This is a genomic window from Ruegeria sp. AE4, from assembly GCF_056542185.1.
In genome coordinates this window covers 224,556-279,979 of sequence record NZ_JBQFZK010000002.1, presented here as the reverse complement: position 1 = coordinate 279,979, position 55,424 = coordinate 224,556, and the positions used below count along the sequence as shown (strand labels likewise).

General features: G+C 58.1%; 55 protein-coding genes (1 of these 55 only partly in view). 22 read left to right on the top strand and 33 right to left on the bottom strand.

The features are described from left to right. Positions 1-913 carry the 5' portion of a lipoprotein-releasing ABC transporter permease subunit gene (locus ACR0EK_RS05615; RefSeq protein WP_480481931.1) on the bottom strand. 383 nt of this gene lie to the left of the window's left edge, so only the first 913 of its 1,296 coding nucleotides appear in the window; it begins with the start codon at positions 911-913; its stop codon lies beyond the left edge, outside the window. Positions 914-963: 50 nt separating this feature from the next. Here ACR0EK_RS05615 and ACR0EK_RS05610 point away from each other — a divergent pair, with 50 nt between their 5' ends. Next, positions 964-1,272, top strand: coding sequence for a hypothetical protein (locus ACR0EK_RS05610; RefSeq protein ID WP_480899102.1), 309 nt, complete (start codon positions 964-966; stop codon positions 1,270-1,272). Continuing rightward, positions 1,269-1,628, top strand: coding sequence for a hypothetical protein (locus tag ACR0EK_RS05605; protein WP_267366022.1), 360 nt, complete (start codon positions 1,269-1,271; stop codon positions 1,626-1,628). Before ACR0EK_RS05610 ends, ACR0EK_RS05605 begins: the two co-directional genes overlap by 4 nt. 126 nt (positions 1,629-1,754) lie before the next feature. On the opposite strand, the gene proS is transcribed toward ACR0EK_RS05605, so the two are convergent. Beyond that, complete coding sequence (gene proS / locus ACR0EK_RS05600) at positions 1,755-3,095, bottom strand: proline--tRNA ligase (RefSeq protein WP_480545763.1); 1,341 nt, start codon at positions 3,093-3,095, stop codon at positions 1,755-1,757. A gap of 169 nt (positions 3,096-3,264) precedes the next feature. Here proS and ACR0EK_RS05595 point away from each other — a divergent pair, with 169 nt between their 5' ends. The 5 genes from ACR0EK_RS05595 (at position 3,265) to ACR0EK_RS05575 (ending at position 9,050) form a co-directional block, all read left to right on the top strand. After that, a complete protein-coding gene (locus tag ACR0EK_RS05595) occupies positions 3,265-4,629 on the top strand; it encodes an FAD-dependent oxidoreductase (protein WP_480899104.1) in 1,365 nt (454 codons plus the stop codon). Then, positions 4,629-5,603, top strand: a complete 975-nt coding sequence (locus ACR0EK_RS05590; RefSeq protein WP_480899106.1) for an isopenicillin N synthase family dioxygenase — start codon at positions 4,629-4,631, stop codon at positions 5,601-5,603. Before ACR0EK_RS05595 ends, ACR0EK_RS05590 begins: the two co-directional genes overlap by 1 nt. Before the next feature lie 89 nt (positions 5,604-5,692). After that, positions 5,693-6,766: an AI-2E family transporter gene (locus ACR0EK_RS05585; protein ID WP_267365997.1), complete on the top strand. Its 1,074-nt coding sequence runs from the start codon at positions 5,693-5,695 to the stop codon at positions 6,764-6,766. After that, positions 6,767-7,456: an HdaA/DnaA family protein gene (locus ACR0EK_RS05580; protein WP_480899108.1), complete on the top strand. Its 690-nt coding sequence runs from the start codon at positions 6,767-6,769 to the stop codon at positions 7,454-7,456. Between the two features lie 49 nt (positions 7,457-7,505). Further along, the gene (locus ACR0EK_RS05575; RefSeq protein WP_480486354.1) at positions 7,506-9,050 is read left to right on the top strand and encodes a Ppx/GppA family phosphatase; all 1,545 of its coding nucleotides are present in this window, start codon (positions 7,506-7,508) and stop codon (positions 9,048-9,050) included. A gap of 12 nt (positions 9,051-9,062) precedes the next feature. Here the strand turns inward: ACR0EK_RS05575 and ACR0EK_RS05570 are convergent, their stop codons facing one another. The 6 genes from ACR0EK_RS05570 to scpA form a co-directional block, all read right to left on the bottom strand. Then, positions 9,063-9,437: a hypothetical protein gene (locus ACR0EK_RS05570; RefSeq protein WP_480486355.1), complete on the bottom strand. Its 375-nt coding sequence runs from the start codon at positions 9,435-9,437 to the stop codon at positions 9,063-9,065. 37 nt (positions 9,438-9,474) lie between these two features. Then, entirely contained in the window at positions 9,475-10,476 is a 1,002-nt protein-coding gene (locus tag ACR0EK_RS05565; RefSeq protein ID WP_480545819.1) for an endonuclease/exonuclease/phosphatase family protein, read from the bottom strand. Positions 10,477-10,480: 4 nt separating this feature from the next. After that, a complete protein-coding gene (locus ACR0EK_RS05560) occupies positions 10,481-11,161 on the bottom strand; it encodes a molecular chaperone DjiA (protein ID WP_267365678.1) in 681 nt (226 codons plus the stop codon). Positions 11,162-11,206: 45 nt separating this feature from the next. Further along, the gene (locus ACR0EK_RS05555) at positions 11,207-11,695 is read right to left on the bottom strand and encodes an N-acetyltransferase family protein (protein WP_480967650.1); all 489 of its coding nucleotides are present in this window, start codon (positions 11,693-11,695) and stop codon (positions 11,207-11,209) included. After that, complete coding sequence (locus ACR0EK_RS05550; RefSeq protein WP_480967649.1) at positions 11,692-12,294, bottom strand: VOC family protein; 603 nt, start codon at positions 12,292-12,294, stop codon at positions 11,692-11,694. The genes ACR0EK_RS05555 and ACR0EK_RS05550 overlap by 4 nt, the downstream gene beginning before the upstream one ends. A gap of 103 nt (positions 12,295-12,397) precedes the next feature. Further along, positions 12,398-14,524, bottom strand: a complete 2,127-nt coding sequence (scpA, locus tag ACR0EK_RS05545) for a methylmalonyl-CoA mutase (protein ID WP_480967648.1) — start codon at positions 14,522-14,524, stop codon at positions 12,398-12,400. A gap of 168 nt (positions 14,525-14,692) precedes the next feature. Here scpA and ACR0EK_RS05540 point away from each other — a divergent pair, with 168 nt between their 5' ends. Then, positions 14,693-15,139 carry a DUF4174 domain-containing protein gene (locus tag ACR0EK_RS05540; RefSeq protein WP_480967647.1) on the top strand — a complete coding sequence of 149 codons (447 nt, stop codon included), beginning with the start codon at positions 14,693-14,695 and terminating at the stop codon, positions 15,137-15,139. Between the two features lie 76 nt (positions 15,140-15,215). Here ACR0EK_RS05540 and ACR0EK_RS05535 read toward each other — a convergent pair whose 3' ends face one another. Beyond that, the gene (locus tag ACR0EK_RS05535; RefSeq protein ID WP_480899112.1) at positions 15,216-17,261 is read right to left on the bottom strand and encodes an ATP-binding protein; all 2,046 of its coding nucleotides are present in this window, start codon (positions 17,259-17,261) and stop codon (positions 15,216-15,218) included. Positions 17,262-17,377: 116 nt separating this feature from the next. Then, entirely contained in the window at positions 17,378-17,581 is a 204-nt protein-coding gene (locus ACR0EK_RS05530; protein WP_209504584.1) for a hypothetical protein, read from the bottom strand. 650 nt (positions 17,582-18,231) lie between these two features. Here ACR0EK_RS05530 and ACR0EK_RS05525 point away from each other — a divergent pair. Then, positions 18,232-19,383 (top strand): DcaP family trimeric outer membrane transporter, encoded by a 1,152-nt coding sequence (locus tag ACR0EK_RS05525; protein ID WP_480481956.1) that lies wholly within the window; start codon positions 18,232-18,234, stop codon positions 19,381-19,383. An 86-nt stretch (positions 19,384-19,469) separates the two neighbouring features. Here ACR0EK_RS05525 and ACR0EK_RS05520 read toward each other — a convergent pair whose 3' ends face one another. The 3 genes from ACR0EK_RS05520 to ACR0EK_RS05510 all read right to left on the bottom strand — a co-directional run bounded on the left by ACR0EK_RS05520 (position 19,470) and on the right by ACR0EK_RS05510 (position 22,088). Continuing rightward, positions 19,470-19,823 carry a hypothetical protein gene (locus tag ACR0EK_RS05520; protein ID WP_480481958.1) on the bottom strand — a complete coding sequence of 118 codons (354 nt, stop codon included), beginning with the start codon at positions 19,821-19,823 and terminating at the stop codon, positions 19,470-19,472. 133 nt (positions 19,824-19,956) lie between these two features. Continuing rightward, a complete protein-coding gene (locus ACR0EK_RS05515; protein ID WP_480492721.1) occupies positions 19,957-20,286 on the bottom strand; it encodes a DUF6497 family protein in 330 nt (109 codons plus the stop codon). Positions 20,287-20,555: 269 nt separating this feature from the next. Beyond that, positions 20,556-22,088: an acyl-CoA carboxylase subunit beta gene (locus ACR0EK_RS05510; protein WP_480582916.1), complete on the bottom strand. Its 1,533-nt coding sequence runs from the start codon at positions 22,086-22,088 to the stop codon at positions 20,556-20,558. A 183-nt stretch (positions 22,089-22,271) separates the two neighbouring features. On the opposite strand from ACR0EK_RS05510, the gene ACR0EK_RS05505 reads away from it, so the two are divergent. Together ACR0EK_RS05505 and ACR0EK_RS05500 are read left to right on the top strand one after the other, a co-directional pair. Beyond that, the gene (locus ACR0EK_RS05505; protein ID WP_480899115.1) at positions 22,272-23,477 is read left to right on the top strand and encodes a multidrug effflux MFS transporter; all 1,206 of its coding nucleotides are present in this window, start codon (positions 22,272-22,274) and stop codon (positions 23,475-23,477) included. A gap of 63 nt (positions 23,478-23,540) precedes the next feature. Beyond that, entirely contained in the window at positions 23,541-24,941 is a 1,401-nt protein-coding gene (locus tag ACR0EK_RS05500; RefSeq protein WP_480967646.1) for a helix-turn-helix domain-containing protein, read from the top strand. A 72-nt stretch (positions 24,942-25,013) separates the two neighbouring features. Here the strand turns inward: ACR0EK_RS05500 and ACR0EK_RS05495 are convergent, their stop codons facing one another. From ACR0EK_RS05495 to ACR0EK_RS05470, 6 genes are all read right to left on the bottom strand, one after another. Next, positions 25,014-25,253, bottom strand: a complete 240-nt coding sequence (locus tag ACR0EK_RS05495) for an HP1242/YdcH family protein (protein ID WP_209504591.1) — start codon at positions 25,251-25,253, stop codon at positions 25,014-25,016. A 253-nt stretch (positions 25,254-25,506) separates the two neighbouring features. Continuing rightward, a complete protein-coding gene (gene betA / locus ACR0EK_RS05490; RefSeq protein ID WP_480899117.1) occupies positions 25,507-27,165 on the bottom strand; it encodes a choline dehydrogenase in 1,659 nt (552 codons plus the stop codon). A 66-nt stretch (positions 27,166-27,231) separates the two neighbouring features. Next, complete coding sequence (gene betC, locus ACR0EK_RS05485; protein WP_480486369.1) at positions 27,232-28,740, bottom strand: choline-sulfatase; 1,509 nt, start codon at positions 28,738-28,740, stop codon at positions 27,232-27,234. Then, a complete protein-coding gene (gene betI, locus ACR0EK_RS05480; RefSeq protein WP_480475817.1) occupies positions 28,737-29,309 on the bottom strand; it encodes a choline-binding transcriptional repressor BetI in 573 nt (190 codons plus the stop codon). The genes betC and betI overlap by 4 nt, the downstream gene beginning before the upstream one ends. Before the next feature lie 83 nt (positions 29,310-29,392). Then, a complete protein-coding gene (locus ACR0EK_RS05475) occupies positions 29,393-30,301 on the bottom strand; it encodes a DMT family transporter (RefSeq protein WP_480475815.1) in 909 nt (302 codons plus the stop codon). A 40-nt stretch (positions 30,302-30,341) separates the two neighbouring features. Continuing rightward, positions 30,342-30,941, bottom strand: a complete 600-nt coding sequence (locus ACR0EK_RS05470) for a LysE/ArgO family amino acid transporter (protein WP_480967645.1) — start codon at positions 30,939-30,941, stop codon at positions 30,342-30,344. Between the two features lie 87 nt (positions 30,942-31,028). On the opposite strand from ACR0EK_RS05470, the gene ACR0EK_RS05465 reads away from it, so the two are divergent. Both ACR0EK_RS05465 and ACR0EK_RS05460 read left to right on the top strand, forming a co-directional pair. Next, the gene (locus ACR0EK_RS05465; RefSeq protein ID WP_480899122.1) at positions 31,029-31,922 is read left to right on the top strand and encodes a LysR family transcriptional regulator ArgP; all 894 of its coding nucleotides are present in this window, start codon (positions 31,029-31,031) and stop codon (positions 31,920-31,922) included. A gap of 27 nt (positions 31,923-31,949) precedes the next feature. Beyond that, a complete protein-coding gene (locus ACR0EK_RS05460) occupies positions 31,950-32,639 on the top strand; it encodes a nitroreductase family protein (protein WP_480899124.1) in 690 nt (229 codons plus the stop codon). Between the two features lie 25 nt (positions 32,640-32,664). Here the strand turns inward: ACR0EK_RS05460 and ACR0EK_RS05455 are convergent, their stop codons facing one another. Continuing rightward, positions 32,665-33,945 carry an MFS transporter gene (locus tag ACR0EK_RS05455; RefSeq protein ID WP_480899126.1) on the bottom strand — a complete coding sequence of 427 codons (1,281 nt, stop codon included), beginning with the start codon at positions 33,943-33,945 and terminating at the stop codon, positions 32,665-32,667. 145 nt (positions 33,946-34,090) lie between these two features. Next, positions 34,091-34,831, bottom strand: coding sequence for a YebC/PmpR family DNA-binding transcriptional regulator (locus ACR0EK_RS05450; RefSeq protein WP_480481976.1), 741 nt, complete (start codon positions 34,829-34,831; stop codon positions 34,091-34,093). A gap of 110 nt (positions 34,832-34,941) precedes the next feature. On the opposite strand from ACR0EK_RS05450, the gene ACR0EK_RS05445 reads away from it, so the two are divergent. From ACR0EK_RS05445 to ACR0EK_RS05430, 4 genes are all read left to right on the top strand, one after another. After that, on the top strand, positions 34,942-36,714 hold the full coding sequence (locus ACR0EK_RS05445) for an SLC13 family permease (protein ID WP_480899128.1): 1,773 nt from the start codon (positions 34,942-34,944) through the stop codon (positions 36,712-36,714). A gap of 16 nt (positions 36,715-36,730) precedes the next feature. Beyond that, a complete protein-coding gene (locus tag ACR0EK_RS05440; protein ID WP_209504602.1) occupies positions 36,731-37,465 on the top strand; it encodes a glutamine amidotransferase in 735 nt (244 codons plus the stop codon). 73 nt (positions 37,466-37,538) lie between these two features. Next, on the top strand, positions 37,539-38,396 hold the full coding sequence (locus ACR0EK_RS05435; protein ID WP_480486378.1) for a bile acid:sodium symporter family protein: 858 nt from the start codon (positions 37,539-37,541) through the stop codon (positions 38,394-38,396). Positions 38,397-38,406: 10 nt separating this feature from the next. Further along, positions 38,407-40,068 carry an FAD-binding dehydrogenase gene (locus ACR0EK_RS05430; protein ID WP_480486379.1) on the top strand — a complete coding sequence of 554 codons (1,662 nt, stop codon included), beginning with the start codon at positions 38,407-38,409 and terminating at the stop codon, positions 40,066-40,068. A gap of 13 nt (positions 40,069-40,081) precedes the next feature. Here ACR0EK_RS05430 and ACR0EK_RS05425 read toward each other — a convergent pair whose 3' ends face one another. The 3 genes from ACR0EK_RS05425 to ACR0EK_RS05415 form a co-directional block, all read right to left on the bottom strand. Next, the gene (locus ACR0EK_RS05425) at positions 40,082-40,819 is read right to left on the bottom strand and encodes a YbaY family lipoprotein (RefSeq protein WP_480899130.1); all 738 of its coding nucleotides are present in this window, start codon (positions 40,817-40,819) and stop codon (positions 40,082-40,084) included. 96 nt (positions 40,820-40,915) lie between these two features. After that, the gene (locus tag ACR0EK_RS05420) at positions 40,916-42,694 is read right to left on the bottom strand and encodes an SLC13 family permease (RefSeq protein ID WP_480773154.1); all 1,779 of its coding nucleotides are present in this window, start codon (positions 42,692-42,694) and stop codon (positions 40,916-40,918) included. An 87-nt stretch (positions 42,695-42,781) separates the two neighbouring features. Beyond that, positions 42,782-43,597, bottom strand: a complete 816-nt coding sequence (locus ACR0EK_RS05415; RefSeq protein ID WP_209504607.1) for a TIGR00282 family metallophosphoesterase — start codon at positions 43,595-43,597, stop codon at positions 42,782-42,784. A 130-nt stretch (positions 43,598-43,727) separates the two neighbouring features. On the opposite strand from ACR0EK_RS05415, the gene ACR0EK_RS05410 reads away from it, so the two are divergent. Next, the gene (locus ACR0EK_RS05410; protein WP_480869746.1) at positions 43,728-43,955 is read left to right on the top strand and encodes a putative hemolysin; all 228 of its coding nucleotides are present in this window, start codon (positions 43,728-43,730) and stop codon (positions 43,953-43,955) included. Positions 43,956-43,958: 3 nt separating this feature from the next. Here the strand turns inward: ACR0EK_RS05410 and ACR0EK_RS05405 are convergent, their stop codons facing one another. Together ACR0EK_RS05405 and mgtE are read right to left on the bottom strand one after the other, a co-directional pair. Next, a complete protein-coding gene (locus ACR0EK_RS05405) occupies positions 43,959-44,516 on the bottom strand; it encodes a 5-formyltetrahydrofolate cyclo-ligase (protein WP_480582870.1) in 558 nt (185 codons plus the stop codon). Next, positions 44,513-45,907, bottom strand: coding sequence for a magnesium transporter (mgtE, locus tag ACR0EK_RS05400; protein ID WP_480869744.1), 1,395 nt, complete (start codon positions 45,905-45,907; stop codon positions 44,513-44,515). Before mgtE ends, ACR0EK_RS05405 begins: the two co-directional genes overlap by 4 nt. A 139-nt stretch (positions 45,908-46,046) precedes the next feature. Here mgtE and guaD point away from each other — a divergent pair, with 139 nt between their 5' ends. Beyond that, positions 46,047-47,333 (top strand): guanine deaminase, encoded by a 1,287-nt coding sequence (guaD, locus tag ACR0EK_RS05395; protein ID WP_480773152.1) that lies wholly within the window; start codon positions 46,047-46,049, stop codon positions 47,331-47,333. Here the strand turns inward: guaD and ACR0EK_RS05390 are convergent. From ACR0EK_RS05390 to ACR0EK_RS05380, 3 genes are all read right to left on the bottom strand, one after another. Continuing rightward, entirely contained in the window at positions 47,330-48,664 is a 1,335-nt protein-coding gene (locus ACR0EK_RS05390; RefSeq protein ID WP_480869742.1) for an 8-oxoguanine deaminase, read from the bottom strand. The genes guaD and ACR0EK_RS05390 overlap by 4 nt on opposite strands. 114 nt (positions 48,665-48,778) lie before the next feature. Beyond that, positions 48,779-49,570 carry a histidinol-phosphatase gene (hisN, locus tag ACR0EK_RS05385; protein ID WP_480545776.1) on the bottom strand — a complete coding sequence of 264 codons (792 nt, stop codon included), beginning with the start codon at positions 49,568-49,570 and terminating at the stop codon, positions 48,779-48,781. 45 nt (positions 49,571-49,615) lie between these two features. Beyond that, the gene (locus ACR0EK_RS05380; RefSeq protein WP_267365354.1) at positions 49,616-49,987 is read right to left on the bottom strand and encodes a helix-turn-helix domain-containing protein; all 372 of its coding nucleotides are present in this window, start codon (positions 49,985-49,987) and stop codon (positions 49,616-49,618) included. 340 nt (positions 49,988-50,327) lie between these two features. Here ACR0EK_RS05380 and ACR0EK_RS05375 point away from each other — a divergent pair, with 340 nt between their 5' ends. Then, on the top strand, positions 50,328-51,284 hold the full coding sequence (locus ACR0EK_RS05375; RefSeq protein ID WP_480899134.1) for an NADPH:quinone oxidoreductase family protein: 957 nt from the start codon (positions 50,328-50,330) through the stop codon (positions 51,282-51,284). 6 nt (positions 51,285-51,290) lie between these two features. Here ACR0EK_RS05375 and ACR0EK_RS05370 read toward each other — a convergent pair whose 3' ends face one another. Continuing rightward, positions 51,291-52,172 (bottom strand): LysR family transcriptional regulator, encoded by an 882-nt coding sequence (locus ACR0EK_RS05370; RefSeq protein ID WP_209597892.1) that lies wholly within the window; start codon positions 52,170-52,172, stop codon positions 51,291-51,293. 127 nt (positions 52,173-52,299) lie between these two features. Between ACR0EK_RS05370 and ACR0EK_RS05365 the strand changes: the two genes are divergently transcribed. Both ACR0EK_RS05365 and ACR0EK_RS05360 read left to right on the top strand, forming a co-directional pair. Continuing rightward, complete coding sequence (locus tag ACR0EK_RS05365) at positions 52,300-52,509, top strand: DUF1127 domain-containing protein (RefSeq protein ID WP_480899136.1); 210 nt, start codon at positions 52,300-52,302, stop codon at positions 52,507-52,509. A 183-nt stretch (positions 52,510-52,692) separates the two neighbouring features. Continuing rightward, positions 52,693-53,469, top strand: coding sequence for a Bax inhibitor-1/YccA family protein (locus tag ACR0EK_RS05360; RefSeq protein WP_209504618.1), 777 nt, complete (start codon positions 52,693-52,695; stop codon positions 53,467-53,469). 185 nt (positions 53,470-53,654) lie between these two features. On the opposite strand, the gene ACR0EK_RS05355 is transcribed toward ACR0EK_RS05360, so the two are convergent. The 3 genes from ACR0EK_RS05355 to ACR0EK_RS05345 form a co-directional block, all read right to left on the bottom strand. Continuing rightward, the gene (locus ACR0EK_RS05355) at positions 53,655-54,161 is read right to left on the bottom strand and encodes a hypothetical protein (protein ID WP_209504619.1); all 507 of its coding nucleotides are present in this window, start codon (positions 54,159-54,161) and stop codon (positions 53,655-53,657) included. Positions 54,162-54,377: 216 nt separating this feature from the next. Beyond that, complete coding sequence (gene rpmG, locus ACR0EK_RS05350; RefSeq protein WP_037309480.1) at positions 54,378-54,545, bottom strand: 50S ribosomal protein L33; 168 nt, start codon at positions 54,543-54,545, stop codon at positions 54,378-54,380. Between the two features lie 127 nt (positions 54,546-54,672). Further along, positions 54,673-55,389 (bottom strand): DUF533 domain-containing protein, encoded by a 717-nt coding sequence (locus ACR0EK_RS05345; RefSeq protein ID WP_480486393.1) that lies wholly within the window; start codon positions 55,387-55,389, stop codon positions 54,673-54,675. Positions 55,390-55,424: the final 35 nt, after the last annotated feature.

Genomic DNA, 55,424 nt, shown 5'->3' with positions numbered 1-55,424 from the left:
CGATGTTCATCGCAGCAATCAGAACGAGGATCGACAGGATGATGAACATCACATTATCCTCAACCTCAAGCGCGCGTAGAAAGCCGCCGGATGCGTCCTGCCATGTCCATATCTGACTGCGCTCACCCGACGCCTCAAGAATGGGAATCAGGATCGGGCCAAGATCTTCGGGCTTGTCCACCATCACTTCGATCTCATCCGCCACACCTTCACGGTTGAAAAAGCCCTGCGCCTGAGAAAACGGCATGTAGACGCGGGTGCGGTCGATGTCATAGCGACCGGCCGAAAACACATAGACAACACGATAGGCATTCACGCGCGGCGACGTGCCAAAGGCGGTTTTGACCCCGTTGGGCGAGGTCAGTTTGACCACATCCCCGACAGTGGCCCCGATGCTGCGGGCCACACCCGATCCAATGGCGATGACATCCTCACCCGTCTGGAAGTCCGACAGGTCCCCCGCCGCCTGTTCCGCCTGCGCGATACCCGGCAAGTCGAGCAGATCGTCGGGTCGGATGCCAAACACCTCGACCCCGCTGCTGCTGTCGCGGTTGGTGATCAGCACCTGCCCCTTCACCAGCGGTGCGGCACGCTCAACTCCGGGCACCTGCGCAATACGGTCGGTGCGTTCCTTGTAGTCGGCAATTGTTCGATCCACCCGGCCCTGCGCGTCAAATTCACCCGAGGAATAGACCGTCACATGCGCATTGGCACCCAGAATGGTGCCGACGAATTCAGAGCGAAAACCTGAACGGACAGCCAGCGTTGCAATCAGTGCAAACACAGCAAGCGTGATCCCGATCAGTGATATCCATGTCATCACGCTGACACCGCCTTCGGCCCTGCGCGCGCGCAGATATCGCCAGGCGATTTTCCATTCGAAAGGGGCAAAGGGCGGGGGTGTCTTGGCCATGCCTGCTCCGGGTTTTCTTGTTTGCGGCGACCCTTTCGGCATTTCACCCAATGGTCAAGCCGGTTGTCACTCTGAACTGGCTCCTCAGCCTGAAAGAGCCGAATCGTTTCGTGGCACGATCAAAATACACGTGCAAAACAGGTGTCTTCCAATTCGGGCGCTACACCATGAGTTGTGAAGCGCATCACAGACAGAAGGTGATTGTTTCAGGTATGACGTTAATCATCGCACATCGTGAGCCACTGAATCGTAAAGGCAACAATAAGTGCGAAATTTTATTACTCTTTTTGATTATTTTCAGAAACTTTGCCACCCTAACCATGGGGGAACACATTAAAAGAGCGGGGGTCGCTCAATGAATTTACGAATTTCAACCAATGGCGCGGGTGCAATTTCGACCCGTCAGGCTTCAACAGAATTGGATTGTGAGACCGCAGCCTTGCTGCGCGCGGCCATCCGGCCGATCTTTGTCACCGCAGCAAGCTGGGGCAATTTGGCAGACATCCTGAAAGACAAAGGATATCGTCTGGTTTTCCGTCAAGGCCGTTTGTGTATCACGGATCGGGCAACTGATGCGCGGATTTGCGGATTGCGCTTTCTGGATATCGAGTTTCGCGAACTGATCAGCCGCCTTGGCCGCCCGATTGTTGTGGCGACAGGTGACGGAGCCAACGGAGACGTCCTGGCCGAGCGCCCGACGTCGGATCAAAACTGAGAACCTGCCGACTGACGCGGTCAATTCAGGTAGCTTGGGAAGGGCCGCCAGATCTGAGCCTCCGGCACCCCTTCCAGATCACGGGGCGTGTTTCAACGCCTGCTTAATGCAGCAACGGATGGTGGCTCAGGCGATCTGCTGGTAAATCTCAGCAACTTTGGTAACGGCCGCCTCGGGGCTCAGTTCCTCGCTTTCGCCGGTACGGCGGCAGGTCAGTTCAACCACACCATTCTTCAGACCACGCGGGCCAACCGTGATGCGCCAGGGCAGACCGATCAGGTCCATCGTGGCGAATTTGCCGCCTGCGCGTTCGTTGCGGTCGTCATAGAGCGGCTCCAGACCCAAAGCCGTCAGCGCCGTGTAGATCTTGTCACAGGCTGAATCTGCTTCTTCATCGCCCTGCTTGAGGTTGACGATACCGCAATGGAATGGGGTCACGCCCTCGGGCCAGATGATGCCCTTGTCGTCATGGCTGGCCTCGATGATTGCTCCTACAAGGCGGCTGACACCGATACCATGGCTGCCCATGTGAACCGGAACCGGTTTGCCATCCGGGCCTTGGACAGTCGCGCCCAAGGGATCGGAGTATTTGGTGCCAAAGTAAAAGATTTGACCCACCTCGATGCCACGCGCCACGCGGCGACGTTCTTCGGGGATCTGATTGAACAGCGCCTCGTCATGGGTTTCATCAGTGCGGGCGTATTTCGAAGTGAACTCTTCCAGAATGGCCTGACACTGTTCGCGGTTGTCATAATCGATGTCACGGTCGCCAAAGGTCAGGTCAGTGACAGCACTGTCATAGAAAACTTCGGATTCGCCGGTATCGGCCAGAACCAGGAACTCATGCGTGTCATCGCCACCGATGGGGCCGGAATCGGCGCGCATCGGAATCGCCTGAAGTCCCATCCGTTCATAAGTGCGCAGATAGCTGACCAGATGGCGGTTATAGGCGTGCAGCGCATCTTCCTTGGTCAGGTCGAAATTGTATCCGTCCTTCATGTAGAATTCACGGCCCCGCATCACGCCGAAACGCGGGCGGATTTCATCGCGAAACTTCCACTGGATCTGGTAGAGCGTCAGCGGCAGATCCTTGTAGCTGCTGACGTGGCCGCGGAAGATATCTGTAACCAATTCCTCGGCCGTCGGCGTGAACAGCATGTCCCGGTCATGCCGGTCCTTCATCCGCAGCATCTCCTGACCGTAATCGTCATAGCGCCCGGATTCACGCCACAGATCCGCCGACTGGATGATGGGCATCTGGATCGCGATGTGACCGGCCCGCGCCTGTTCCTCGTGGACGATGTTTTCCAGCTTGCGCAGCACTTTGAAGCCCAGCGGCAACCAGGAATAAATCCCGGCAGAGGCCTGCTTGATCATCCCTGCACGCAGCATCAGTCGGTGGCTGACGATCTGAGCCTCGGACGGGGTTTCCTTGAGAACGGGCAGAAAGTAACGGCTCAGGCGCATGGACGGACCTTCAAAGGTAAGAATTCGACTGGACAGGTGATTATGCCAAAGCCCCGCCGGGGGCAATCGCGCATTGGTGTTTTTCCGACCTTGCGGCAGTCGGTTTTTTGATTGACCCGCCAATCGGGAAATCCAATGGTAGCGGAAACGCAAATTCCATGAGGCGCTGATGCAAACCATTCAGGAACCCGCACGCCAAATCCCCGTCATTCATCAAACCGATGTCCTGGTCGTGGGCTCTGGCCCTGCCGGGTTGGCAGCGGCGCTTGCAGCGGCACGTGCGGGGGCCGAGGTATCTTTGATTGATCGGTTTGGCTGCATGGGTGGCAACATCACTGCCGTCGGCGTCGAAGGATTTGCCTGGTACCGGCACGAGCAAACCGTCGAGGCAGGTGGCATCGGGATGGAATTCGAGACCCGCGCCAAGGAGATGGGCGCCGCCGTTCCGGAAAGCCAGTCGCTGAGCTATGAGCTGGACAGCGAAGGCTTCAAACTGGTCGCCGACAAGCTGGTCGAAGAAGCGGGTGTGCATCCGATGTTGCATCGGCATTTCGTGGCCCCGATCCTGGAAGGTGACCGGATCACCGGCGTCATCACAGAATCCAAAGCCGGGCGCGAAGCGATTTTGGCCAAGGTCGTCATCGATGCCACCGGCGACGCGGATGTGGCCCACCGCGCGAGCGCACCGACCCACAAAACTCCGCGCGAGGACATGATGGCCGCTTCGGTCATGTTCCATCTGGCGGGCGTCGATAAACGCGCCTTCATGGAAGGTGTGAAAGCTGACCCGCAGACCTACAAGGACTGGGGCGGCGGCGGAGAGTGGAATATCGAAACCTCGGGGAAAGAGGACGACATGTTCTCACCCTTCGTCAAGAAACCGTTCCAGCAAGCGATTGATGAGGGGCTGATCCCGCCGCACCTGAATACCATCGCCGGAACCTGGGGCGCGATGCATGACACGGGCGAGCTGACCTACATGAACCTCATCCATCTGGCCGAGATCGATGGCACCGACCCCGACAGCCTGACGCGCGGCGAGATTGAAGGCCGCCGCCAGACCATGCTGGCCATCGACGCGCTGCGCCGGTTCATGCCCGGTTGCGAAAACGCTCGTTTGCGGAATTTTGGGATGACCATCGGCATCCGCGACACCCGCAAGATCGACGCGGTTTACAACATGACCGAAAACGATGCCCGCCATCAGGGCCGGTTCGAAGATACAATAGGTATCTATCCCGAGTTCATCGACGGCTATGGCATTCTGATCCTGCCAACTACGGGGCGGTATATGCAAATCCCTTATCGGTCGATGCTGCCCAAGGGCATCAAAGGCCTGCTGGTTGCAGGACGGTCACATGGCGCGGACCGGGTGGCGCATGCCGCCACGCGCAACATGGCCTGTTGCGCGGTCATGGGTCAGGGCGCGGGAATCGCCGCAGCGGTATCATTGAAAAGCAATCAGGAGCTGGACCAGCTGAATCTGGCACCTGTTCACGCGGAACTGCAACGTCAGGGGGTGAGGATTCACTGATGGACAATATCCCAACGATTGACATCGCGCCTTTGACTGCCCCGGGAACCGAAGCCTATGACGCGACGGTCCGGCACATCCTTGCGGCCTGTCAGGGGATCGGCTTTTTGTCGATCACCGGAACAGGCGTATCCCGGCAGACCGTGGATCAGGTGCGTCAGATCACCCGAGAGATTTTTGCCGTCGATGACGCAGGAAAATGGGATCAGGCCATCACCCGCGCTAACTATCGCGGCTATATTCCCATGGGGTTCTTCACACCCAATGATGGCTCGGGCAAAGCCGACAAATACGAGGGGTACAAACTGCACCACGAGGTCGCAGCAGACGACCCGGTGCGTGAGGATTGTGCGTTATACGGGCCGAACCTCTGGCCGGACGATGTACCACGCGCGAAAGAGGTCATTCTGGGTTACTGGCGGCAACTGGATCGCGTCACCGATCTGTTGCTGGGCGCGTTAGAAGCAGGGTTGGATTTGAAAGCCGACTCGCTGCGCGGTGCATTCCGGGACCCGATGACCAACATGACCCTGTTGCATTACCCGCCTCAGGCCGAAGATGAGGCAGGCTATGGCATCCATCCGCACAAGGATACCGACGCCTTGACCATCATTGCCCCCGATCCGGTGGGCGGGCTTGAGGTGCAGACCCGCAGCGGCGGCTGGATCACGCCCGACTGCCCGCCCGGTGGTTTCGTGGTGAATATCGGCGACATGCTTGAACTGTGGTCGGGCGGGCGGTTGAAATCCACGCCCCATCGGGTTGTGAACCGATCGGGTCAGGAACGGTATTCTTTTCCCTATTTCGCGGTGCCCCGTCACGACGTCGTCGTCGCGCCTTTGCTGCCACCCCTGCCCGGCTTTGACCGTCCGGCGGTTCATTGCGGGCACTGGTCGGCCGAGATTTGGCGTACGAACTGGCCCGATGAGACCGCCACCAAAGACACGCCTGAATTGGGAACCTTGCGCGGCTGACCCCTGCAAACCCAAGCGCCATGAACCGCTTGCATCATGGGCTTTGATGCGCCAAGAACACCTGCAAGGGCCTGAACAGGGGGATCGACATGGCTTTGCCGGTTAAGGATCAGCTGAGATACTGGAGCATCGCCGCTGCGGTTTTCGCGTTGATCCTGTGGGCCCTTGGCGATGTCTTGTTGCCTTTTGTCATCGGCGGGGCCATTGCCTATTTCCTTGATCCGGTCGCTGACCGGCTGGAGCGGCTGGGCCTGTCGCGTATGGCCGCCACGGCTGTCATCACGGTCGTCGGTGTTCTGGGATTTGTACTGGCAATTCTGATGGTGGTCCCTGCGCTGATCACCCAGTTGCTGGATCTTGTCGATGTACTGCCTGATCTGTTCAAACAGTTGCGCAGTTTCATAGAAAAACAATTCCCGTCATTGCTTGACCGGGAATCAAGCACGCACGCGATGCTAGTGTCCTTTGGCGAAACGCTGAAATCCAAAACCGGGGACGTTATGCAGACGCTGCTGACCTCGCTGGGTTCCGCGATCAACATCGTTGTTCTGTTGGTCATTGTGCCGGTCGTGGCCGTCTACTTGCTGTTGGACTGGGACCGCATGACCGCCCGCATCGGAGAGCTGCTGCCACGTGACCACGCTCCCATCATCAGGCGGCTGGCCGGCGAGATCGATGCGGTTCTGGCCTCGTTCGTGCGCGGCATGGGAACAGTTTGTTTGATCCTTGGCACCTATTACGCGGTCGCACTAATGCTTGCTGGTCTGCAATTCGGCCTGATTGTGGGTTTTATCGCGGGCCTGGTCACGTTCATACCCTATCTGGGCGCCCTTATCGGAGGCTCGCTGGCCATTGGGCTTGCGCTGTTTCAGTTCTGGGGCGACTGGGCTCATATCGGGCTTATCGCGGGTATCTTTGCCATTGGGCAGGTCACTGAAGGCAATTTCCTGACACCCAAGCTGGTCGGCAGCTCTGTCGGGCTGCATCCGGTTTGGTTGCTGCTGGCCCTGTCGGTCTTTGGCGCGCTGTTTGGCTTTGTGGGCATGTTGGTGGCAGTCCCGGTCGCCGCAGCATTGGGCGTTCTGGCCCGCTTTGCCACATCGCTATACCTCGACAGCAGATTGTACACTGGTCTTGAAGGTCTGGATCAGGAAACCGAGTAAATGGCCCGACAACTCAGCTTTGATCTGCCCGCCAAAACTGCGCTCGGGCGAGAGGACTTCTTTGTGTCACCGGCCAATGCGCTGGCGGTGGCAATGATCTCGGCCACGTCCTGGCCCGGCAACAAACTGGTGCTGAGTGGGCCTGCTGGCGCGGGCAAAACCCATCTGGCCCATGTCTGGGCCGCTGAAACCGGCGGTCGAATCCTTCAGGCCAGAGACCTGAGATATGACGATGTGCCAGACCTGGCGCGTATGCCGATTGCGATCGAAGACGTGCCTTTGATCGCCGGCGATCTCGAGCTGCAAAAAACGCTGTTCCACCTGCATAATCTTGTTCTGGCCGAGGGGCACCCCCTGCTGATGACAGGCCGTCTTGCACCGAAATTCTGGGAGTTGCCGCTGGCCGACCTGCAAAGCCGGGTCGAAGGCGCCCATCACGTCGCACTGGATCCGCCCGATGACGCATTGCTGGGCGCAGTACTTGCCAAGCTGTTTGTCGACAGGCAGCTCAACCCCGGCCCCGATGTCATCGCCTATCTTGTCAAGCATATGGACCGGCGGTTTGAAAGCGCAGCCGACGTTGTATCCCAACTGGACCAACTGGCCCTGGCTGAAAAACGCGACATTACACGCGCGCTTGCCATTCGCGTACTGAACACGGCCCCGGATGAGGTCGAGACCAATGATTGACCCGCTGACGTCAATTTCGCATCCTCAGGCAGAACTATCTGGAACACACATGGATCAGACCGTCAAAACCGATATCCCGGACTGGGGAACGTTCGGAAAGCCCCTGTTTGACAAACCGGACGCACGGGCGCTGTCGCGCGTCGGGGTTGTCGATGTCGGGTCGAACTCGGTCCGGATGGTCATTTTCGACGGGGCGGCCCGATCACCGGCCTATTTCTACAATGAAAAGGTCATGTGCGAACTGGGGGCGGGCCTGTCCGAAACCGGGCGACTGAACCCGCGTGGCCGCGAACGCGCCTTGTCGGCACTACGACGGTTCCAGCACCTGGCAATGGATCTGGATTTGCCCGGTTTGCATGTTGTCGCCACCGCTGCTGTGCGCGAAGCCTCGGATGGGCCCGAGTTTTGCGACCAGGTGCAGGCTGAAACCGGTTTGCAGGTGTCTATCATTGACGGTGACGAGGAAGCCCGCCTGTCGGCGCAGGGTGTCCTTTTGGGGTGGCCCGGAGCCTATGGATTGATCTGCGATATTGGCGGATCGTCGATGGAATTGGCCGAAATCGGCGGTGGTCAGGTCGGCCGTCGCGTAACCTCGCCGCTTGGGCCGCTGAAACTGCGCGACATCAAAGGCGGGCGGCGCGCGCGAAAAGCGCATATCAAGGAAACGATGGAGGATCTGCGCAATCAGATGGGCCAGCAGCGAGACCGTTTGTTTCTGGTCGGCGGCAGCTGGCGCGCCTTTGCGCGGCTGGACATGCTGCGGCGGGGCTATCCGCTGAACGTTCTGCATGAATACCGCATGACCACCAAACAGGTGCGCGAGACGATCAAATACATCGAAAAACACGATGGCGAAAAGCTGCGTGCTCAGGCGGGCGTGTCGAGCTCGCGCATGGCGCTTATCCCGTATGCGATGGACGTTCTGGCGCGGCTGATCCGCACGTTCAAACCCAAAGATATCGCCATCTCAAGCTATGGGATTCGCGAGGGGTTGCTATATGAGCAGATGCCGCAGGAAGTGCGCGATCGCGACCCGCTGATCGAAGCCAGCCGGTTCTCGGAAGCAAAGGACGCGCGCCTGCCAGGATTTGGCAGCAATCTCTATGATTTTGTCATCCCGCTGTTCAGATCGGCACCGCCCAGCAAAGTGCGCCTGATCAAGGCGGCCTGCCTGCTGCACGATGTAAGCTGGCGCGCGCATCCCGACTATCGGGCCGAGGTGTGTTTCGACAACGTCACGCGCGCCAATCTGGGTGGTTTGAAGCATTCCGAGCGTGTCTTCATCGGATTGGCACTGCAACACCGCTATCGCAACAAACGGGAAGGCAACCGGTTCTCTCGGCTTTACGAATTGCTGGATGAAAAAAGCCAGAAACAGGCCGAGATTCTGGGCAAGGCCATGCGGTTTGGCGCGATGCTGTGGATGCACAACGATGCCAATATGGGGCAGCTCAAGTTTTTCCCCAAAAAGCGAGAGCTGGAACTGTATCTGCCCGAGGCCGCAGCCCCCCTGTTCAGCGAAGTGGCAGAAGCCCGGTTAAGCGCCTTGGCAGCAGCGCTGAAATCTCAGACTCGCGTGATTGTCAAAGGCTGACATTTGAGCGGGTCAGATATCTGTAGGTCCTTCGGGCACCTCGATATCCCGCTTTTCAGGCTCAGATGGCTCTTGGGTCGGTTTTCTGCGGATAATGATATCGCCATTGGGCAGGATCTCGGGCGGCTCATAAACGCTCCAGTCCTTGACCTCAGCCGCCAGTTCAGCAAGCGCCGGGCCCATCTGCTGCAAGAATGACTGCATCGCCGGGCCAAGCTCTTCCGCCAGACCCAGCAAGTTTTCCAATGCCGGTTCCATTTCCTTGCGCAGACCTTCGAAAAACAGTTCGGCCCCCTGTTCCATCAGGGATTTTTCATTGTCTTCCTGCGCCATTGCAGGCGCGGCAAGGAACACTGAGATCGTACTGATCAGCAAGATGCGTTTCATACCTGACATATAAGGCCCGTGTGGCAGGCTGGAAAGGTCACAGTTCAATATCAAGCGTGACCGGAAAATGATCGGAGGCCGTCAAAAGCGCCTGCCGCAATTCCGGTTCAGCCCAACAGGCGGCATCCTGAAACGGGTGCCAGATACGCCAGGACGGGCGATATGCTTGCAGGTCCGTTGTAATCATTATGTAATCCAGTAATGCGTCCAGAAATTTACCTTCTTCCGGGCGGGCAAAGCGCGCAGTAGCAGGCACCGGCCCGGGCCGAAACCTGTAGGCTGTGACGGCGTTCGGGTCGAACAATCCGGCTTGCAGCAACACCTCGACCGACGAGCGGCCAAAGAGGTGCTCAAACTCATCCAGCCCGGGGCCATCGTTCAGATCGCCCAGCAAAATGACGGGCTGTTTTTGCGCAACATGCCATTCGACGCGCCGTGCAAGCCAGATCGCTTGCGCCAGCTGTTTGCGGCGATTGGCAATCGAAATCCGGATCGCCTCGTCCCGCGATTCGGCACCGTGCGGTGCCTTGGATTTCAGATGTGCCCCGATCAGGCGGATGTTGTGCCCCGCTTGCGTCGTCACCGCCAGTTCCATCGGCGGTTTGGAGAACCGCACGACATCCTCGGTCGCATCAATGTCGAGGTCGATTTTGAATACACCATCGAACCGGGGGGCTGTGGTATCTGCAATATCTCCCTTGGGATCGTGGCGAACACTCAGCACCGTTCTGTCATAGAGCAATGCCAGTTCCTGATGCGTGTCGTTTGCATAGCCCATCACCGCATCAGACGTGCGCAAGTCGAACGCTTCGGCAAAGGCTTGCAGGGCCCGAACCGTGTTCTGACGTCTGCCCGTGTTGGGCGCCTCGACGATTACAATCGCATCAGCGTCAATGGCAGTCAGAACCTTGGCAATCGCTTCGATCTGCTGCGCTTTGGTGACGTCGTGCCTGCCGGACCAGCTGTCATCGACGATCAGCCTGTCTTTCTGGTCAAACAGATTGGCGAACCATTCGATATTATAGGTCGCCAGCCGCATCTGATCAGGCCCGCGCGCCGTTGATTTCATCCCAGGCGCGATTGATGTCGATCATCTTTTTCTCGGCCAGCCGGATCGCCTCTTCGGGGACACCCCGGGCCATCATGGCGTCGGGGTGCGTTTCCCGAACCAGCTGCCGCCAGACATTGCGAATGTCGGGCAGCGGCATGTCATGTGGAACGCCCAGAACCGTGTAAGGATCGTTTGGCGCATCCGGAACAAAGCGCGCCCGCAGTGCTTTGAACTGCGCGTCGGTTTGCCCGAAAATCTGGCTGACATCTTCGAGAAACGCGTTTTCGTTCGGATGATAGAAACCATCCGCCATCGCGATGTGAAAAAGACCTTCCATCAGGTCACACAGGGTTGTGCTGTCTTCGGAAAACATGCGGGCAATTTTGCGGGCGTAGTCCTGATATCCCGCCACGTCCGTACGGGCCATGTTGAAGACGCGGGCTGCACCTTCCTCATCTTCGCGCGCGATCTGAAACACGTCGCGAAAGGCGGTGACCTCATCACGGGTCACCTGACCGTCTGCCTTGGCCATTTTGGCACCCAGTGCGATGACCGCAATCGTAAAGGCCACGGACCGTTCCGGTGGCGAGCGTAGTTTTTCAAAAACTGCGGTCAGGCTTTCGCCCTGGGCAAGCGCGCTGAGCGCATCGGATATGCGAGTCCAGATCGACATGACCGCACCCTAGCGTCACAATTCAGGACTGTCAGGTCCAACAGGTCATTCATCACCAAGAATTTTCTGCATCAGCACAAGGTCCAGTCGCTGGCCGAATTTGAAGCCGACTTCGGGCATCAGCCCGACTTTCGAATAGCCAAGTGCGGCATGAAACGCCTCGGCCCCCGGATTGGCCGAGGATATGCCCGCGACCAGAACATGAACGCCTTGGGCTTGCGCAATATCCTGAAGCGCGGACATCAAAGCACGCCCCACCCCTCTGCCGCGCGCGTCCGGTAACAGCTGGATCGTATGTTCGCATGTTTGCGCATAACCGGGCCCGGTGCGGAAAGGGCCATATGTGGCAAAGCCGATAACGTGGCTGTCGTGCTCGGCAACCAGATAACCAGGCACGCGTGCCTTGATATCTTCGGCAATCTGGGCGGCGCTGCGTTCGTCCGTCGTGAAAGTGACCAAAGTGTCCCGGATGATCGCATTGGTGATCCGGGCAATGGCGGGTGCATCTGACACTGTGGCCGGGCGTATGTTCATTCCAGCACCCGAAGCCCATGAGGTGTCTCGATCTCTGCCTGCAAAGCCGCGGGGCCGGTATCGAACACCACATGATCCAGCTCACCCAGTTGACGGGCTAGTGTCAGGGCGTCGGGGTGGTAGACAACCAGACGCCGCAACCGGCACGCGCTGTCCTGCAACATGTTTGCCGGGTGCAGGTCGCCCTGCCATTCGATAAGGGCGGGAAACAGATTGTCAAACGGCAAACGCCCCGTTGGCGGAACCGCCATGCGCCATTGCAACGCGCCGCGGGTCAGATCGATGGGCTCTCCGGTGCCATCGGGGAAGATCGACAGTGTGGCCACGATATCCTCGACCCGGCATATCCAGTTCGTCAAACGCGGTCCGCCCTGAAAATTGTCCAGATCGAACCATCGCGGCCTGCCCGGAGGGTGCGCCTGCGGATCGATGGCAATCGCTTCCAGATAGAGCCCATCCCTGAGCCCCAGCAGCCTGTTATGTGTCCCGAATGTTTCGTGTTTCCCACCGGGTTGCAGTGCAACACCAAGCGCCTGTTCGATATGCGCAGACGCTTCTTCAAGCGTTTCGCCCGCGACGGCCAGATGATCGAGTAACATGTGCACCCTCCTGCGAAAACGACCGGACCCAAAGGGATCCGGTCGCATGTTTTCGCCATTGGCGCAGGATCACAAGAGCTTTCGTTGAAAGTCTTGCCTTATGTCAGGGCCGCGCTTCGCGGATCAGGCGCAGAATGTCCTGAGCGGCCTCGGGAATGTTGGTGCCCGGACCAAAGATGGCCTTAACCCCGTGGTCATACAGGAACTGGTAATCCTGCTGCGGGATCACCCCGCCACAGATCACAATGATATCGTCGGCCCCTGCTTTCTTCAGCTCTTCCACCAGCTGCGGTGCCAGCGTTTTATGCCCCGCCGCCTGCGAGGAAATACCGACCACATGCACGTCATTGTCCACCGCGTCCTGCGCGGCCTCGGCCGGGGTCTGGAACAAGGGGCCAACGTCTACGTCAAACCCGATATCGGCGAACGCGGTGGCAATCACCTTGGCCCCACGGTCATGACCGTCCTGCCCCATCTTGACCACCAGCAGACGGGGGCGACGGCCTTCGGCCTCGGCGAATTCCTCGATGGATTTCTGGATCGCGGCAAAGCCTTCGTCACCCTCATAGGCCGCGCCATAAACGCCGGCCAGGGTTTTCACTTCGGCGCGGTGGCGGCCGAATTCCTTTTCCATTGCCATGCTGATCTCTCCTACGGATGCGCGGGCGCGGGCGGCCTCGACCGCAGCAGCCAGCAGGTTTCCGCCCTCTTGGGCAGCCTTGGTCAGGGCGTCCAGCGCCTGTTGGCAAGCAGCCTCGTCACGGGTTGCACGGATACGTTCCAGCCGCGCCACCTGCGCCTCGCGTACGGCGACGTTGTCGACATCCAGAATGTCGATCGGGTCTTCCTGTTCCTTGCGGTACTTGTTGACGCCAACAATCACTTCGTCGCCCCGGTCAATCATGGCCTGACGACGGGCCGCGCTTTCCTCGATCCGCAGCTTGGGCATGCCCGAGGCAACCGCCTTGGTCATGCCACCCATCTCCTCGACCTCTTCCATCAGGGCCCAGGCTTTTTCGACCAGTTCATTGGTCAGGCTTTCGACATAGTAGGAACCGGCCAGCGGATCGACCACATCAGTTACACCGGTTTCTTCCTGAAGCACGAGCTGCGTGTTCCGCGCGATGCGGGCCGAGAAATCGGTGGGCAGCGCAATTGCCTCGTCCAGAGCATTTGTATGCAGGGACTGGGTGCCCCCAAGAACTGCACTCATCGCTTCATAGGCGGTGCGGATGACATTGTTGTAAGGGTCTTGCTCCTGAAGCGATACACCGGAAGTCTGGCAATGGGTGCGCAGCATCTTTGAACGTTCGGACTTTGCTCCAAACTCGGTCATGACGCGATGCCACAGCGTGCGCGCGGCGCGCAATTTGGCGATCTCCATGAAGAAATTCATGCCGATGGCAAAGAAGAAGGACAAACGACCAGCGAACTTGTCCACGTCCATCCCGGCCTCAGTCGCGGCACGGACGTATTCACGCCCATCAGCCAGCGTATAGGCCAGTTCCTGTACAAGGTTCGCCCCGGCCTCTTGCATGTGATAGCCCGAGATCGAGATCGAGTTGAACTTGGGCATCTCGTTCGACGTGTATTCGATGATGTCCGAGATGATCTTCATCGACGGTTCAGGCGGGTAGATATAGGTGTTGCGCACCATGAATTCTTTCAGAATGTCGTTCTGAATGGTGCCGGACAGGACAGATTTGTCGTGACCCTGTTCTTCACCCGCAACAATGAAACTGGCCAGGATCGGAACAACCGCGCCATTCATGGTCATCGAGACCGAGACCTTGTCCAGTGGGATGCCGTCGAACAAGATCTTCATATCTTCGACGCTGTCGATGGCAACGCCTGCCTTACCGACATCGCCCACAACGCGTGGATGGTCGCTGTCGTAGCCGCGATGTGTCGCCAGATCGAAGGCAACCGAAACGCCCTGCTGGCCTGCTGCCAGGTTGCGGCGATAGAAGGCGTTGGATTCTTCGGCGGTTGAGAAACCCGCATATTGGCGGATCGTCCATGGACGGCCCGCATACATCGTGGCCTTAACACCGCGAGTAAACGGGCCAAAGCCCGGCAACGACCCCATATGCGGCAGATCGGCGGTGTCTTCCTGGGTATAAAGCGGTTTGACCGCGATGCCTTCCAGCGTTTCCTTGGTCAGGTCGTCCAACGGACGTCCGCGCAGCTCTTTCTCGGCAAGCGCTGTCCAGTCCTTTGTGTCGGTCATTTCGATTTCCTCTCGTCAATACGGATGGCGGCCGCTGAAAGCGTCCGCGCCAAGGTCCTGCACTTGGCCTGATCATCCAGGCGCAAGCGCGAAAATGTGGTCACCCGGCGCAAATCGCCGGTCGCAATCGCGGGCACAGGGGCTATATTCGATAGAACAGGAGGCCACATGATACGCACGCTTGCCTTTGTTTTCTCGGCACTAATCCCTCTGGCTGCCCTGGCGGCAGACGGAACCGCGACGTCTGATGACAGTTTTGTCCGCCCGGTGGGTGAAAGTGAACTCAGCGAGTTTTTATGGGTCAAACGCCCCATTGTGGTTTTCGCTGACACGCCCGCCGATCCGCGGTTCAAGCAGCAGATCGATATGCTTGTCGCAGAAGAAGCAGCCATGCGCGACCGCGATGTCATCGTGCTAACAGACACGGACCCGTCTGCCCGGTCCCCGATCCGGACCAAGCTGCGACCGCGTGGTTTCCAGATGGTGTTCGTCGACAAGGACGGCGTGGTCAAATTGCGCAAACCCAGCCCGTGGAGCGTGCGTGAGATTGGCAGATCTATCGACAAGACCCCCCTGCGCGAACGCGAGATCCGCGACCGGCGCGAAGGGGGCTGAACGCTTTCGCCACACCCAATGGCCCCGGCGCGATGCGCCGGGAACGTTGGAATGTATATCGAAAGCGCCAACATGGTCACTCGAACTCGATGATCACGTCGTCCACAGCAAGGCTGTCACCGGGGCCTGCATTGACTTTGGCCACCACGCCCCTCTTTTCGGCACGCAGGATGTTTTCCATCTTCATCGCCTCAATCGTGCAAAGCGCCTGACCTTCCTGCACTTCCTGCCCCACTTCGACATCGACCTTCACGACTAGGCCCGGCATTGGGCAGAGCAGCAACTTCGAGGTATCAGGCGGCAGTTTTTCCGGCATCAGTTTGGCCAGTTCCGCCTGCCGTGGGCGGCGCACATGTACTTTCAAGTCCGCGCCGCGGTTGCGAACGCGGAAACCGCCCGAGATCTTGCCGATTTTCAGAACCAGCGGGCTGCCATCCACGTCCAGAACCGCAAGTTGATCGCCCGGCGTCCAGTCCGACGCGACACGCAGGGACGATCCGTCGTCAAACTTGACCGTTGACCCCTCTTTGTCGGCATTGACCTGCACGGCGAAATCCTGCCCCTGCAATGTCACAACCCAGCGCTTGCCTACTTTGCGTTCGTGATTGTCCATCCGGCCCGACACGCGGGTGCGCCGGATTTCGGCGACGCGGTGCATCGCGGCGCAGGATGCAGCAATCCGGCGCAGATCCACTTCGGGCAACGTTACGCCCTCGAACCCGTCTGGATATTCTTCAGCGATAAAGGCCGTTGTCATGTCACCGCTGACAAACTTCGGGTGATCCATCACTGCCGACAGGAACGGCAGGTTGTGACCGATGCCTTCCACTTCGAAACTGTCCAACGCCACGCGCATCGCTTCGATTGCTTTTTCGCGGGTCGGGGCCCAAGTGCAGAGCTTGGCGATCATCGGGTCGTAATACATACTGATCTCGCCGCCCTCGTAGACGCCGGTATCGTTACGTACGGCGGTTTCGCCTTCGGGGGCTTCACCCTGCCATTTACCGTTGACCAGCAACGGACCGGCCGCGGTTTCCTGCGGCGGGCGATACCGGGTCAGACGACCGATCGACGGCAGGAAGTTGCGATACGGGTCTTCCGCATACAGACGGTTTTCAATCGCCCAGCCGGTCAGGGTCACGTCATCCTGCGTTATCGATAGCTTTTCACCCGCTGCGACACGGATCATCTGCTCGACCAGATCGACGCCGGTGATCAGTTCCGTGACAGGGTGTTCCACCTGCAGGCGCGTGTTCATTTCGAGGAAGTAGAAGTTCTTGTCTCCGTCCACAATGAACTCGACCGTACCAGCACTCGCGTAGTTCACGGCCTTGGCCAGAGCGACAGCCTGTTCACCCATCGCCTTGCGGGTTTCGGGATCAAGGAAGGGTGACGGCGCCTCTTCCACCACTTTCTGGTTCCGGCGCTGGATCGAGCATTCACGCTCGCCCAGGTAGATGCCATTTCCGTGACTGTCGCACAGAACCTGAATTTCGATATGGCGCGGCTGAGTTACGAATTTTTCGATGAAGATCCGGTCATCTCCGAACGAGTTTGCGGCTTCGTTCTTGGACGACTGAAAGCCTTCGCGCGCCTCTTCATCGCTCCACGCGATGCGCATGCCCTTGCCACCACCACCGGCGCTGGCCTTGATCATGACCGGATAACCGATGTCGTTCGAGATCCTGACCGCCTCGTCCGCGTCTTCGATCAGCCCCATGTAACCCGGAACCGTCGAAACTCCGGCCTCCTGTGCGATCTTCTTCGACGTGATCTTGTCGCCCATGCTTTCGATTGCACCGACAGGGGGGCCGACAAAGGCAACACCTTCGGCCTCGAGCGCCTCGGCGAATTTCGAGTTCTCCGACAGGAAGCCATAGCCGGGATGAACCGCCTGCGCACCGCTTTGACGGATGGCATCCATGACCTTGTCGATCACAATGTAGGACTGGTTCGCCGGGGGCGGACCGATATGCACGGCTTCGTCGGCCATCGACACATGCAGCGCGTTCTTGTCCGCGTCCGAATAAATGGCAACGGTGCCGATACCCATCTTGCGGGCGGTCTTGATGACCCGGCAGGCGATCTCGCCCCGGTTGGCGATCAGGATCTTATTGAACATGAAACGTCCTTTGGCTTGGTGTTCCGGAAACGCAAAACGCCGCCGCAGGGTACGATCCCCACGACGGCGTGATGCGCAATGATGGCTGAGGCGCCAGGCGCCCCGAAGGATATGCGTTAGTTACAGTTGTTCTGTGTCTTGCAGTACAGCACGTTGCCCGCTGCGCCGACGGCCGCGCCAAACAGCGGGTCGGCATTGAGGACCGCGGCCCCCACAGCCCCGGCACCACCGCCAAGGAGTGCCTGTTCGCCCGTGGTGTCACCGCACGCGGCCAGACCCGCACAGGTCGCCGCAACAAGGATGAGTTTCGAGAATCGCATTGTGTCTGCCCTTTTAGGTTTCTTGGTTCCTTTGGGATCAGATGCGCGAAATGGGGCCTGTTATTCAATATCAATGCAGCTGCAGGCAGGTTTTGTGCAGGTTTTCGCTTCTCTTTGGCCGTGGAGGCCAAAAAGAAAAACGCGGACAGGTCTATGTGGGGAACACAAGCCTGCCCGCGCAAGGAAGGGGTACGGAATAGTAGGTGCATGTGCGGCGCAGGCAAAGTAGAGCCGCACGGCCCATTCAGTTTGCACGGCACAATCTGTTGAGCAAACACAGTATTGTTTCCCTGGGACAACTCGGCTGGTTTCTGCCCAAGCCACAACATGGCGCGCAACATCGTGCCGACAGCATTCAAGTGAATTACCAGCACGAAAGCCCCGTTCACCGTCACAGTTTCGTTACAAAATGGGTCGCTTCCGATGCTTTCTGCGGTTGCAGCATCACGAATCGCCGCCACTCCACCGGCGAAGGAATTACGGCGCAACAGCGCGTTAGATGACAGGTTCAAGACGCTGTGATTCAAGAAGTCGAAAAAGGCACATTTTATTGAGAAATCAGATGGTTCTATTCTCTTTCTCGTGATTTCCAAAGATTTCTGCTGCGTGAAACGGTCCTTGGGCACACTCGCACTCAAAGGAACACCCACATGACTATGACTAGAAAAAAGGCACTCCTGCTCGCTGCCTCTGCGCTCAGTGTGACCGGCACGTTTGCTGTTGCCCAGGACGCCCAGACCCAGGCCGAACTCGACGCTTTGCGCGCCCGGGTCGAGGCGCTGGAAGCCGACAAAAGCGGCCCCGCCAACGGAGATTTCCGCATCGGCAACACCGTTTTGGACGTTTACGGATACGTGAAGGCCGATTTCTTCTATGACTTCGACTACGATCAGGGGGATACGGCGTTCGTGAATGTTATCGGCGAACCCTCGGCCGCGACCGATGGCACCTTCGGGGCAACCGTTCGCCAATCGCGGATCGGACTGCGCACCACCACCCCAAGCGGGATCGGTGACATTGGCGGACAGCTTGAGCTTGACCTGTTCGGTTCCGGCGGCACGGCTGAATTGCGCATTCGCCATGCCAACATCACCATCGGCGATCAGTTCCTGATTGGTCAGTACTGGACCAACTTCCAACCATTGGACACCTACCCGACCACTGTCGAATTCAACGGCCCCGTGGGTATCGCATTCGCTCGTGTCCCACAGCTGAGATACACCGGACAGCTTGGCAGCAATGCACAGTTTGCGGTCTCGATCGAAGAGAACGTCAGCGGGTCGAATTCCGATGATCCCGTCCTGACGGCCTCGGCGGAATATAACGACGGTACGTACATTGCCCGTGGTGCCGTTTTGTACGGTAAAGCCAATTCCGGCAATGTCGAAGTGGATCAAACCGGCTTTACGCTTTCCGGCGGCATTCGCCCCTGGCAAGGCGGGTTGTTCCAAGTCAACTACGTCACAGGTGAGGCGCTTGGCCCGTACCTGATCGGTCTCGGCGATGCCATCGTCGGTGGGCAGGCCAACGATGTGGATGGCTACACCGTGGAATTCAGGCAGGACATCGGTGCAAAATGGAATGTCGGCATTGCTTACGGTCGTGAAGACTATGATCTGCCGACCTCGACCGGCACGCTGTCCTTCACCGAACTGGAAACCATCCATGTCAACGCGTTCTACAAGGCGACAGACAGTCTGACGCTCAGCGCCGAATACATCTATGGCGAGAGGAACGACGCGCCCACCGGCAGAACCTTTGATGGCAGCCGCGTTCAGCTTGCGGCCCAGTTGAACTTCTGAGACCACACATATTTCCTGCCCGGTTTCGGGCAGGATTTTCCCGAAACCGGCCATGATTGGTTTATGTGCGGCTGCGAATGTCACAATCAGTCCATCCCGTCGATGATGTCCGGGAAGGATGCGCGCGCAGCGTTTACGTCGATAACGAGCAAGGCATCATAACTGGCCGGATCAAAGGGATCTTCTGCCGCGATGACTTCGCGCCCGAATAGCCAGCTCAAACGCCCCGCATCCAGATTGCCCCGTTCGAACGGCTGGTCACCGAAATGGGCCCAAAGAGCCTCCATGAACGCAATATCAGCGCGCCTGTCCGCAGGTTTACGATCCCGAAACCGCTCGCGCTGCGTTAACGGTGTAACGCCCTTTGGGTTGGCGCGACGGATGGTGAACTGAAAGTCGGTGCCTGAAAGGCGACCGGGAAAACCACGATGCTTCAGCATGAAAGGCCCCCCTGTGTCATACTTGCAGACAAAAGCAATTCGAGCCCGAAAAAGGATGGGGTCATGATGCGCACCTCCAAAGCCGCACAGTTGGTCTGAGATGCTTTGTACTCATGGCGTCTTGCGGTCATGGTCAAAGCCCCTCCCAGATACACCGGGACTGCTCCAGCCGGTAGGCCTCAAAAAACTGGGTCGCATCAGGGGCGGCATCGCCAAACTCTACCGGGCGATCGGACAAAGAGATCACGACCCGCGCCGGATGCAATTCATGCTGAGCGACATATGGAATGGCCAGAATCTGGCACAGGTGCTCCATATCCTTCGACGCCACATCATACCCAATCCGCCCTACTGACGCGCCTATTCTGGGCGCGATAAAGCGAAAGCGCAGCCAAAGCTCGCCAGGGTTGTTGTCCAGCAGGACATCGCTCAGTTGCACTGGCTGGCCCGACGGAACCGGCAACAACGTATCGGAGTCTGCAAAAGCAGGATGGCTGAAGGCGAGAGCAACCAGACAAATGGCGCGACCCCGGACCCACCAGCGGCGAGCTCCTCCTTCCGGGGTCGCGCGCGCAGTACGATTAGTCTGCGCGGTTCTATGTCTGACGGGTCGGATCATTCAACTATTTGCCGGTTTTTGTCAATTCCGCCTCAATTTGAGGGGGTTTCAGCCTCGGAACCGCTGTGACGGTCAAAGATTGAGCGGGGCGGGCCATCCCGCCCCTAGATGGATCACAGCGGGATATTGTCGTGCTTTTTCCACGGGTTCTTCAGCTGTTTGCCGCGCAAGCTGGCAAATGCCCGGGATACACGACGGCGGGTCGAATGCGGCATGATCACCTCATCGATGAAGCCGCGCTCGGCTGCCACGAAGGGATTTGCAAATCGGTCTTCGTAATCCTTGGTATGCGATGCGATCTTGTCGGCATCCCCCAGATCGGCGCGATGAATGATCTCGGTCGCCCCTTTGGCCCCCATGACCGCAATTTCGGCGGTGGGCCAGGCATAGTTGAAATCACCGCGCAAATGCTTGGAGGCCATAACGTCGTAAGCACCGCCATAAGCCTTTCGGGTAATCACCGTCACCTTCGGCACAGTTGCCTCACCATAGGCAAAGAGCAACTTGGCCCCATGCTTGATGACACCGCCATATTCCTGGCTTGTTCCCGGCAGGAAGCCAGGAACGTCGACCAGTGTCAGGATCGGGATTTCGAAGCAGTCACAGAAGCGCACAAAGCGCGCAGCCTTGCGCGACGAGTCGATATCCAGACACCCGGCCAGCACCATCGGCTGGTTTGCGACGACGCCTACGGTCTGACCTTCCAGCCGGATGAACCCGGTAATGATGTTCTTGGCAAAATCTTCCTGAATTTCATAGAAATCGCCCTCGTCCGCCACTTTGGCTATGAGTTCCTTCATGTCGTAGGGCGTGTTCGGATTCTCTGGCACAAGAGTGTCCAGCGAAGCCTCGATCCGGCCGGGCTCGTCAAAGAACGGGCGCACGGGTGGCTTTTCGCGGTTGTTGAGGGGCAGGAAGTCCACCAGGCGCCGCACCTCGGCCAGCGCTTCGACGTCGTTTTCGAACGCGCCATCAGCGACCGAGGATTTCTTGGTATGGGTCGAAGCCCCGCCCAGTTCCTCGGCAGTCACCACTTCGTTGGTTACGGTCTTCACCACATCAGGGCCGGTCACGAACATGTAAGAGGTGTCTTTGACCATGAAGATAAAGTCGGTCATCGCCGGGCTGTACACCGCGCCACCCGCACAGGGGCCCATGATAACGCTGATCTGCGGCACCACACCCGAGGCCATGATGTTGCGCTGGAACACTTCGGCATACCCCGCCAGCGAAGCCACACCTTCCTGAATGCGCGCGCCGCCCGAATCGTTGATGCCAATCACCGGCGCACCGTTCTGGACCGCCATGTCCATAATCTTGCAAATCTTCTGAGCATGGGTTTCCGACAGCGATCCGCCAAAGACGGTAAAATCCTGGCTGAACACATAAACCATGCGCCCGTTGATCGTACCCCAGCCGGTGACGACGCCGTCACCCGCAGGCTTTTGTTTTTCCATTCCGAAATCGGTGCAGCGGTGGCTGACGAACATGTCAAACTCTTCAAAGCTGCCCTCGTCCAGCAGCAGTTCGATCCGTTCTCGTGCGGTCAGTTTGCCGCGCGCGTGCTGGGCATCGATCCGTTTCTGCCCACCGCCCAGACGTGCGTTGTCGCGGCGGTCTTCCAATTCGGAAAGAATGTCTTTCATGACGACTATCCCCTTATAAATTTGCCGGGACCCTACCTGCTTGGGCCGCTCATCCAAAGCTATTTTCGGCAAATTTGCAAAATTTCAGCAACAGTAATTTGGATAACTGCAAAACTGCGAATTTTTACAGGCAATTCTGCGAATGGCTGGCAATCCGAAAATCCACAGCTATACATGTGAACCATGCAGTTCAGCTCTGACGCGGTCCACCGCACACCACCCACATTGGCGACGCTTGTTTTACTCTCGGGCCTGTCCGCCCTGAGCATGAACCTGTTTCTGCCCAGCCTGCCAAACATGGCCGAGTATTTCGAAACCGATTACAAGGTCATGCAGCTGTCGATTGCGCTTTATCTGCTGATCAATGCCATTCTGCAAATTCTTATAGGTCCAATTGCGGATCAGGCAGGACGCAGACCAGTTTTACTGTGGGGCCTTGGCCTGTTCCTGATGGCGACCCTTGGGTGCATCTTCGCCCCCAATGCCACGGTTTTTCTGGCGTTCAGGATGTGTCAGGCGGTAGTGGTCGTCGGTATGGTTCTCAGCCGCGCAGCGGTGCGGGATATGTACGATCAGGATCAAGCTGCCTCGATGATCGGTTATGTGACGATGGGCATGGCCGTGGTTCCGATGATCGGCCCTGCCATCGGCGGCTTGCTGGAAGTGAGTTTTGGTTGGAAAGCGAATTTCTGGCTGCCCTTTGCCGTGGGTCTGCTGACTATGGCACTGACCTATTCGGACTTTGGGGAAACATCGGCAAAAAGCGGCAAAACGCTCGTCCAGCAATTCAAGGAATACCCCGAACTTCTGACCTCGCCACGGTTCTGGGGATATTCACTGGCTTGTGCCTTCTCATCGGGTTCGTTTTTCGCCTATCTCGGCGGCGCACCTTTCATCGGCACCGAATTGTTCGGGTTGAGCGCGGCACAGGTTGGCATTTATTTTGGCGCACCTGCGGTTGGGTATTTTGTTGGTAATTTCATGAGCGGGCGTTTTTCAGTGCGGTTCGGTGTGAACCGCATGGTTCTGTGGGGAAGCCTGCTCAATGCGTTTGGCGTCGCTGTGTCGGCATTGCTGTTTCTGGCCGACCGTGGAACCGCACTCAGTTTCTTTGGGTTCATGACATTTGTGGGCGTCGGCAATGGCATGGTCATCCCCAACGCAACCTCGGGCGCGCTATCAGTGCGCCCTCAACTGGCTGCAACCGCCTCGGGTCTGAGTGGCGCCATTATGTTAGGTGGCGGCGCCGGGCTGAGCGCGCTGGCAGGTGCCCTGCTGACACGTGAAACCGGCGCGATGCCGCTGCTTTGGCTGATGCTGGCAACAGGCGTTCTGGCAATCGTCGCAATTTCAACTGTCGTACGAAGAGAACGGCAATTGGGGCTGTAACCGCTTGCCCCAATGACTTTGCAAAGTTAACCTCGGAAATTGGAAAACTTGCAAAGGCGCCCAATGGCCACCCAAAAGCTCTATGCCGGCGCGAAACTGCGCGAAATGCGAACGCGCCTGACCCTGACGCAGCGTGAATTTGCCGCCAAACTGGGCGTTTCACTGCCCTATCTGAACCAGATGGAAAACAACAACCGGCCGATTTCGACCACGGTTGTGCTGGCTCTGGCGCAGGAATTCGGAATGGATGTTACCGAACTCAGCACCGGCGACAGCGAACGTCTTGTTTCAGACATGCGCGAGGCGCTGGCCGATCCAGTTTTTGCCGACATACAGCCCCCTCTGGCCGATCTGCGCCTGACGGCATCCAACGCCCCCGCCCTGGCGCGCGCGTTTATCGAATTACACAAAACCTACCGGCAGACGCATGAACGACTAGCCTCGCTGGACGAGGCTTTGGGGCGTGAAGATGCGCGTATTCAGGCCAGCCCCTGGGAAGAAGTGCGCGATTTCTTCCACTATTGCGACAACTACATCGACGCCGTGGACAGGGCCGCAGAACTGTTTGCCAACCGCGCCGACGGGCCTGGTGGTATCCGGCAAGCCGCCCTGAGCAGCCTTTCAGAGCGCGGAATTCAGGTGGTTATTTCAGATATGGGCCCATTGCGCGCTTATGATGTCGACAGCAAAATTTTGCGCCTGTCCTCCCGTGCAGCGCCGCAGACGCAGGTGTTCCAGCTTCTGTTGCAGGTCGCGCTGATCAGTCAGGACCAGTTGCTGGAGGCGACGCTGGATTTCGCCAAATTCCAAAGCGACGAAGCCCGCGCCATCGCCAAGATCGGTCTTGCCAACTATTTCGCTGGTGCCTCTCTGATGCCTTATACCGCGTTTTTGACCGCCGCTCAGGAAGAGCGTCACGATCTGGAGCTGCTCAGCAACCGGTTCGGCGCGTCGGTCGAGCAGGTTGCACATCGGCTGTCGACACTACAGCGTCCCGGCGCCAAGGGCATCCCGTTCTTCTTCGTTCGGGTTGATCAGGCGGGGACGATCACCAAGCGGCACTCGGCCACACGCCTGCAATTTGCGCGCTTTGGTGGGGCTTGCCCGCTTTGGAACGTGCATCGGGCCTTTGAAACACCCGGTCATTTCCTGCGGCAGCTGGCGGAAACGCCTGATGGTGTTCGCTATATCTCGCTGGCGCGGGATGTCTCAAAATCGGGGGGCTCGTTCGGTGCGCCGGTCAGACGGTACGCCATAGCGCTGGGATGCGAGGTCCGTCATGCCCCGGCGCTTGTTTATGCCGACAACCTCGACATCAACAATGCCAGTGCCTACGAGCCCATCGGTATTTCCTGCCGCATCTGCGAGCGGCAAACATGTCACCAGCGTTCGGTTCCGCCGCTGGAACGTCGTCTGAGCATCGACACCCATATTCGCGGCACCCTGCCCTATGAAGTGACCTGATCTTAGTCTGATTTATTATCCCACCGCAGTCGCGTCTCTGGTCACGACGGGGGCAGAGCCCCCGCCAGTGGTTTAAGCCTTGGACAGGATCGCCCAGATCTCATCCTTTAGCGCGGCGCGTTTTTTTCGCAGATCAACCTCGGCCAGCTCCTCCATGGGTTCGACATTGGTTTCGGCGCGGTGTACTTCGCGGTTGACCTCATGATACTCATCAGCCAGCCGGGCAAAATGCGCATCCGACTGCTTGAGCTGGCTCATCAGTTCAACTTTGTCCGGAAACTCTTCGGCCAGTTCATGCGGGGTGTGAGACATCTCTGTTCGCTCCTTCATATGTCGTTGCAAATCAGTGATAGAAGCGTGACCGGGTTATCGCTTTGACCGGGATCAACTACCCGCAATAATCCCGCGAATTTCAAAAAAAGCTCCACGCGCCATCCTGCCGTGCAGAAGGCAAGTTAAGCTGAAACGTGGCTCAACCTTATCTGGACAAGAACGCTGAACCTTTTCCTAACATGCCCCCGGCAAGCGCTGAATAGCGTATTCAACCGGGAGCAGTTAAGTATCATTATCGCTGCGCGGTTGCCCAGCCGGGGTGGATCCACGGGCGATCATTGGCCTTGGGTAACGGGTCTTTGCCCAGCAGAGAATCCGATACTTTCTCGCCCACCATGATCGAGGGCGCGTTGAGATTGCCGTTGGTGATCTGCGGGAAAATCGAACTGTCCGCGACGCGCAGCCTGTCCACGCCGATGACGCGACCCTCGGGATCGACCACCGCACCTTTGTCATCCGCACGCCCCATCCGGCAGGTGCCACAGGGGTGATAGGCGCTTTCGGCATGTTCCGCGATAAAGGCGTTCAGCTCTTCATCGGTTTGCACAGCGGCACCCGGCTGAATTTCCTTGCCCGCATAGGGTTTGAAAGCGTTTTGTCCAAAGATTTCGCGGGTCAACCGGATACAGGTGCGGAAGTCTTCCCAATCCTCTTCATGGCTCATGTAGTTGAACTTGATCACCGGCGCGTCTGCGGCTTGCGCAGATCGCAATGTGACCGCCCCGCGTGACGGGGACCGCATCGGGCCGACATGCGCCTGGAACCCGTGCCCCTCTGCCGCCGCCTGTCCGTCATAGCGAACTGCGATCGGCAGGAAGTGGTACTGAATGTCAGGATACTCCACACCCGGCTTCGACCGGATGAATGCCGCGCTTTCAAACTGGTTCGATGCGCCCAAACCTGTCTTGGTAAACAGCCATTGCGCCCCGATCAGGCCTTTGCTGAACAGATTCCAGTGTTTGTAAAGCGTAATCGGCTGTAGCGAAGCTTGTTGAATATACAGCTCCAGATGATCCTGAAGGTTCGCACCCACCCCCGGACGATCCGCAACGACGTTGATCCCATGTTCCACCAGATGCGCGCCCGGGCCGATACCGGACAGCATAAGCAGTTTGGGCGAGTTGATCGAGGACGCGGCCAGAACGACCTCGCGCCGGGCCTTGATGATCTCTTTCTTGCCGCCACGGATCAATTCCACACCAGTGGCGCGACCGTTTTCCATAACAACCCGAGACGCAAGACCCCGCACGATATCACAATTGTCGCGTTTGAGCGCGGGCTTCAGATAGGCATTTGCCGCCGACCAGCGCCGCCCTTTCCAGACGGTCTGCTCCATCGGGCCAAAGCCTTCCTGCTTTTCTCCGTTATAGTCGCCGGTGACCTCGTATCCCGCTTGCTGGCCTGCATCGACAAAGGCCTGAAACAGTGGGTTTGCGCGTGGACCGCGCGACACGTGCAATGGGCCGTCAGTGCCGCGCCAGGCCGGATCGCCCCCATGGCCGCCGTCATGCCATGTCTCCATGCGTTTGTAATAGGGCAGCACATCCGCATAAGACCAACCGTCAGCCCCCATCTCGGCCCAGGTGTCGAAATCGCGTGCGTGACCGCGCACATAGACCATGCCGTTGATCGACGACGACCCGCCGATCACCTTGCCGCGCGGGCAGGCCAGACGGCGGTTGTTAAGATGCGGTTCGGGCTCGGACTGATATCCCCAGTCATAGCGCGACATGTTCATCGGATAGCTGAGCGCGGCAGGCATCTGGATAAACGGCCCCATGTCGGTGCCACCGTGCTCGATCACAAGGACCGAGGCCCCACCTTCGCTCAGACGATATGCCATTGCGCAGCCTGCGGACCCTGCGCCAACGATGACAAAATCTGCTTCCATATTCACAACTCCTCGCCCGCCGGGTATGACGCCTCCGGCGGGAGTATTTTTAAAAAGATGAAGAGGTTACTCGCCGCGTGGGAACCGGGCGTTTTCCTCGACGATGTTCAGATCCATATGATTGCGCATGTAGCGTTCGGACGCCTTTTGCAGCGGCTGATAATCCCATGGGTAATATCCGCCTTGCCGCAGTGCCTCGTACACGACCCAGCGTCGCGCCTGACTGGCACGGACATCCGCGTCGAAGCGCTCCAAATCCCAGCGGGTCTCGGACTTTGCGCGCAGGGTTTGCAGCGTGCCCGCATGTTCGGGGCTGTCTGCCAGATTGGTCAGTTCATGCGGGTCTGCCTCGAGATCAAACAATTGATCCGGGTCCAGCGCGCATCGATTGTATTTCCACTTGCCATAGCGCAGCGACACCAGCGGAGCATACGATGCCTCGGCCGCGTATTCCATGGCCACAGGTGCGGTTCGTTCCCCGCCTTGCGCCAGCGGCACCAGGTTTTCACCGTCCGTCCATGGGGCGATCTCGGCCATGTCAACACCTGCCAGAGCCCCGAGTGTGGGTGTGACATCGATGGTGGAAACTGGCGTATCGATCCGCCCGGCAGGCAAGTCCGGGGATGAAATCATCAAAGGAACGCGCGCCGAGCCTTCGTAGAAGTTCATTTTGAACCAAAGGCCACGTTCGCCCAGCATGTCACCGTGATCCGAGACGAACAGGATGATCGCCTCTTGCCGTGTCGTTTCGAGCACTTCGAGGATTTCACCGATCTTGTCGTCCAGATAGGAAATATTGGCGAAATAGGCGCGGCGCGACTTTCGGATATCTTCTTGGGTGATGTCGAAGCTACGCCAGTCGTTGGCATCGAAGATCCGCTTGGCGTGAGGATCCTGGTTGTCATAGCCGATATCAGCGATTTCGGGCAGCAGATGCGCGCAATCCTCGTAAAGGTCCCAGTATTTGCGACGGGCGACATAGGGATCATGCGGATGGGTGAAGCTGACCGTCACGCACCATGGGCGGTCATCCTTGCCGCGCGCAAGGTCATACAGTTTGGCCTTGGCGTTATAGGCGACCTCGTCATCATACTCCATCTGGTTGGAAATCTCGGCAACACCCGCGCCGGTCACCGATCCCATGTTGTGATACCACCAGTCGATCCGCTCGCCCGGTTTGCGGTAATCCGGTGTCCAGCCAAAATCGGCCGGGTAGATATCAGTTGTCAGGCGATCCTCAAACCCGTGCATCTGGTCCGGGCCGACAAAGTGCATTTTGCCTGACAGACAGGTGTAATAGCCGGCCCTGCGCAAATGGTGTGCGTAAGTTGGGATATCGCTGCGGAACTCAGCCGCGTTGTCGTAGACCCCGGTGCGTGAGGGTAATTGACCGGACATGAAGCTGGCCCGCCCCGGCGCGCAAAGCGGCGACGCAGTATAAGCGTTGGCAAAGCGGGTCGACCGTTCGGCCAGTTTCTTCAGGTTCGGAGCATGAAGCCAGTCAGCGGGACCGTCGGGAAAGAGGGTTCCGTTCAGCTGATCCACCATCAGGATCAGAATGTTTGGTTTTGTCATTTTTCAGCCTCGAGCAGAGTATCGAGCACGCGCATAGCGTGGTTCACGGCCAGTTGCGGTTCTTCCGGGGCGCTGAGTGCTGCGCGAATATAGAGCCCGTCAATCAGGGCAATCATATTCTCGGCAGCCTCAACCGGATCCAGCATCCTTGGACGCAGGGCATGAACCAGATTCGATCTGATGCGCGCCTGATAGATCTGCCACAATCGCAGCGCGTCACTGTTGGTCTGCGCCAACACATAAAACGTCATCCAGGCGGCAGTCACGTCAGGTGTGAAACACGAAGGGGCAAAACAGGCGTGGATAATCGCCTCTGCCCGATTGCCCGGTTTGGCCGCTTTCAACTGGGCCCTGGCTTCGTCGCTGAAGTCGGCGAGGATCTGACGCATTGCGGCCAGAAATATCTGATCCTTTCCGCCAAAATAATGGTGTGCCAATGCGCTGGACATGCCCGCGCGTTTGGCAATCTGGCTTACGGTTACATCCAGGGATTTCTTGACACCCAGTTCAGCAATCGTCGCTCGAACAATCGCGTCCTTGCGGATCGGCTCCATTCCAACTTTTGGCATCGCTTTCCCCATACAGGTGTCATGCGACCAAGCTAGGATGTTTTTATTGACTCGTCAATCAATGTAAACACTGAGATGTCTTGTTACAGCTTCGGCGCAATACTGGGAGGCGTCAAGTCCCGCCGGTTCAACATGAACTCGCGCCATGAGATGAAGCTTACAGCGCCCAGTATCAGGGTTCCGCCAGCCACAACCCAAAGGTCGACGCTTTCGTGGAAGATTGCTGCACCCACAAGCGTGGCCCAGATCAACTGCAGGAAAGTGACGGGTTGTGTGACGGCCACAGGCGCGGCCTGCAACGCCAATGTCATGAAGTAATGACCTGCGGTCGCAAAGCTGGCCACCAGAAACAGAACCCCGAGTTCTTGCATACTGGGCCGGGTCCAGACGGCAACCGCAAAGGGGATCAAGGCTATGGTTACCCAGATGGACAGATGCGCCACAACAACCGAAGGTGGAACGTCGCGGACAAGAAGCTTGGCCAGCAAATAGGACCCGCTTAGCATCAGGGCCGTTCCGAGCATGGCAAGGTGACCTTGTGAGACTTCGCGAAACCCGGGGCGCAGGATGACCAGCACGCCCACCAAAGCGACCAGAATCGCGGCGACCCTGCGAAAAGCCAACTTCTCACCCAGAAACAGGGCTGCACCCAAGGTGACATAAACCGGCGTCATGTAGTTCATCGCAGTGACTTCGGCCAAGGGAATTTGTGTCATGGCGAAGAACCAAAGCATGACAGCAATCGCGTGTACTACACCGCGCAAACCGAACAGCGTCAGCAGGCGGGGTGTCAGCCGGGTCGCCATGATCGACCGCAAGGCCGGTAACAGAAACACCAATCCCAGCGCATAACGCAGGAATGCGGCCTGGATCGGATTCATCGTCGTGCCCAGAGATTTGACCAATGCGGTCATCACAACAAAGGACAGCCCGGCGGCAAACATCCAGAACATAGCGGCAAGCGGGCGCGACGAAACGGCAAGCGATGTCATGGCTTAGGTTGAACACCGAAACCCTGCCGGGAACAACCCTTCACATGACAACAAGTTTCAGTGCGATACCCAGCATTACGACACCGATCACGGCATCCAGCACCTGCCAGGCGCGCGGGCGCGCAAACACCGGAGACAGAACACCTGCGCCGTATCCAAGTGAAAAGAAGAAGGCAAAGCTGGACGTGACCGCCCCGATGGCAAATCCGACCCGGTCATCATACTGTGCCGAGATGGAACCGATCAGAACCACTGTATCCAGATAGACATGCGGGTTCAGCCAGGTGAAGGCGAGAACGGTAAGCATCGCGGTTCTAAGGCTGGTTCGCGGGCCGTTGCCCGTTTCCATTACCGCGCCACCCCGCAGGGCAGACCCGAAACTGCGCAGCCCATACCACGTCAGAAAAGCGGCCCCGCCAAATCGCAGTACAGGTTCAAACCAGGGGGCTGAATGCGCCAGAGTCCCGAACCCTGTGACGCCTGCAACAATCAAAACCGCGTCAGACATTGAGCAGGTCAGGCACAGAAGAAACACATGTTCACGCCGCAACCCCTGTCGGAGAATAAAGGCGTTCTGTGCCCCGATGGCGAGGATCAGACTGAAACCCAGCGCGAAACCGGCGATCATGGACGTGGGCATGGGACCTCCTGCTATTGCAAGACGTTGACTAAGGCCGTCAGTGCGATCTATCAAATTAAAGATGTTACCCCGAGTTAAGTTTGGCTAATGCTGCTGGATCCTCTTCACCTGTCCGCTTTGTCTGCCATTCTGCGCCATGGCAGCTTTGATGCGGCTGCGGCAGAGCTGGCGGTGACGCCCTCGGCGATATCCCAGCGGATCAGGGCGCTTGAAGATCGGATTGGAGCCACCCTGATACATCGGGGCAGCCCTTGCACCGGAACGCCCGCCGGGCTGCGCATTGCCCGTTACGCGGAAGATGTCGGGCTGCTTGAGGCACAGCTGGTTCGAGAACTGACGCTGGAGCAGGAACCAAGGTCCGCCCGCGTCCGCATCGCCGTACCGGCAGACAGTCTGGCCACCTGGTTTGTTGATGCGATGGCGCAGGTGCCCGACATGCTGTTTGATCTGGTGATCGACGATCAGGATCACTCCGCAGACTGGCTGCGGCGGGGCGAGGTAAGCGCCGCTGTCACCGTTGGTGGCCAGACAGTGACCGGGTGCGACGCGATCCCATTGGGCGTGTTGCGATACCTGCCAACAGCCAGCCCGGAATTCATCAACACCTGGTTTCGGGACAAAGTGACCGAGGCAGAACTGGGCAAGGCACCCTGCCTGGTATTCAACCAAAAGGACGGGCTACAAAGGGCCTGGATTGTTCAACACACAGGCAAACGCCTGACACCCCCGTCTCATTTCCTGCCTTCTTCACACGGGTTCGTGGACGCGGCGATTGCCGGGCTTGGGTGGGGCATGAACCCCGCGGCTCTGGTGCGGGAGGTTTTGAAACAAGGGCTGTTGCGCCACATCGTGCCCGATGCGCCGCTGGATGTCGCGCTGAGCTGGCAGGTTGGGCGTGTTCTTGCGCCCGCACTCAAACCTCTGACCCAGGCTGTCAAACGTGCATCAGAACGGATTTTGCTTCCGCCTCAAAGCAGCTAAACAGACACGACATTTTCGGAGGGACCGATGTTCTCACGTGACGCTCTTGGCTATGACCCTATTCCCCTGCCAGACCGATGCGACATCAGCGATACAGACATGCTGGGCGCGGCGCAGGCATTTTATGAAAAGATGCGTCAGCGTCATACTATCCGGGATTTCAGCCCCCGCCCCGTTGCCCGTGAGGTAATCGAAACCAGTCTGCGCACTGCGGGTACCGCCCCGTCAGGCGCCAATCACCAACCCTGGCATTTTGCAGCCATCTCGGACCCTGCCCTGAAACACCGCATCCGGGAAGAAGCCGAAGAAGAAGAACGCCGGTTCTACGCAGGTGGCGCCGGGGATGAATGGATCAAGGCGCTGGAGCCCATCGGCACCAACGCGGTCAAAGAACATCTGACAATCGCCCCCTGGCTGATCGTGGTTTTTGCCCAGCGCTGGGGGCAATTCGAGGATGGAACGCGGTACAAGAACTACTACGTCCCGGAAAGTGTGAACATTGCCACCGGCTTTCTGATTGCCGCGCTGCATCACGCGGGCCTCAGCACCCTGACCCACACCCCAAACCCGATGCGGTTTCTGAACGACGCGCTGGACCGGCCCGCGTCGGAAAAACCAACCATGATTATCGCGGTGGGACACCCGTCAGAAGAAGCGACTGTGCCTGCTGTGGCAAAACTCAAGAAACCCCTGGAAGAGATTTCATCCTTCTTCTGAGGCTTTCGCGACGCTCGCCAAAAACTCAATTCGAGGGCTGTTCCGCCTTTTTCCGTTCTGGTTGCATCATGCGGTAGCAGTTTATACAGGACACCAGACTGGCGACGACGATGAATGCGACGGCCATCGCGACCTCGTGCATATGGGCGACAGCGGCAAGGCCCGCAGACAACAACACCGCGGTTAAACGCGCGAACGCCTTGACCGCCGCCGATCCCCGCACCCGCTGCTCTTTGGGTGCCACATCCAGAAAATAGAGCTTGCGCGCACTGCTGATCCCGGTCACCGCAACGGTGACAATGAACAGCGCAATTGCATGCAAATGAACCTGATGGTCAATGCCCAAATAGTGGAACACCAAAAGGACACTGCCTGTTGCGGCGACCATCAATGTCCCGACCACCATGACCGCACGATGGGATTTCATGTTGATGGTTTGCCACAGAGGACCCGATACAAGATATCCCGAAGCGGAAGAAACGATCATCGCGGTCAATCCCTGTGTCGAGCTGTGATGCGCTTCGGCTGCGATGAGAGCGAAGAACGGAACAGACAGCGACACAGCAACCAAGGGCAGACGCATGATCATATACCGCCGGAACCATTGGTATTCGAACATGTCCAGAATACCCTTGATATTCGCCTTAATCGAAATGCCCCTTTCGGACTTCTGCGGCGTCGTCGGTGCACCCTCACGCACGGTTTCCGTCATCGCCAGCATGAACAGACCCGACAGCAGGAAGAATAAAACCGAAACGCCAATCATGACTGAATGGCGCGAAAAGGGTGGATTATCCTTGGTGAACTGATGCACCAGCAACGCAAGGCCAATGGCACATAGCCCCCCGGCACCAAGTTGCAGGTATTGCATGACCATGCGCGAACGCGCCTGAACGTGGTCCCCGAGCAGATCCGTAAGCATCAGGGTCTGCACTTCGCTGACAAGCCCGATCACCAGAAATACAGACAGGAAAACCGCCGCGATCAATGGGACAGCCCCGGTTGCGGCCGCAGCGATTGCCAGAACCAGACAGGCGCCAATGACCGCTTCGGTCAACGCAATCGCACGTTTCTTCTTGCTTCTTGCCGCAACGGGTTGTGCGAGAAAGAAATCCGCAATTAAACAACCGACCATCCGCACCGACACCAGCGCCCCCGCCACAAACATCGGCAACTCGAAGGAAACGGCTAGAAACGGTAAAACAACCGACGGGCTGCCGAGCGTCCACGCGACCTGAGACAGGATACTTTGCCCGGCTAGGACGGGCACGTTGCGCTTGGTTCGATCGGAAGGTTCGGATGTCATTAGTACTGTGTCTTCGTGTTTCCTGGATTTCCGCCACTTTCAGCCTAAGCGCATCGACTGTTTCAGCCAATAATTCAATAAAACCATCAAAAACCAAAAAACCCGGCCGTTGCGACCGGGTTTCAATGAGCTGGTATGGGTCAGCTTAAAGCTGCGCCATGACCTCATCGGTGGCTTCGAAGTTGGTCGTGACACGCTGCACATCGTCATCGTCTTCCAGCGCATCGACCAGCTTCATCAGCTTTTGCATGTCCTCAAGGCCCAGTTCCGTCGTTGTGGTCGGTTTCCAGACCAGCTTGGTGGATTCTGATTCTCCAAGCGCGGTTTCCAATGCAGAGGAGACATCGTTCAGATCGGTATCCGCGCACCAGATGATGTGACCGTCTTCCGAGCTTTCGACGTCTTCGGCTCCGGCCTCAATGGCGGCCTCAAAAATCGTGTCGGCATCGCCAGCATCTGCCGGGTAAATGACCTCACCCTTGCGGTCAAACATGAACCCAACCGAGCCGGTCTCGCCCAGATTGCCACCGTTCTTCGAGAACGTGGAACGAACGGTCGATGCGGTCCGGTTGCGGTTGTCGGTCATGGTTTCGACAATTACCGCAACACCATTGGGCCCATAGCCCTCATAGCGGATTTCTTCGTAATCGTCGCCTTCACCCGCTTGGGATTTCTTGATCGCGCGGTCGATCACGTCCTTGGGGACCGAGTTCGACTTGGCTTCTTTCACCGCCAGACGCAGGCGCGGGTTCTTGTCGGGATCGGGGTCGCCCATCTTGGCGGCCACGGTGATCTCTTTTGACAGTTTGGAAAACAGTTTGGACCGCGCGGCGTCCTGACGCCCCTTGCGGTGCTGGATGTTGGCCCATTTGGAGTGGCCTGCCATAGTGCGTCCTCGTCATCATGTTTGCGTGTTCGGCGCTCATATAGACGTTTGCGGGGGGCAGGATCAAGAGAGCGGCTTGCGACGACCTCACCGCCTTGTATGGTGACGGCATGACGACAGATCAGATCATACTTTTTGCCCTTTTCATCACTGTCTTCGGGATGCTGCTTTGGGGTCGGTTTCGATACGACCTTGTGGCTTTTGCCGCGCTTATGATCGGCGTCGTGCTGGGTGTTGTGCCGGTGGGTGGCGCCTTTGCGGGCTTTGGCCACCCGGCGACCATTATCGTCGCGCTGGTGCTTGTGGTCTCTGCCGGCTTGGTCAGGTCGGGTGCGGTCTTTCTGATCACCCGCACTCTGGTTGATGCGTCACGGGGGCTGGGCGCACATATCGCCCTGATGGGCGGGATCAGTGCGATTCTGTCGGCCTTCATGAACAATGTCGCGGCGCTTGCCCTGCTGATGCCCGTGGATATTCAGACCGCGCGCAAAGCGGGTCGGCCCCCGGGTCTGTCCCTGATGCCCCTGAGCTTTGCCACCATTCTGGGGGGCATGGTCACCCTGATCGGCACCCCGCCGAATATCATCATCGCCTCGATCCGGCAGGAAACACTGGGTGAGCCGTTTCACATGTTCGATTTCGCCCCTGTTGGTGGAATTGCAGCGATTGCCGGTCTGGCATTTGTCGCGCTGATCGGATGGCGATTGATCCCCAATCGCGGCGTACAACAAGAAACATCCGAGGTGCTGGCCGAATACATTGCCGAACTGACGATCCCGCCGGGCTCTGCACATATCGGTAAACGGGTCAGCGAACTTTATGAAACGGCCGAAAAATCCGACGTGGCTATCATCGGCCTGATCCGGGATGGGAAACGGCGATATGGCCGGTCAACCCATGCCACACTGAACGATGGCGACGCGCTGGTACTGGAAGCGCGCCCGGAGGCGCTGGACGAGTTCCGTTCAGCGCTGAAACTGGATTTCTCGGACACACGACGGCAGGAGCTGCTGACTGCCGAGGGTGAAGGTCTGGAAGTAATCGAAGTGGTCGTTCCCGAAAGCGCGCGCATAACCGGCCGTACTGCGCAGGGTATCGGGTTGGCCTGGCGCCAAAGTACCGTCCTGATGGGCATCTCGCGTCAGGGTCGTCAGATCACCGAACAGGTTCGCAAGACCGAGGTTCAACCGGGAGACATCCTGCTGCTGCTTTGCCCTCGTGATCGCAGCGCTGATGTGACCGATTGGCTGGGGTGTCTGCCACTGGCCGAACGCGGATTGAACGTGACGGCAAACGATAAGGCCTGGTTGGCCATCGGTCTGTTTGCCGCTGCCGTCTTTGCGGCCAGTGTCGGGTTGATTTACCTTCCCGTCGCATTGGGGCTTGTCGTCATTGCCTATGTGCTGACCAAGGTCATGCCAATCACGGAGATCTATAACCACATCGAATGGCCCGTTGTCGTGCTGCTGGGTTCGATGATCCCTCTGGGCAGCGCTTTGGAGACATCCGGCGGCACCGAGCTAATTGCCAATGCGCTGATCCAGCTGACCAACGGCCTGCCTGCATGGGCGATCCTGACCGTACTGATGGTCGTGACGATGACCTTGTCGGATGTCCTGAACAACACCGCCACCGCCATCGTCGCGGCCCCGGTGGGCATCCAGATGGCCCAAACGCTCGGGGTGTCGCCCGACCCGTTCCTGATGACCGTGGCCGTTGCGGCCTCGGCTGCGTTCCTGACGCCTATCGGTCACAAGAACAACACGCTGGTTCTGGGCCCCGGCGGCTATCATTTTGGCGACTACTGGCGCATGGGCCTGCCGCTTGAGGCTCTGATCATCGCGGTTTCCGTCCCCGCCATCCTTGTCTTTTGGCCGCTGTGACGGGTAAAGGCTGTTCATGAAACGCTTTTTGATCCTGCAACTGCGCCCGGAAACGGATGCCTCCGACGCAGAATATGCTTCGATCCTGAACCGCAGCGGGTTATCGCCCGAACGCACACACCGCATCCGTCTGGATTGCGACGACCTGCCTGAAGGGCTGGATGTTACGGACTATGCCGGTGTCATCGTAGGCGGTGGGCCGGGATGCGTCAGTGATGACCCCGCAACCAAATCTGCGACGGATGCGCGGATCGAAGCCGCAATCCTGGGTTTGATGCCGCAGATTACCGCGCTGGATCACCCCTTCATGGGGTGCTGCTATGGCCTTGGTATTCTGGCCGTACATTTGGATGGCAACGTCAGCAAAGCCCGGTATGGCGAGCCTGTGGGACCATCCAGGTGCCGCCTGACCCCCGAAGGACAACAAGACCCGCTTACCGCAGAATTGGACGCCACCTTTGATGCTTTTGTTGGTCACAAAGAAGCGGTTCAAACCCTGCCCGAGGGCTGCGTTCACCTTGTTGCGTCCGACCCCTGCCCGTTCCAGATGATCCGCTGGGGCCAGAACGTCTATGCCACTCAGTTCCACCCGGAAGCCGATGCCAAAGACTTTGAACAACGCATCAACATCTACAAGAACCATGGCTACTTCCCGCCCGAAGACGCGCAGAAACTGATCGACCATTGCCATTCGGCAGAGGTTACGCAACCCGGCGAAATCCTGCGCCGTTTCGTCCAGCGATACGAGTGACCCAACGGCGCGGTTGCCTGCGCCTTGCCCCCTCGCATAGGCTGATCTGACGCAACTTTGGGAGGGGTTGTCCTTGGATTTGCTTTTGAATGTCGGCTTGCCGGTGTCGCTTGCCATTATCATGTTGTCTCTGGGCATCGGGCTGGAGGTGGCAGACTTCCGTCGTGTCCTGAGCCGGCGACGCGCCTTTGCCATCGGGGCGGTAAGCCAGATTGTTCTCTTGCCAGTCGCAGCCTTTGTGACGGTCACAATCTTTGGATTGCCCCCCGAGATCGCGGTTGGTTTCATGCTGCTCAGTTTTTGCCCGGGCGGCGTAACCAGCAACATCCTCTCCAAGCTCGCCAAAGCCGATGTCGCGCTTTCGGTCAGCCTGACCGCCGTGATCAGCCTTTTGTCGATGGTGACAATACCAATACTGGCCGCGTGGTCGATCAGGCACTTCATGGGCGACGAAGCCCCCGAGGTTTCGATCACCGGGCTGGCTGTTGCATTGTTTCTGATAACAACGCTGCCTGTGGCAATCGGGGTCGGAATTCGCTACTTTGCAACGGAGTTTGCAAACCGCGTAGAGCCGGGATTGTCAACGCTCGCGACCGTTTTGTTCGTGCTGATCGTTGCCGCGGCACTGGCCGGGAACTGGCAATTGTTCGTCGACAATCTTGGCATCATGGGCGCAGGCTTGATTTCTTTGAATATCACCCTGCTGTTCATCGGGCTGGGGCTTGCGCGGATATCAAACCTGTCCTGGAATGAGTGCAAGACGATCTCGATCGAAACCGGTATTCAAAACTCCACGCTGGGCATTACACTGGCGGCGCTGATCACGAATACCGAAAGCGGGTTCAGCCCGCTGGCCCTGCCCTCGGCGGTTTATGGCATTACGATGTACGCCGTGGTTCTGCCGTTTCTTGTCTGGTTCCGCAGGCGCTGAAAGGACCGTTATGACAAACAACACTGCTGATGCGATCGTAATCGGTGCTGGTCTGGCCGGATTGGCCGCCGCAGCCGAACTGGGCGACCGAGGCAAAAAGGTAATCATACTCGATCAGGAACCCGAAACCTTTCTGGGCGGTCAGGCGTTCTGGAGCCTTGGTGGACTGTTCATGGTCGACACCCCCGAACAGCGCCGCATGGGTATACGCGACAGCCACGATCTGGCGTTGCGCGACTGGATGGGCAGCGCACAGTTTGACCGTGACGAAGACGCATGGCCCCGCAAATGGGCCGAAGCCTATATCGAGTTTGCGGCTGGCGAGATGCGTCAGTGGCTGCACGAAATGGGCCTGCGCTGGTTTCCGGTCGTTGGCTGGGCCGAACGTGGCGGGTCTTATGCGACGGGGCACGGCAACTCGGTCCCGCGCTTTCACATCACATGGGGCACCGGCCCCGGCGTTCTTGAACACTTTATCCGACGTGTCCGCGACCATGTCAGCGCCGGATTGATCCAGATGAAGTTCCGCCACCAGGTCAGCCATATCATCATGCAGAACGGAACCGCCAAAGGTGTTTCCGGAGAAATTCTGGCCGATGACACCTCCCAGCGCGGTGGCAAAACCAACCGCGATGAGGTTGGCGAGTTCGAAGTTTATGCCCCGTCGATCATCGTCACCTCCGGCGGTATTGGCGGCAATTTTGACATGGTGCGTCAAAATTGGCCCCGGGACCGTTTGGGTGAGCCTCCCAAAGACATGGTTGCAGGGGTACCCTTTCACGTTGATGGCCGCATGATCGCAATCAGCGAAAAAGCGGGGGGCCATGTCATCAATGGTGATCGGATGTGGCATTACACCGAAGGCGTCCGCAACTGGGACCCGATCTGGCCCGCCCACGGCATTCGCATCCTGCCCGGCCCAAGTTCAATGTGGTTTGACGCCAGGGGCAACCGCCTGGCACCGCCCTGTCTGCCGGGGTTCGACACATTGGGGACACTGCGTGAGATCCTGAAAACCGGATATGAATACAGCTGGTTCGTTCTGACCCAGAAGGTGATCAAAAAGGAATTTGCGCTGTCCGGGTCGGAACAAAACCCCGACTTCACTTCGGGCAGCTGGAAAGAGGTTATCCGCCAGCGCATTCTGTCAGGTTCCAGCGCAACTGCTCCGGTCGAGGCGTTCAAGGAAAAGGGTGAGGACTTTGTTGTTGCCAACACGCTGACCGAACTGGTCAACGGCATGAACCATCTGGGCGACACTCCGATAGATGAGGCTCAACTGCGTGCCCAGATCGAAGCCCGGGATTCGCAGGTCGACAACCCTTTTTCGAAAGATGCGCAGATGATGGCGATCCTTGCCGCGCGCAATTATCGCGGAGATAAACTGATCCGCACAGCCAAACCGCATAAGTTTCTGGATCCGGCCAACGGCCCGCTGATTGCCGTCAAGCTGCATATTCTGACACGCAAATCTCTGGGTGGGTTGCAGACCAATCTGGACAGTCAGATGATTGGATCAGACGGAAATGTGGTACCGGGCCTGTTCGCTGCTGGCGAAGTCGCCGGATTCGGCGGTGGCGGCTATCACGGCTACAACGCGCTGGAAGGCACATTCCTGGGCGGCTGCATCTTTTCCGGTCGCAATGCCGGGCGTTCAAGGGCCGTCGCCTGACGCACTTTCCCTGTTACTTGCGCACCAGTTTGATCACCGGTTGGCCCTGCGCATCTAGCAGAGCCAGAGCGTTGCCCTGCATCGCGAATGTCGTGACGTTCTGCAAGGCTTGCAGGAATTGCCGCTCAACCGCGTCCAGCGGGGGCGGGCACGCCATGAGTGTTGCCGCCATGTTGTCTGGAAACGCAATGCGATTGCCGGAAATCTCGGCCTGACCGCTGAACCGGTTGCAGCCGCTGCTTCCTGAAAAAACCCCATCCTGACCAAAGACAAGCTCGGGGCGTTTCTCGGATTCGACAGGCGCACCATTCAGGCCCGAGGCGGCCCATTGGGTGTTGTCCAGCGTTGCCGCCCCCTGCCCCTGGACCTGAACCAACAGAAGATCAGCGGCATTTTCTGCCCCATTCGTCAGAACGGGGTAAACGGTATCTGTGGTGAACAGCAGGTTTTGCCCCTGCATCACAGATGCCCGAACGCTATAGCGATGAGCATCCATGATCAGTGCATCGTCATAGGTCAATTTGAACTGCGCGGGCACCCCGCTCAGCGCATACCGTTGCGCGGCAAGCGTGACAGCGGGAGCATCGGCCAGCGAGATATCCTGAAGCTCGACATAAAGGGTTGCGTCCGGTGGCAGTGCAATGCGCTCTCGGTATGTGGCGGTCCCTTCAACTGCACCGGCAATGGCGACACCGCTTAACGCCGCCCAAGTTGCTGCACCCGCCCATATTGCGCGACTTAGTTGCTGCATAGGTCAATTCCTTTTGCAAACCCTCTTCGCAAAAGATCGTGTGCACTTGGGTCTTTGCAAGATGTGCTTCGACAAAGTGGCAATTCTGCGCCGAAATCACAAAGGCCAGATCAATGGAATAAGCAGGGATGCCAACAATCCGACTGTCAGATTTAGCGGAACACCCACCTTCATGAAATCGGTGAACCTGTAGCCGCCAGGGCCGTAGACCATCATGTTGGTCTGGTATCCGATCGGTGTTGCAAAGGACGCCGAAGCCGCCACCATAACGGCAACCACCAACGGGCGCGGGTCCATTCCGACGGCCTGGGCCAGTCCAATGGCTATTGGCGTGACCACAACCGCGACCGCATTGTTGGAGACCAGTTCGGTCAGCACCGAGGTCAGCAGGTAGATCGCCCAGATGATCAGGAAGGGCGGCAGAGCGCTTAGTCCCGGCGCCACGGCCTCGACAATCAGTGAAACCGCGCCAGAGCTGTCCAGTGACGCACCGATGGCGAGCATCGCGAAGATCAGCGCCAACAGGCGACCTTCGACAAAGGAGAACGCCTCGTCCGCGTCGATGCAGCGGGTCAGAAGAACCACGGCTACGGCCACAATCGACAACAGCAGGATCGGCGCGACACCCAGCGCTGCAAGGACGACGATCCCAACCAGCGCGCCAATTGCAATTGGCGCATGGCTGCGACGGAAGGCGCGTGCAGAAGGTTGGCTGACATCCACCATATCCATGTCCGCTGCAAGGCGCTGGATATCTGCCGGGGCGCCCTCCAGCAGTAATGTATCCCCTACCCGAACCACCAGGTCATCCAACTGGCGACCGATATTCTGATTGCGGCGGTGAACGGCCAGAACATAGACACCATACCGGCGCCGCAACCGCAGCATTCCCAATGTCCGCCCCACCATCCGGCATCCGGGTGTGATCAGAACCTCGACTGTCTTGGTCTCGACAGCGGAAACCTGATCCACGCGCTTGAGCTCTTTGTTGGTCTGAAGGCTCAGAAGTTCGGTCATCTCGGTCCGCAGGACCACGCGGTCACCGACCTGCAATTCAACGCCCTTCAGATTGCGCCGCAGTGATTCATCGCCCCGGACCACGTCGATCAGACGCACGCCGGGACGTTTGAACAACTGAACACCGGTCACTTCACGCCCGATCAGGTTGCTGTCGGGCGGAATGACCGCTTCGGTGAAAAACTTCATTCTGGACCGGTCGCTGAGCAGCGAGGCCATGCTGTCCCGCTCGGGCAGTAATCTGGGGGCGATGAAGCGCAGATAGATCATGCCGTAGATCACCAGTGCAATTCCCAGCGGCGTGACCTCGAATATCGAAAAGGCTTTCATCCCCTGCGCGCGGGCCACACCATCCACCAGCAGGTTGGTGGACGTTCCGATCAACGTCAGTGTCCCGCCAAGAATGGCGGCATAGCTGAGCGGAATTAGAAGCTTTGATGCGGGTACATTCAGCGTGCGGGCGATCTGAACAAAGACCGGGATCATGACCACAACAACGGGCGTGTTAGACACAAAAGCCGAGGCCAGAACGACAAACCCCATCAGCAATCCGATGGCAATGCGCGGGTTGACCTGCGCCTGCCTTTGCGCGGTCGACGTGAAGGCGTCCAAGGCCCCGGTCCGCACCAAGGCCCCCATGATGATGAACATCGCCCCAATCGTCCAGGGCGCGGGATTGGACAAGACCGCCAGCGCGCTTTGATAGGGCAATATCCCTGTGACCAGCATCAGTGAGACACCACCGATGGCCACGACCTCGGTCGGATAAACCTCGCGCAGGAACATGACGAACATGCTCGCAACAATCAGCAGCGCCAGAATTGCGCTGCCCGTCTCTGTCAGTGGAAGGAAATTCATTCGTGGTATTCTGTCCGAACCCTGGCCCAAGCGCCTGATGACATACAGTTTCACGCATTGCGCGTGGCAGGGCAAGCCCGACGTTCGTTAATCAGGCCCGGCTTGTTCCAAACGCCCACCAACGCGCACCATGCGAACAGATTTGGCCTGACCGTCGCGATCATCCGTTTCGACGAACACTCCGCTCAGCGTGGCCTCGCCATTGGCAGGGGTAAACCGGGTCTTGGGCATCCCGGTTATGAACCGGCGCATCGGTTCCTGCTTGTCCATACCAATGACCGAGTCATAGTCGCCGCACATGCCCGCATCCGTCAGATAGCCTGTGCCGCCCGGCAGAATCTGCGAATCCGCTGTCGGTACATGGGTATGTGTGCCCACCACAAGGCTGGCGCGCTTGTCGCAATAGTGACCCATGGCCATCTTCTCGGACGTCGCCTCACAATGCATATCGACAATGATGGCTTGTGCCTGCCCGCCCCTGGGGTGCGATTTCAGGATGGGCTCTATGGCCGAGAACGGGTCGTCGAATGGCCGTTTCATAAAGACCTGCCCCAACACCTGCACCACCAGAACCTTGCGCCCTCCGGGTGCGTTGAACAGCCGGTGCCCCCGCCCCGGCGCGCCCTTGGCATAGTTCACCGGGCGCACGATGCGCTGTTCTTTCTCGATATATTGCAGCATGTCTTTCTGGTCGAACGCATGGTCGCCCAATGTCAGGCAATCTGCACCGGCATCCAGCAGCAGCTTGGCGTGATCGCCGCTCAACCCCATGCCGTTCGACGCGTTTTCGCCATTGACCACAACGAAATCCAGCCGCCATTCATCGCGCAGGCGCGGCAAATGCTGCTGAACGGCCGCGCGCCCCGCGCGCCCCATGACATCACCAAGAAACAAAATCCTCATTATCCGGGTCGTAGGGGCTGTGCTGGGCAATAACAAGGCGGAACCGTGAAATTTAAGTTGAGCCCGAACTTGAAATTGCTTGCAGGCGTGGCAAAGTCTTAGCCATGCGCTTATATCAAAAGGACATGTTGTGAAGTTATTGGCAATATTGACATTCGGCCTTGTGGTCGCTTCGGGCGTTATGGCGCAAGGCACAAAGACATCCATGCCCAATCCCGCGGCAACCTTTTGCGTCGAGAATGATGGAGTTTACCAACTTCGGAAGAACGAAGACGGAAGCGTCTTTGGTGTCTGCATCCTGAAGGAAGGCACCGAGGTGGATGCCTGGGATTACTTGCGCAGCCATTTCGAACAGTAGCAGCTAGAACGTCAGCACCCGGCTTTCCGTGACAACCATGTCCAGCGGCTGATCGGTCGGCTCCAGTGGCAGATCCTGCGCCTCTTGCGCGTCAAAAGCGAAACCGATTGCCAGTGTCGCGCGCTTGCCTCGCAATCCTTCCAGCGTGCGATCATAAAATCCACCGCCATATCCCAGACGCCCGCCGTTGGCATCAAAAGCCACCAGCGGCACGATCAGGATCTCGGGGTCGAAATAATCATCGACCTCGGGCACTCTGGCACCGAATGGGCCATCTTTCAGCGGTCCTTCTGGCGTCCAGCGCGAAAATTTCAGCGGTTTTCCAGCGGCTTGGATCACTGGAACACCAACAGGCCCATAAGCCGCAGCTTCAGCCATGGCGGATACCGGGTCGATCTCGGTCCGGATCGGCATGTAGCCTGACAAGGGCACACCGCGATAACCCGCCAGAACCTCGGACAAACGTCCGGCTGCACCGGGAACACGCGTGTCGAACGCGACCTTGCGGCGCGCAAATGCCGCTTTGCGTGCAGCTGCTTTGATTTCAGTCAGATCGGTCACAATAGCACCACACTGGCAAGCCCAAGAAAGATGAAGAACCCCATGACATCGGTTGTGGTTGTCACAAAGGTTCCTGACGCCAGCGCCGGGTCAATTCCCAGACGATCCAGCACTACCGGTACTACCGTACCTGCAAAGCCCGCGATGATCATGTTCACGACCAAGGCTGACCCAATCACGACACCCAGCCAAGGTGAACCGAACCACAGCATCCCCACGGTCCCCAGTACAATGGCAAAACAGAGCCCGTTCAACACGCCCACCAGCAGTTCCCGCCTGATAACGCGCATCACGTTTGAATTGGTCAGATCGCGCGTCGCCAGTGCGCGCACTGCAACGGTCAGCGACTGAGTACCCGCATTGCCCCCCATGGATGCAACAATCGGCATCAGGATGGCCAGCGCGACAAGCTGGTCAATTGCCGCCGCAAATTGCGAGATTACCAACGAAGCACAGATTGCCGTGCACAGGTTTACCGCCAGCCAGGGCAGTCGCCGGCGGCTGGTGGCCGCTACACTGTCGGACAGAGAGCTTTCGTCGCTCACACCGGCAAGGCGCAGGATGTCTTCTTCGTGCTCTTCATCCAGAACGACCATCGCGTCATCGATGGTGATCACACCAACCAGACGCCCATCGGCATCCACTACTGGGGCCGAGATCAGGTGATACTGGTTGAAGGCGTAAGCCACGTCCTCCTCGTCCTGATCAACGGGGATGATGTGAAACTCCTCTTCCGCCAGATCGCGCAACGGCACCTCACGACGGGACGCCATCAGCTTGCCCAATGTCACCTGCGCTGTTGGTTTCAGGCGCGGATCGACCAGAACAACATGATAGAACTGCTCGGGCAAATCATCATTGGCACGCATGAAGTCGATGGCCTGACCGACGGTCCAATGCTCGGGCGCCATGACGACCTCGCGCTGCATCAAACGACCAGCCGAATTCTCGGGATAAGCAAGCGCCTGTTGCGCCGCTAGCCGCTCGGAATCTTCGAGCGCGCCCAGAATGGCTTCCTGCTGCGGTTCCTCAAGATCTTCCAGAAGGTCAACGACGTCGTCGCTTTCCATCTCGCGCACGGCTTCCGCCAGAACCTCGGGGGTCAGGACGGAGATGATTTCCTCGCGGACCGCTTCGTCCAGTTCCGACAGGATGTCGCCGTCAAATTCCTTGTCATAAAGCCGGATCAGCCGCGCCCGGTCATAAGGATTGATCTGCTCCAGTAGGTCAGCGATATCAGCCGCGTGCAGTGGCTCCATCAGCTCAATCAGCTTGTCGCGATCATCCACATCGACGGCGTATAGGATCGCCGCCACTGTCCGGCGATCCAGTGCATACGCGTCTTCGTCGTGGGGCAGATCGTGTTCGGCTTGATCACTGCCTGTCGTCATGCGCTGCCCCCTTCTTTCGGCGATTGGCCCCTAAATAGAAGAAGCAGCTACCAGAAAACAATGACAATGCGCCGATTTACCCACTTCTTTCGTCTGCCTATGCTACAGCGCGGTCCCAAACAGGTGGAGAACAGGGCAAATGGCGCAAAAGACGCTTTTGAAAGGGCGCGTTCTGAGTTTCACAGGCTCACCCTTTGACGGAGAGCCAACCGAAGCGACCCGACTGGACGAAGCTGTCGTGATTGACAAAGGGCGCGTTGCTGATGTCGGCGCGTCTGAAGCGCTGATGCGGCGTCACCCTGATGCTGTCATCAAGGACCATGGCAATCACCTGATCATTGCGGGTTTCGTTGACCCGCATGTGCACTACCCACAGACGGCCATGATTGCCAGTTGGGGTAAGCGGTTGATCGACTGGCTGAACACCTACACCTTCCCCGAAGAGATGAAGTTTGGTGATCCTGAATACGCCTCTGAAATCGCCAACCGTTATCTGGATCTGACTGCCGCCCATGGCACAACGACGATGTGCAGTTTTTGCACCATCCACCCCGAAAGCGTGGATGCCTTTTTCACTGCCGCGCAACAACGGGGACAGCGCGTGGTCGCGGGCAAGACCTGCATGGATCGCAATGCGCCTGAAGGTCTGCGTGACACGGCCCAGACCGCCTATGACCAATCTGCCGCTCTGCTTGAGAAATGGCACCGTGTCGACCGCCTGTCCTATGCCATCACGCCCCGGTTTTCACCTACGTCCACCCCTGAACAGCTTGAGGCCATGGGCGCGCTTTGGGCGGAGCATCCCCATTGCCTGATGCAAACACACCTGAGCGAGCAGACAGACGAAATCGAGTGGGTCCGCTCCCTGTTCCCCGATGCGCGGGACTATCTGGACACTTACGAAAAGTTCGGGCTGCTGGGGCAGAACGGACTTTATGGGCATGTCATCCATCTGGAAGACCGGGAACGCGATCGTCTGCGCGAGGTTGATGCGTCATTGATCCACTGCCCCACCTCGAACACCTTCATAGGGTCGGGTCTGTTCGACATGAACGGCTTGATCCACGATGGCCACCGGATCGGTTTGGCAACGGATACCGGTGGCGGATCAAGTTTTTCAATGCTTCGCACCATGGCTGCCGCATATGAAATCGGTCAGTTGCGTGGGCGCCCCCTGCATCCGGCGCAATTGCTGTGGCTGGGTACAGTCGGGTCGGCGCGCAGCCTGCGGATGGATGATTGCATCGGCAACATTGCTCCGGGAATGGAGGCGGATCTGGTCGTGATTGATCTCGCCTCGACCCCGGCCATCGCCCAGCGCGAAGCTTGTGCAAACGATGTTTGGGAGGCAATCTTCCCGACCATCATGATGGGTGATGATCGGGCTGTGGCCGAGGTCTGGATTGGTGGGCGGCAGGCCGCTTAGGCCTGCAACCCCTTGGCAAGACTGTTTTGACGCTCAATCACGCGGGGCAGGTCAATCGTCGTGATATGCCCATCCCGCACGATCTGGCGGCCTTCGACAAACAGGTGCTTTACTTGCATCGGACCGGCCAGAAGCAGAGCTGCCGGGTCCCAGCTGCCTGCGCATTCGATACTGCGCATATCCCAGACAGCGACATCCGCGCGTTTTCCCGGCATAAGCCGCCCGCAATCGGGACGCCCCAGCACATCGGCCCCGCCGCGGGTTGCAATCTCCAATGCTTCGCGGGCCGACATCGCATCCGCCCCATTGACCACCCGTTGCAACAGCAGCGCCTGCCGGGCCTCAAGCATCAGATTACCGTTGTCATTACTGGCCGAGCCATCAGCGCCGAGGCCTACCTTTACCCCCGCATCGCGCATCGCCCGCACCGGCGCGATGCCTGATCCCAGACGGCAGTTCGAACATGGGCAATGAGCGACACCAGTTTTGGTGCGCGAAAACAGATCAATCTCGGCCCCGTCCAGCTTGACGCAATGAGCGTGCCAGACATCCGGGCCGGTCCAACTCAGATCTTCGGCGTATTGACCGGGTCGACAGCCGAACTGAGCCTGTGAATAGGCGATATCTTCATCGTTTTCAGCCAGATGTGTATGCAACATCACGCCTTTGTCCCGTGCCAGAAGGGCTGCATCTCGCATCAGGTCCCGGCTGACGGAAAACGGTGAACACGGGGCAAGACCTACGCGGCACATCGACCCTTCTGACGGATCGTGAAATGCATCCACGACGCGGATCATGTCGTCCAGAATGGCAGTTTCTTCTTCCACCAGACTGTCCGGAGGCAGGCCGCCATCGCTTTCACCAATGCTCATCGCGCCACGTGTCGGGTGAAATCGCATCCCCAACTCGGATGCGGCAGCAATCGTGTCCTCCAGCCGCGAACCATTGGGATAGAGGTACAGGTGATCAGAACTGAGCGTACAGCCTGACAGCGCCAGCTCTGCCAAACCGATCTGGGCCGAGGTGAACATCTCGTCTGGTCCGAACTTCGCCCAAATCGGATAGAGTGTCTGAAGCCACCCGAACAGCAATGCATCCTGCCCGCCCGGCACCGCGCGGGTCAACGTTTGGTAAAGATGGTGATGGGTGTTCACTAACCCGGGTGTCACCAGACAGCCCGAAACATCGTGAACCTCGCCTTGTGTTTGCAATCCGTGCCCGATCCCCGCGATCTGGCCGTCGCGGATCAGAATGTCCGCCGCGGGGAGTTCCTGCCGGGACTCGTCCATCGTCAGGATCAGATCAGCGTTTTTGAGTAGGATTTCTGTCATGTCGCGCTCCTGCATCTGCCCGTCTCTTGCAAGGAGTGCGAAGGTCGGCGGAAAACGGGCTCAAGAACCGACCGGGTATTATGTACCCGCCATCGGGATCTGCGACAACAGGTTTCAGAACCGACGCAGGATCTGAAGTGCCTCTGCATGTATTTCTGCGTTGGCTGCGGCCAATGCTCGACCGCCCTCATGCGCCGGGCCGCCTTGCCAATCGGTCACAATTCCGCCTGCCGCCTGAATAACCGCGATAGGGGCCTGAATGTCATATGAGTTCAGCCCTGCTTCGATCACCAGATCTGCTTGCCCTGCGGCCAACAAGGCATAAGCGTAGCAGTCCATTCCATATCGAGTCAGTTGCACCTGCTCCGACACGGCCTGAAACCCGGCCCGGTCATCCGGGGTGCCGACTTCAGGAAAAGTGGTGAACAGCGTCGCCTGCGCCAGAGATTTCGTCCCCCGTGTTTGCAGCTTTCTGGTCCCCTGTGGCCCTGTAAGCTGCGCACCAGCTGTCGATCCGACAAAGCGTTCGCCAATGTAGGGCTGATCAATCACCCCCATGATCGGCCCGTCTGCTGTGCTGAGCGCGATCAGAACGCCCCAGGTTGGTGTGCCACTGATAAACCCGCGCGTGCCGTCGATGGGGTCCAGAACCCAGGTTCGGCCACTGCTGCCCTTGTGCGCACCGTATTCTTCACCCAATACGCCATCTTCAGGGCGCAATCGGGACAGCACCTCTCGCATGGCTTTTTCAGCGGCCCGATCCGCTACGGTGACGGGGTCAAACCCTTCGGTCAGCTTGTTCGCAGTTTCCAGATTGGTCTGACGGAAAAAAGGAAGAATGGCCGCGCGTGCCGCTTCGGCCATTTCTTCTGCAATTTCAATGTCGCTTAAACTCGCCGGATGCATGGCACTCTGGTGCGGGCATTACCTGACAAAGTCAAGCCGGTCTGATCAGGCGACGTCGCTGAGGACACGTGCAAGTTCAAACAGGCGGCGGCGCTGGTTTTCCGGAATTGCGTAGTAAGAGCGAACTAGATCCAGGGCTTCTTTATCGCCCATCAGATCGGCTGGAACAGATTTCTTTTCCGCGCTGCTTTTCTGGGCCTCTTCCAGACCTTCAAAGAAGAAGCTGACCGGTACGTCCAATGCCTCGGCAATGTCCCACAGGCGGGACGCGCTGATTCGGTTGGCTCCGGTCTCATATTTCTGGATTTGCTGAAACTTGATACCAACTTGCTGCGCCAATTGTTGCTGGGTCATCCCAATCAGCCAGCGGCGATGCCGAACGCGCTTGCCCACATGGACATCGACGTGATGAGTCATTGGTATTCTCCTCTACTACACACACATTTGTACGGGATCGTGCGACGTCCGAGATCGCAATACCAATAGGGGCTTCCTTAACCGCCCCCAAATCCGGACTGTGCCGTCCCCCGTTACCAGCACTGCTTGCCAATATTGCCGGTTTTGAATTTTTTTTCAAGCTGGTTGAGTCGATCCCCCCTCACAAGGGCTGTGGTTGTATGCGTCAAATGCCCTGCCCGCTGTTCGCGTGGCCCGGCTGGACATGCGACAGATATTCAGGCGTTTCATGACGCCGCGCATAAGGAATTGACATCTCGCACAGCTCACGTGCCTATGCCCCAAGCACGTGAGGAACCAAATGAAGGCCTATTGTATTAGATCTGACGGGGCAGTTGCCCAGCTGTGCGATGTACCGAAACCCGAGCCGGGTGAGGGTCAGGTACGGGTTGCGATCAAAGCCTGCGGGTTGAATTTCGCTGATCTGCTGATGCAGAAAGGCACGTATCAGGATACACCGCCTGCGCCGTTTACTTTGGGTATGGAAATCGCCGGTGTCGTGGATACCATCGGTCCAGGTGTGTCCACCCTGAAACCGGGCGATCGGATCGCCGTCTATTCCGGTCAGGGCGGTCTGGCAGAATATGGCGTTTTCGACGCCGATCGCGCGATCCCGCTGCCGGACACGACCCGTTTCGAAGACGCCGCTGCGATCCAGATTGCCTATGGCACCAGCCACATGGCGCTTGACCACCGCGCCCGACTGCAACCCGGCGAGACGCTTCTGGTTACCGGCGCAGCGGGCGGTGTCGGGCTGACCGCAGTTGAAATCGGCAAGCTCATGGGCGCCACCGTCATCGCACAGGCCCGCGGCCTCGAAAAGCTGGCCGTTGCACGCGCCGCAGGGGCCGACTACCTGATTGATGCCTCAGAGGATCTGAGGGATCGGGTCAGATCGCTTGGCGGCGCGGATGTCGTTTATGACGCAATCGGCGGCGATGTGTTCAAGGCGGCCTTTCGCGCCACCAACCCCGAAGGCCGCCTGCTGCCCATCGGATTTGCCGGGGGAGATGTTCCGCAAATCCCCGCCAATCATCTGCTGGTCAAGAACCTGACCGTGATCGGCTTTTACATTGGCGGGTATTTGAAGTTCCGGCCGGAAGCCGTGCGCGAAAGCTTTGGCACCCTTTTCCGCTGGCACGCCGAGGGCCGTATCAATCCGCACATAAGCCACGTCTTGCCTCTTGATGAGGTCGCGCAGGGCCTGCGGTTGCTGAAAGAGCGGAAATCGACGGGCAAAATCGTGATCACCCCCTGACCGCAATCAGCCCACCACGGCACGCAGTTGCGTTCCCGCAAGCAGGCGGAAGTTCTGACGCACCAACTGCGCCAGTGCTTCGACAACCGCGTCTCGACCCGGCTCGCCACCATACAGGTTGATCATATGCGCAGGCAGGTCCGGTAGCGCACCGCCGCCTTCGATCTGCTCAAGATGTGCGGCTTCGGTACCTTCCAGTGCCGCATACACTGCCAGATCAGCACTGACTGTGGCCTCGATTGTGCGGTCGTTTTCAGTTTCCACCGACAACTCCCAGGGAATACCGGCTGCATCCAGCGCGGATATCACCTGTGGTCGAAACAAGCAGCGACGTCCAAGTGCCAAAGGTAGCGGACGCTTGCGCCAGGCTGACCCGCCCGGTGCACCTATCCAGCGCAAGGGCAGCTCTGCAATGGTTTCCGCACCATCCACCGACGACGGTTCCGTGGTCAGGATCACGTCACATTCACCGCGTTGGTACATCTCTTTCAACTGCAAGGAATAAGACGACACCAGCTGAACTCTGACCCGCGGGAAATCCGCGTTAAATCGTTGCAGGACCCTTGGGATGGCCGGGTAAACTATGTCGTGAGGAACCCCCAACACCACCTCACCTTCAAAGGCCTGATCGGTCAGTTTCGAGATGACCTCATCATTCAGTGCGATCATGCGGCGCGCATAAGCCAGCAATTGTTCACCGGACGCGGTCAGGGCAATCGTTCTGCCACTGCGGTCCAGCAACTGCAGGCCAAGCAACTCTTCCAACCGTTTCAACTGCATCGAGACCGCAGATTGCGTCAGATGCAGGAAACCTGCAGCGCGCGTCACCCCACCCTGATCTGCCACAGCAACAAATGAGCGCAGGGTTGTGATGTCCAGATTCCGCATCTTCACAATTCCTTATGGGTTTCATCAAAAATATTCGTTTTCAAAATATGTCATACTCCCCCATATCAATCAAGGAAATTGATGAAGACAAGCGAAACCATCGAAAAGAGACGAAAGGACAATAAATATGACCCAAATTGCCATTCATCGCCCCTGCAAGCAGAAAAAGCAATCACTCAGCACTATCATCAGGCATGCTGTTTCCCTGAAGCGTCAACGCCACCAGCTGGCGCGACTTGATAATCGCGCCCTTCAGGACATCGGAATCTCCAGATCAGAGGCCGATGCCGAAGCCAGACGCTTCGTCTGGGACGCGCCGGAATTCTGGCAGAAATGATGCAAATACAAATCTTTAGTTCATGAGTGGCGGTCACTTGTTACGGATCGCCACTTTTGTTGCGTAAATTAGTTGGTTTTCCGCGGTAAATACTTGAAACACAGCCCTGAGTTGCCGATATTTGCCTAGAACGCTTCCCGCACAGCCGGGGGGCTGCATAATTATGTAAAGGGAGACCCTTTGATGGCACAATTCGACACGATCCGGACGGCGGCCGGCGCGCGCGCTGCCGAGATTGATGAGGGCCTGCGCGCCCATATGAACAAAGTCTATGGCACTATGTCCGTAGGCATGCTCATCACATTCGCAGCAGCCTGGGCCATCGCGGGCCTGGCAACCACAAGCGATCCGTCAGCCGCGGCGGCACAGTTGAATGCCGATACCTATCTGACATCGCTGGGCTACAGCATTTACGCATCGCCCCTGCGCTGGGTCATCATGTTTGCACCCCTGCTGTTTGTCTTCGGCTTCAGTGCCGGGATCAACCGTATGTCGGCGGCCGCCGCACAGCTGGTGTTCTACGTTTTTGCAGCGGTGATGGGCGTTTCGATCAGCTGGATCTTCCTTGTTTTCACCGGTGAGTCGGTCATTCAGGTCTTCCTGATCACCGCAATCGCGTTCGCAGGCCTTTCCCTGTATGGTTACACAACCAAGAAAGACTTGTCCGCCATGGGCACTTTCCTGATGATGGGCCTGATCGGCCTGATCGTCGCGATGGTTGTGAACATCTTTCTGGCATCTTCGGCGGTTGCCTTTGCAATCTCGGCCATCGGCGTTCTGATCTTCGCGGGCCTGACTGCTTATGACACCCAGAATATCAAGAACACATACCTGCAAATGGCCCATAGTGGCGATCAGGAATGGCTGGGCAAGGCCGCTATCATGGGCGCGTTGAACCTGTACCTGGACTTCATCAACCTGTTCATGTTCCTGCTGCAATTCTTGGGTAACCGCGAGTAATTGCAAACCAATGTAAGGGAAAAGGCCGGTCATCAGACCGGCCTTTTTTCGTTTAGAACCAACTGATGATTGCGCTTGCCCGATGCACAAGTCCTTCCAGACAAAGCTACGGCGTCCGCGCGTACCCAGATAAGAAAAGCCCCCACCAGATCGGCGAGGGCTTGATACATCAGAAGGTATGAGACTTAGCTGCAGTTCAACGGCACCGCAAAGCCCGAACTACGCTCGGACGTGCCTTTGCGGAACACATCACCAGCAGGCAGGCACCCGGTAAAACGCTCGGCCTCTTGCGCAAAACCAACACCGATCGAGTTATCGACCTTTACGCTGTTCGTCGGCGTGCGAAGGACACCAAACAAGGTTCCGTTGACACTGACGGTGCTCAGGAACAGGTTCGTATCGCTGCCCTGTAGCTGGACCGCATTGTCCGGCGTCCGCCCGCCATTATCGATAGCAACGGCTGCCACCTTGGAGGGGTCCACTTCATCAGCCAATAGAGTAACGGTCTGAAGTTCTGCCAGCTCAGCCGGGACATTCGTTTCAGGCGGCAGAAATGCGACGGCTCCGGGAACGTCGGAAATCGTGCGGGGTTCGCCATCGATTCCGGTAAACCCGACACCTTCACGGTTGAACGGGTCTTCACAAGCCGCCAAAGTCAGAACGGCTATTGTGGATAACAAGATTTTTTTCATGGCGGTCAACATTTTGTGGCGGTTTGCTCAAGCGTACTTGCAGGTCGGCACAAAAAGCAAGCCACAGCCAATGCGATTGCATCGGTGGCTGATGCGCTCCTGCAACGGCCCCAGATGGGCATGTTGACGTAATTGGCGACCAAGCACCGGAATTCAGCACAAAAAAAGGCTCTGCCAAGCAGAGCCTTTTTGGAAAGTCCAAATGGAACGGAAAGATTACTTGATCTTGCCTTCCTTGTACTCGACATGCTTCCGAACGACCGGATCGTATTTACGAATGGTCATTTTCTCGGTCATGGTGCGTGCGTTCTTTTTGGTCACGTAGAAGTGGCCCGTGCCCGCGGTCGAGTTCAGACGGATCTTGATTGTCGTCGGCTTCGCCATGGTTATCTCCTGCGTCCGGAAAGGCAGGGGCCTTTCGGTTGAATTCCTATGAGCGTGCGCTTTTACGCGCTACGCTGTGCATGTCAAGGCCAATCGGACGATCCCAGCCCAGGAATCGGGCACAGATTTAACCCGGTAACGTTGGCGCACCCATATAGCTGTGAATCTGGTCTCTTTCACTGTCCGAAAGACCCAGCGCAGTGGACAATTGCCGCAAATATGCGGCCTCACGATCATTGTCCAACCGTATTGCCGCCAGAGATGTCGCATAAATCTGCGTTCTGAGCGGTGCCCCAGAATCAGCTGCCAGACCCATGACGTCGACAGGTGCGTTCAGTTGTTCCTGCACGAATGCGCGTTCCTCGTCACTGATGTCATCGCCCAACTCTCCGAGGATCGTTTCTTTCTCGTGCTCGTCCAGCTCGCCGTCTGCCTTTGCCGCCTGGATCATCGCCCGCAACATGAGCTTGGCCTGAGCTTCCATGGCAGCCCCGGCTGGTGTTCCGCCAAACACCGTCTCCATCATGTCGGTGGTCTGCTGGCTGCCAGTTCTGGCCGCCCCCTGCATCGCATTCAAAAGCCCGCCAAGACCGGCGGCACCTGCGGCACCTGCGGCACTGCCACCCAGCCCCATCTTACCCATCATGTCCTGAAGGCCTGTCGCACCTCCGGGAAGGCCGAACTGTTCGGCCATTTTGCCAAGCTGATCCATACCAAGGCCGCCGCCTGCGCCTTGCATCATGTCCTGCAAGCCAGCCATTCCGCCCATTTTCTGGTATTTCTCCATCCCCTTCGCAGCCGCGAAACCAACTGCAACGGACGCAAGTGTCTTCATAAAGCTCATGACAATCCTCCCGGTTTTTCAAAATACGCCCCAGT

What these genes read in the sequence shown, in the direction of transcription:
- ACR0EK_RS05585 (WP_267365997.1), top strand. Translation starts at nt 5,693, where the DNA reads ATGGCTTTGCCGGTTAAGGATCAGCTGAGATACTGGAGCATCGCCGCT.
- ACR0EK_RS05560 (WP_267365678.1), bottom strand. Translation starts at nt 11,161, where the DNA reads ATGTCGATCTGGACTCGCATATCCGATGCGCTCAGCGCGCTTGCCCAG.
- ACR0EK_RS05365 (WP_480899136.1), top strand. Translation starts at nt 52,300, where the DNA reads ATGACCCAAATTGCCATTCATCGCCCCTGCAAGCAGAAAAAGCAATCA.
- guaD (WP_480773152.1), top strand. Translation starts at nt 46,047, where the DNA reads ATGGCGCAAAAGACGCTTTTGAAAGGGCGCGTTCTGAGTTTCACAGGC.
- ACR0EK_RS05550 (WP_480967649.1), bottom strand. Translation starts at nt 12,294, where the DNA reads ATGTTACTCGATCATCTGGCCGTCGCGGGCGAAACGCTTGAAGAAGCG.
- ACR0EK_RS05465 (WP_480899122.1), top strand. Translation starts at nt 31,029, where the DNA reads ATGCTGCTGGATCCTCTTCACCTGTCCGCTTTGTCTGCCATTCTGCGC.
- ACR0EK_RS05370 (WP_209597892.1), bottom strand. Translation starts at nt 52,172, where the DNA reads ATGCGGAATCTGGACATCACAACCCTGCGCTCATTTGTTGCTGTGGCA.
- ACR0EK_RS05345 (WP_480486393.1), bottom strand. Translation starts at nt 55,389, where the DNA reads ATGAGCTTTATGAAGACACTTGCGTCCGTTGCAGTTGGTTTCGCGGCT.
- ACR0EK_RS05565 (WP_480545819.1), bottom strand. Translation starts at nt 10,476, where the DNA reads ATGCGGCTGGCGACCTATAATATCGAATGGTTCGCCAATCTGTTTGAC.
- proS (WP_480545763.1), bottom strand. Translation starts at nt 3,095, where the DNA reads ATGCGCCTGAGCCGTTACTTTCTGCCCGTTCTCAAGGAAACCCCGTCC.
- ACR0EK_RS05525 (WP_480481956.1), top strand. Translation starts at nt 18,232, where the DNA reads ATGACTATGACTAGAAAAAAGGCACTCCTGCTCGCTGCCTCTGCGCTC.
- ACR0EK_RS05580 (WP_480899108.1), top strand. Translation starts at nt 6,767, where the DNA reads ATGGCCCGACAACTCAGCTTTGATCTGCCCGCCAAAACTGCGCTCGGG.
- ACR0EK_RS05380 (WP_267365354.1), bottom strand. Translation starts at nt 49,987, where the DNA reads ATGACTCATCACGTCGATGTCCATGTGGGCAAGCGCGTTCGGCATCGC.
- rpmG (WP_037309480.1), bottom strand. Translation starts at nt 54,545, where the DNA reads ATGGCGAAGCCGACGACAATCAAGATCCGTCTGAACTCGACCGCGGGC.
- ACR0EK_RS05455 (WP_480899126.1), bottom strand. Translation starts at nt 33,945, where the DNA reads ATGACATCCGAACCTTCCGATCGAACCAAGCGCAACGTGCCCGTCCTA.
- ACR0EK_RS05540 (WP_480967647.1), top strand. Translation starts at nt 14,693, where the DNA reads ATGATACGCACGCTTGCCTTTGTTTTCTCGGCACTAATCCCTCTGGCT.
- ACR0EK_RS05575 (WP_480486354.1), top strand. Translation starts at nt 7,506, where the DNA reads ATGGATCAGACCGTCAAAACCGATATCCCGGACTGGGGAACGTTCGGA.
- ACR0EK_RS05355 (WP_209504619.1), bottom strand. Translation starts at nt 54,161, where the DNA reads ATGAAAAAAATCTTGTTATCCACAATAGCCGTTCTGACTTTGGCGGCT.
- ACR0EK_RS05460 (WP_480899124.1), top strand. Translation starts at nt 31,950, where the DNA reads ATGTTCTCACGTGACGCTCTTGGCTATGACCCTATTCCCCTGCCAGAC.
- ACR0EK_RS05535 (WP_480899112.1), bottom strand. Translation starts at nt 17,261, where the DNA reads ATGTTCAATAAGATCCTGATCGCCAACCGGGGCGAGATCGCCTGCCGG.
- ACR0EK_RS05450 (WP_480481976.1), bottom strand. Translation starts at nt 34,831, where the DNA reads ATGGCAGGCCACTCCAAATGGGCCAACATCCAGCACCGCAAGGGGCGT.
- betI (WP_480475817.1), bottom strand. Translation starts at nt 29,309, where the DNA reads ATGCCAAAAGTTGGAATGGAGCCGATCCGCAAGGACGCGATTGTTCGA.
- ACR0EK_RS05610 (WP_480899102.1), top strand. Translation starts at nt 964, where the DNA reads ATGGTCAAGCCGGTTGTCACTCTGAACTGGCTCCTCAGCCTGAAAGAG.
- betC (WP_480486369.1), bottom strand. Translation starts at nt 28,740, where the DNA reads ATGACAAAACCAAACATTCTGATCCTGATGGTGGATCAGCTGAACGGA.
- ACR0EK_RS05390 (WP_480869742.1), bottom strand. Translation starts at nt 48,664, where the DNA reads ATGACAGAAATCCTACTCAAAAACGCTGATCTGATCCTGACGATGGAC.
- ACR0EK_RS05445 (WP_480899128.1), top strand. Translation starts at nt 34,942, where the DNA reads ATGACGACAGATCAGATCATACTTTTTGCCCTTTTCATCACTGTCTTC.
- ACR0EK_RS05375 (WP_480899134.1), top strand. Translation starts at nt 50,328, where the DNA reads ATGAAGGCCTATTGTATTAGATCTGACGGGGCAGTTGCCCAGCTGTGC.
- ACR0EK_RS05500 (WP_480967646.1), top strand. Translation starts at nt 23,541, where the DNA reads ATGGCCACCCAAAAGCTCTATGCCGGCGCGAAACTGCGCGAAATGCGA.
- ACR0EK_RS05595 (WP_480899104.1), top strand. Translation starts at nt 3,265, where the DNA reads ATGCAAACCATTCAGGAACCCGCACGCCAAATCCCCGTCATTCATCAA.
- ACR0EK_RS05420 (WP_480773154.1), bottom strand. Translation starts at nt 42,694, where the DNA reads ATGAATTTCCTTCCACTGACAGAGACGGGCAGCGCAATTCTGGCGCTG.
- scpA (WP_480967648.1), bottom strand. Translation starts at nt 14,524, where the DNA reads ATGACCGACACAAAGGACTGGACAGCGCTTGCCGAGAAAGAGCTGCGC.
- ACR0EK_RS05360 (WP_209504618.1), top strand. Translation starts at nt 52,693, where the DNA reads ATGGCACAATTCGACACGATCCGGACGGCGGCCGGCGCGCGCGCTGCC.
- ACR0EK_RS05415 (WP_209504607.1), bottom strand. Translation starts at nt 43,597, where the DNA reads ATGAGGATTTTGTTTCTTGGTGATGTCATGGGGCGCGCGGGGCGCGCG.
- mgtE (WP_480869744.1), bottom strand. Translation starts at nt 45,907, where the DNA reads ATGACGACAGGCAGTGATCAAGCCGAACACGATCTGCCCCACGACGAA.
- ACR0EK_RS05555 (WP_480967650.1), bottom strand. Translation starts at nt 11,695, where the DNA reads ATGAACATACGCCCGGCCACAGTGTCAGATGCACCCGCCATTGCCCGG.
- ACR0EK_RS05430 (WP_480486379.1), top strand. Translation starts at nt 38,407, where the DNA reads ATGACAAACAACACTGCTGATGCGATCGTAATCGGTGCTGGTCTGGCC.
- ACR0EK_RS05495 (WP_209504591.1), bottom strand. Translation starts at nt 25,253, where the DNA reads ATGTCTCACACCCCGCATGAACTGGCCGAAGAGTTTCCGGACAAAGTT.
- ACR0EK_RS05440 (WP_209504602.1), top strand. Translation starts at nt 36,731, where the DNA reads ATGAAACGCTTTTTGATCCTGCAACTGCGCCCGGAAACGGATGCCTCC.
- ACR0EK_RS05520 (WP_480481958.1), bottom strand. Translation starts at nt 19,823, where the DNA reads ATGCTGAAGCATCGTGGTTTTCCCGGTCGCCTTTCAGGCACCGACTTT.
- hisN (WP_480545776.1), bottom strand. Translation starts at nt 49,570, where the DNA reads ATGCATCCGGCGAGTTTAAGCGACATTGAAATTGCAGAAGAAATGGCC.
- ACR0EK_RS05475 (WP_480475815.1), bottom strand. Translation starts at nt 30,301, where the DNA reads ATGACATCGCTTGCCGTTTCGTCGCGCCCGCTTGCCGCTATGTTCTGG.
- ACR0EK_RS05590 (WP_480899106.1), top strand. Translation starts at nt 4,629, where the DNA reads ATGGACAATATCCCAACGATTGACATCGCGCCTTTGACTGCCCCGGGA.
- ACR0EK_RS05505 (WP_480899115.1), top strand. Translation starts at nt 22,272, where the DNA reads ATGCAGTTCAGCTCTGACGCGGTCCACCGCACACCACCCACATTGGCG.
- ACR0EK_RS05605 (WP_267366022.1), top strand. Translation starts at nt 1,269, where the DNA reads ATGAATTTACGAATTTCAACCAATGGCGCGGGTGCAATTTCGACCCGT.
- betA (WP_480899117.1), bottom strand. Translation starts at nt 27,165, where the DNA reads ATGGAAGCAGATTTTGTCATCGTTGGCGCAGGGTCCGCAGGCTGCGCA.
- ACR0EK_RS05530 (WP_209504584.1), bottom strand. Translation starts at nt 17,581, where the DNA reads ATGCGATTCTCGAAACTCATCCTTGTTGCGGCGACCTGTGCGGGTCTG.
- ACR0EK_RS05425 (WP_480899130.1), bottom strand. Translation starts at nt 40,819, where the DNA reads ATGCAGCAACTAAGTCGCGCAATATGGGCGGGTGCAGCAACTTGGGCG.
- ACR0EK_RS05510 (WP_480582916.1), bottom strand. Translation starts at nt 22,088, where the DNA reads ATGAAAGACATTCTTTCCGAATTGGAAGACCGCCGCGACAACGCACGT.
- ACR0EK_RS05570 (WP_480486355.1), bottom strand. Translation starts at nt 9,437, where the DNA reads ATGAAACGCATCTTGCTGATCAGTACGATCTCAGTGTTCCTTGCCGCG.
- ACR0EK_RS05470 (WP_480967645.1), bottom strand. Translation starts at nt 30,941, where the DNA reads ATGCCCACGTCCATGATCGCCGGTTTCGCGCTGGGTTTCAGTCTGATC.